The organism is Ponticaulis sp. (assembly GCF_029210165.1).
Lineage (GTDB): Bacteria > Pseudomonadota > Alphaproteobacteria > Caulobacterales > Hyphomonadaceae > Ponticaulis.
The window spans coordinates 1,163,321-1,218,032 of sequence record NZ_JARGNT010000001.1; the positions used below are offsets into that span (position 1 = coordinate 1,163,321).

62 protein-coding genes (2 of these 62 cut by a window edge) are annotated in these 54,712 nt (G+C 55.9%); 32 read left to right on the forward strand and 30 right to left on the reverse strand.

The window, feature by feature from the left end; all coding sequences use genetic code 11:
* Both P1U45_RS05760 and P1U45_RS05765 read left to right on the forward strand, forming a co-directional pair.
* Positions 1-262, forward strand: partial view of an alpha/beta hydrolase gene (locus P1U45_RS05760; RefSeq protein ID WP_301058093.1) — the end only. Its footprint begins 719 nt before the window's first position; the window shows 262 of its 981 coding nt (coding positions 720-981); its start codon lies off the left edge, out of view; the stop codon is at positions 260-262.
* A 3-nt stretch (positions 263-265) separates the two neighbouring features.
* Positions 266-541, forward strand: coding sequence for a DUF2312 domain-containing protein (locus tag P1U45_RS05765; protein WP_022693967.1), 276 nt, complete (start codon positions 266-268; stop codon positions 539-541).
* 67 nt (positions 542-608) lie between these two features.
* Here P1U45_RS05765 and P1U45_RS05770 read toward each other — a convergent pair whose 3' ends face one another.
* The gene (locus P1U45_RS05770) at positions 609-926 is read right to left on the reverse strand and encodes a hypothetical protein (protein ID WP_293607101.1); all 318 of its coding nucleotides are present in this window, start codon (positions 924-926) and stop codon (positions 609-611) included.
* Between the two features lie 219 nt (positions 927-1,145).
* On the opposite strand from P1U45_RS05770, the gene P1U45_RS05775 reads away from it, so the two are divergent.
* From P1U45_RS05775 to P1U45_RS05785, 3 genes are all read left to right on the forward strand, one after another.
* On the forward strand, positions 1,146-1,679 hold the full coding sequence (locus P1U45_RS05775; RefSeq protein WP_301058095.1) for a hypothetical protein: 534 nt from the start codon (positions 1,146-1,148) through the stop codon (positions 1,677-1,679).
* An 80-nt stretch (positions 1,680-1,759) separates the two neighbouring features.
* Positions 1,760-2,629, forward strand: coding sequence for an SDR family oxidoreductase (locus P1U45_RS05780; protein ID WP_301058098.1), 870 nt, complete (start codon positions 1,760-1,762; stop codon positions 2,627-2,629).
* Between the two features lie 115 nt (positions 2,630-2,744).
* Entirely contained in the window at positions 2,745-4,046 is a 1,302-nt protein-coding gene (locus P1U45_RS05785; protein ID WP_301058100.1) for a hypothetical protein, read from the forward strand.
* On the opposite strand, the gene P1U45_RS05790 is transcribed toward P1U45_RS05785, so the two are convergent.
* Positions 4,043-5,332, reverse strand: a complete 1,290-nt coding sequence (locus tag P1U45_RS05790) for an AarF/ABC1/UbiB kinase family protein (RefSeq protein ID WP_366144984.1) — start codon at positions 5,330-5,332, stop codon at positions 4,043-4,045. The genes P1U45_RS05785 and P1U45_RS05790 overlap by 4 nt on opposite strands.
* Before the next feature lie 150 nt (positions 5,333-5,482).
* Between P1U45_RS05790 and P1U45_RS05795 the strand changes: the two genes are divergently transcribed.
* Positions 5,483-6,145: a peptidoglycan DD-metalloendopeptidase family protein gene (locus P1U45_RS05795; protein WP_301058103.1), complete on the forward strand. Its 663-nt coding sequence runs from the start codon at positions 5,483-5,485 to the stop codon at positions 6,143-6,145.
* A 56-nt stretch (positions 6,146-6,201) separates the two neighbouring features.
* Here P1U45_RS05795 and P1U45_RS05800 read toward each other — a convergent pair whose 3' ends face one another.
* Complete coding sequence (locus P1U45_RS05800; RefSeq protein ID WP_301058105.1) at positions 6,202-6,525, reverse strand: UrcA family protein; 324 nt, start codon at positions 6,523-6,525, stop codon at positions 6,202-6,204.
* Between the two features lie 357 nt (positions 6,526-6,882).
* Here P1U45_RS05800 and P1U45_RS05805 point away from each other — a divergent pair, with 357 nt between their 5' ends.
* A complete protein-coding gene (locus P1U45_RS05805) occupies positions 6,883-8,367 on the forward strand; it encodes a sigma-54 dependent transcriptional regulator (protein ID WP_301058107.1) in 1,485 nt (494 codons plus the stop codon).
* A 4-nt stretch (positions 8,368-8,371) separates the two neighbouring features.
* Here P1U45_RS05805 and P1U45_RS05810 read toward each other — a convergent pair whose 3' ends face one another.
* Together P1U45_RS05810 and P1U45_RS05815 are read right to left on the reverse strand one after the other, a co-directional pair.
* The gene (locus P1U45_RS05810) at positions 8,372-8,737 is read right to left on the reverse strand and encodes a hypothetical protein (protein ID WP_301058109.1); all 366 of its coding nucleotides are present in this window, start codon (positions 8,735-8,737) and stop codon (positions 8,372-8,374) included.
* Positions 8,738-8,952: 215 nt separating this feature from the next.
* The gene (locus tag P1U45_RS05815) at positions 8,953-9,237 is read right to left on the reverse strand and encodes an aspartate decarboxylase (RefSeq protein WP_293607110.1); all 285 of its coding nucleotides are present in this window, start codon (positions 9,235-9,237) and stop codon (positions 8,953-8,955) included.
* A gap of 105 nt (positions 9,238-9,342) precedes the next feature.
* Here P1U45_RS05815 and P1U45_RS05820 point away from each other — a divergent pair, with 105 nt between their 5' ends.
* The 6 genes from P1U45_RS05820 to P1U45_RS05845 all read left to right on the forward strand — a co-directional run bounded on the left by P1U45_RS05820 (position 9,343) and on the right by P1U45_RS05845 (position 14,726).
* Positions 9,343-9,915, forward strand: a complete 573-nt coding sequence (locus P1U45_RS05820; RefSeq protein ID WP_301058111.1) for a hypothetical protein — start codon at positions 9,343-9,345, stop codon at positions 9,913-9,915.
* A gap of 17 nt (positions 9,916-9,932) precedes the next feature.
* Positions 9,933-10,466 carry an RNA 2',3'-cyclic phosphodiesterase gene (thpR, locus tag P1U45_RS05825; RefSeq protein WP_301058113.1) on the forward strand — a complete coding sequence of 178 codons (534 nt, stop codon included), beginning with the start codon at positions 9,933-9,935 and terminating at the stop codon, positions 10,464-10,466.
* 104 nt (positions 10,467-10,570) lie between these two features.
* Complete coding sequence (locus P1U45_RS05830; protein ID WP_293609927.1) at positions 10,571-11,548, forward strand: alpha/beta hydrolase; 978 nt, start codon at positions 10,571-10,573, stop codon at positions 11,546-11,548.
* Between the two features lie 106 nt (positions 11,549-11,654).
* A complete protein-coding gene (locus P1U45_RS05835; protein ID WP_301058115.1) occupies positions 11,655-11,951 on the forward strand; it encodes an aa3-type cytochrome c oxidase subunit IV in 297 nt (98 codons plus the stop codon).
* Positions 11,952-12,340: 389 nt separating this feature from the next.
* Positions 12,341-13,300 (forward strand): ATP-binding cassette domain-containing protein, encoded by a 960-nt coding sequence (locus P1U45_RS05840; RefSeq protein WP_301058117.1) that lies wholly within the window; start codon positions 12,341-12,343, stop codon positions 13,298-13,300.
* Entirely contained in the window at positions 13,293-14,726 is a 1,434-nt protein-coding gene (locus P1U45_RS05845) for an ABC transporter permease (RefSeq protein WP_301058118.1), read from the forward strand. Before P1U45_RS05840 ends, P1U45_RS05845 begins: the two co-directional genes overlap by 8 nt.
* Before the next feature lie 93 nt (positions 14,727-14,819).
* Here the strand turns inward: P1U45_RS05845 and rpsU are convergent, their stop codons facing one another.
* Entirely contained in the window at positions 14,820-15,068 is a 249-nt protein-coding gene (gene rpsU, locus P1U45_RS05850; RefSeq protein ID WP_027441472.1) for a 30S ribosomal protein S21, read from the reverse strand.
* 78 nt (positions 15,069-15,146) lie between these two features.
* Here rpsU and P1U45_RS05855 point away from each other — a divergent pair, with 78 nt between their 5' ends.
* The gene (locus P1U45_RS05855) at positions 15,147-15,767 is read left to right on the forward strand and encodes a COQ9 family protein (RefSeq protein WP_301058120.1); all 621 of its coding nucleotides are present in this window, start codon (positions 15,147-15,149) and stop codon (positions 15,765-15,767) included.
* A 3-nt stretch (positions 15,768-15,770) separates the two neighbouring features.
* Here the strand turns inward: P1U45_RS05855 and P1U45_RS05860 are convergent, their stop codons facing one another.
* Genes P1U45_RS05860 through P1U45_RS05880 form a run of 5 tightly spaced genes read right to left on the reverse strand, consistent with a single transcriptional unit; the run spans position 15,771 to position 19,701 of the window.
* Entirely contained in the window at positions 15,771-16,763 is a 993-nt protein-coding gene (locus tag P1U45_RS05860; protein WP_301058121.1) for a DUF2125 domain-containing protein, read from the reverse strand.
* A complete protein-coding gene (locus P1U45_RS05865) occupies positions 16,760-17,560 on the reverse strand; it encodes a lysophospholipid acyltransferase family protein (RefSeq protein ID WP_301058123.1) in 801 nt (266 codons plus the stop codon). Before P1U45_RS05865 ends, P1U45_RS05860 begins: the two co-directional genes overlap by 4 nt.
* Complete coding sequence (locus tag P1U45_RS05870) at positions 17,515-18,066, reverse strand: YdcF family protein (protein ID WP_301058125.1); 552 nt, start codon at positions 18,064-18,066, stop codon at positions 17,515-17,517. The genes P1U45_RS05865 and P1U45_RS05870 overlap by 46 nt, the downstream gene beginning before the upstream one ends.
* Before the next feature lie 38 nt (positions 18,067-18,104).
* Entirely contained in the window at positions 18,105-18,977 is an 873-nt protein-coding gene (locus P1U45_RS05875) for a cell division protein FtsX (protein WP_301058127.1), read from the reverse strand.
* Positions 18,970-19,701, reverse strand: coding sequence for an ATP-binding cassette domain-containing protein (locus P1U45_RS05880; protein WP_293609936.1), 732 nt, complete (start codon positions 19,699-19,701; stop codon positions 18,970-18,972). The genes P1U45_RS05875 and P1U45_RS05880 overlap by 8 nt, the downstream gene beginning before the upstream one ends.
* A gap of 81 nt (positions 19,702-19,782) precedes the next feature.
* Between P1U45_RS05880 and P1U45_RS05885 the strand changes: the two genes are divergently transcribed.
* The gene (locus P1U45_RS05885) at positions 19,783-20,688 is read left to right on the forward strand and encodes an MJ0042-type zinc finger domain-containing protein (RefSeq protein WP_301058129.1); all 906 of its coding nucleotides are present in this window, start codon (positions 19,783-19,785) and stop codon (positions 20,686-20,688) included.
* Positions 20,689-20,696: 8 nt separating this feature from the next.
* Complete coding sequence (locus tag P1U45_RS05890; RefSeq protein WP_301058131.1) at positions 20,697-21,230, forward strand: phosphoribosyltransferase family protein; 534 nt, start codon at positions 20,697-20,699, stop codon at positions 21,228-21,230.
* 3 nt (positions 21,231-21,233) lie between these two features.
* Here P1U45_RS05890 and P1U45_RS05895 read toward each other — a convergent pair whose 3' ends face one another.
* The 4 genes from P1U45_RS05895 to argH are packed head-to-tail and all read right to left on the reverse strand — an operon-like array spanning position 21,234 to position 26,887.
* Positions 21,234-23,924 (reverse strand): DUF4175 family protein, encoded by a 2,691-nt coding sequence (locus P1U45_RS05895; RefSeq protein ID WP_301058133.1) that lies wholly within the window; start codon positions 23,922-23,924, stop codon positions 21,234-21,236.
* Positions 23,909-25,174, reverse strand: a complete 1,266-nt coding sequence (lysA, locus tag P1U45_RS05900; RefSeq protein ID WP_301058135.1) for a diaminopimelate decarboxylase — start codon at positions 25,172-25,174, stop codon at positions 23,909-23,911. The genes P1U45_RS05895 and lysA overlap by 16 nt, the downstream gene beginning before the upstream one ends.
* Positions 25,175-25,184: 10 nt before the next feature.
* Positions 25,185-25,493 carry a lipoprotein gene (locus P1U45_RS05905; protein ID WP_301058137.1) on the reverse strand — a complete coding sequence of 103 codons (309 nt, stop codon included), beginning with the start codon at positions 25,491-25,493 and terminating at the stop codon, positions 25,185-25,187.
* A complete protein-coding gene (gene argH, locus P1U45_RS05910; protein ID WP_301058139.1) occupies positions 25,490-26,887 on the reverse strand; it encodes an argininosuccinate lyase in 1,398 nt (465 codons plus the stop codon). Before argH ends, P1U45_RS05905 begins: the two co-directional genes overlap by 4 nt.
* Before the next feature lie 38 nt (positions 26,888-26,925).
* Between argH and P1U45_RS05915 the strand changes: the two genes are divergently transcribed.
* Positions 26,926-27,510 carry a TlpA disulfide reductase family protein gene (locus P1U45_RS05915; RefSeq protein ID WP_293609943.1) on the forward strand — a complete coding sequence of 195 codons (585 nt, stop codon included), beginning with the start codon at positions 26,926-26,928 and terminating at the stop codon, positions 27,508-27,510.
* Here the strand turns inward: P1U45_RS05915 and P1U45_RS05920 are convergent, their stop codons facing one another.
* The gene (locus P1U45_RS05920; protein WP_301058141.1) at positions 27,511-29,220 is read right to left on the reverse strand and encodes a hypothetical protein; all 1,710 of its coding nucleotides are present in this window, start codon (positions 29,218-29,220) and stop codon (positions 27,511-27,513) included.
* Between the two features lie 141 nt (positions 29,221-29,361).
* Here P1U45_RS05920 and P1U45_RS05925 point away from each other — a divergent pair, with 141 nt between their 5' ends.
* The 4 genes from P1U45_RS05925 to P1U45_RS05940 all read left to right on the forward strand — a co-directional run bounded on the left by P1U45_RS05925 (position 29,362) and on the right by P1U45_RS05940 (position 32,501).
* Positions 29,362-30,051, forward strand: a complete 690-nt coding sequence (locus P1U45_RS05925) for a response regulator transcription factor (protein WP_022693999.1) — start codon at positions 29,362-29,364, stop codon at positions 30,049-30,051.
* Between the two features lies 1 nt (position 30,052).
* Positions 30,053-31,657 carry a stimulus-sensing domain-containing protein gene (locus tag P1U45_RS05930; protein WP_301059283.1) on the forward strand — a complete coding sequence of 535 codons (1,605 nt, stop codon included), beginning with the start codon at positions 30,053-30,055 and terminating at the stop codon, positions 31,655-31,657.
* A 158-nt stretch (positions 31,658-31,815) separates the two neighbouring features.
* Positions 31,816-32,220 carry a PTS sugar transporter subunit IIA gene (locus P1U45_RS05935; protein ID WP_022694001.1) on the forward strand — a complete coding sequence of 135 codons (405 nt, stop codon included), beginning with the start codon at positions 31,816-31,818 and terminating at the stop codon, positions 32,218-32,220.
* A gap of 8 nt (positions 32,221-32,228) precedes the next feature.
* Complete coding sequence (locus P1U45_RS05940) at positions 32,229-32,501, forward strand: HPr family phosphocarrier protein (RefSeq protein WP_301058143.1); 273 nt, start codon at positions 32,229-32,231, stop codon at positions 32,499-32,501.
* Positions 32,502-32,510: 9 nt separating this feature from the next.
* Here P1U45_RS05940 and P1U45_RS05945 read toward each other — a convergent pair whose 3' ends face one another.
* The gene (locus tag P1U45_RS05945) at positions 32,511-33,074 is read right to left on the reverse strand and encodes a hypothetical protein (protein ID WP_301058146.1); all 564 of its coding nucleotides are present in this window, start codon (positions 33,072-33,074) and stop codon (positions 32,511-32,513) included.
* 185 nt (positions 33,075-33,259) lie between these two features.
* On the opposite strand from P1U45_RS05945, the gene ahcY reads away from it, so the two are divergent.
* The gene (ahcY, locus tag P1U45_RS05950; RefSeq protein ID WP_301058148.1) at positions 33,260-34,654 is read left to right on the forward strand and encodes an adenosylhomocysteinase; all 1,395 of its coding nucleotides are present in this window, start codon (positions 33,260-33,262) and stop codon (positions 34,652-34,654) included.
* A 55-nt stretch (positions 34,655-34,709) separates the two neighbouring features.
* On the opposite strand, the gene P1U45_RS05955 is transcribed toward ahcY, so the two are convergent.
* Positions 34,710-36,125: a pyridoxal-dependent decarboxylase gene (locus P1U45_RS05955; protein ID WP_301058151.1), complete on the reverse strand. Its 1,416-nt coding sequence runs from the start codon at positions 36,123-36,125 to the stop codon at positions 34,710-34,712.
* Between the two features lie 140 nt (positions 36,126-36,265).
* Between P1U45_RS05955 and P1U45_RS05960 the strand changes: the two genes are divergently transcribed.
* A complete protein-coding gene (locus P1U45_RS05960) occupies positions 36,266-36,853 on the forward strand; it encodes an NUDIX hydrolase (protein ID WP_301058153.1) in 588 nt (195 codons plus the stop codon).
* A gap of 6 nt (positions 36,854-36,859) precedes the next feature.
* Here P1U45_RS05960 and P1U45_RS05965 read toward each other — a convergent pair whose 3' ends face one another.
* The 3 genes from P1U45_RS05965 to P1U45_RS05975 form a co-directional block, all read right to left on the reverse strand.
* Positions 36,860-38,383 carry a L,D-transpeptidase family protein gene (locus P1U45_RS05965; protein WP_301058155.1) on the reverse strand — a complete coding sequence of 508 codons (1,524 nt, stop codon included), beginning with the start codon at positions 38,381-38,383 and terminating at the stop codon, positions 36,860-36,862.
* Between the two features lie 108 nt (positions 38,384-38,491).
* On the reverse strand, positions 38,492-38,959 hold the full coding sequence (locus P1U45_RS05970; protein WP_301058157.1) for a GyrI-like domain-containing protein: 468 nt from the start codon (positions 38,957-38,959) through the stop codon (positions 38,492-38,494).
* Positions 38,960-39,024: 65 nt separating this feature from the next.
* Positions 39,025-39,792 carry a hypothetical protein gene (locus P1U45_RS05975; protein WP_301058159.1) on the reverse strand — a complete coding sequence of 256 codons (768 nt, stop codon included), beginning with the start codon at positions 39,790-39,792 and terminating at the stop codon, positions 39,025-39,027.
* Positions 39,793-40,146: 354 nt separating this feature from the next.
* On the opposite strand from P1U45_RS05975, the gene trmD reads away from it, so the two are divergent.
* From trmD to P1U45_RS05995, 4 genes are all read left to right on the forward strand, one after another.
* Positions 40,147-40,848 carry a tRNA (guanosine(37)-N1)-methyltransferase TrmD gene (trmD, locus tag P1U45_RS05980; RefSeq protein ID WP_293609952.1) on the forward strand — a complete coding sequence of 234 codons (702 nt, stop codon included), beginning with the start codon at positions 40,147-40,149 and terminating at the stop codon, positions 40,846-40,848.
* 32 nt (positions 40,849-40,880) lie between these two features.
* Complete coding sequence (gene rplS / locus P1U45_RS16655) at positions 40,881-41,426, forward strand: 50S ribosomal protein L19 (protein WP_022694010.1); 546 nt, start codon at positions 40,881-40,883, stop codon at positions 41,424-41,426.
* A gap of 164 nt (positions 41,427-41,590) precedes the next feature.
* Positions 41,591-42,013, forward strand: coding sequence for a large-conductance mechanosensitive channel protein MscL (gene mscL, locus P1U45_RS05990; RefSeq protein ID WP_293609953.1), 423 nt, complete (start codon positions 41,591-41,593; stop codon positions 42,011-42,013).
* Positions 42,014-42,146: 133 nt separating this feature from the next.
* Positions 42,147-42,560, forward strand: coding sequence for a YdhR family protein (locus P1U45_RS05995; RefSeq protein WP_301058161.1), 414 nt, complete (start codon positions 42,147-42,149; stop codon positions 42,558-42,560).
* A gap of 44 nt (positions 42,561-42,604) precedes the next feature.
* Here the strand turns inward: P1U45_RS05995 and P1U45_RS06000 are convergent, their stop codons facing one another.
* Positions 42,605-43,378, reverse strand: a complete 774-nt coding sequence (locus tag P1U45_RS06000; RefSeq protein WP_301058163.1) for a methyltransferase domain-containing protein — start codon at positions 43,376-43,378, stop codon at positions 42,605-42,607.
* Between the two features lie 166 nt (positions 43,379-43,544).
* Here P1U45_RS06000 and P1U45_RS06005 point away from each other — a divergent pair, with 166 nt between their 5' ends.
* On the forward strand, positions 43,545-45,959 hold the full coding sequence (locus P1U45_RS06005; RefSeq protein WP_301058165.1) for a zinc-dependent metalloprotease: 2,415 nt from the start codon (positions 43,545-43,547) through the stop codon (positions 45,957-45,959).
* A gap of 3 nt (positions 45,960-45,962) precedes the next feature.
* Here P1U45_RS06005 and P1U45_RS06010 read toward each other — a convergent pair whose 3' ends face one another.
* The 3 genes from P1U45_RS06010 to P1U45_RS06020 form a co-directional block, all read right to left on the reverse strand.
* On the reverse strand, positions 45,963-46,814 hold the full coding sequence (locus tag P1U45_RS06010) for an inositol monophosphatase family protein (protein ID WP_301058167.1): 852 nt from the start codon (positions 46,812-46,814) through the stop codon (positions 45,963-45,965).
* A gap of 32 nt (positions 46,815-46,846) precedes the next feature.
* A complete protein-coding gene (locus P1U45_RS06015; RefSeq protein WP_022694015.1) occupies positions 46,847-47,239 on the reverse strand; it encodes a helix-turn-helix transcriptional regulator in 393 nt (130 codons plus the stop codon).
* 342 nt (positions 47,240-47,581) lie between these two features.
* Entirely contained in the window at positions 47,582-48,466 is an 885-nt protein-coding gene (locus P1U45_RS06020) for an N-formylglutamate amidohydrolase (RefSeq protein WP_301058170.1), read from the reverse strand.
* Between the two features lie 120 nt (positions 48,467-48,586).
* Between P1U45_RS06020 and cpdR the strand changes: the two genes are divergently transcribed.
* Positions 48,587-48,946, forward strand: coding sequence for a cell cycle two-component system response regulator CpdR (gene cpdR / locus P1U45_RS06025; protein WP_022694020.1), 360 nt, complete (start codon positions 48,587-48,589; stop codon positions 48,944-48,946).
* A 25-nt stretch (positions 48,947-48,971) separates the two neighbouring features.
* Here cpdR and P1U45_RS06030 read toward each other — a convergent pair whose 3' ends face one another.
* Positions 48,972-49,877, reverse strand: a complete 906-nt coding sequence (locus tag P1U45_RS06030; protein ID WP_301058172.1) for a mechanosensitive ion channel family protein — start codon at positions 49,875-49,877, stop codon at positions 48,972-48,974.
* Between the two features lie 50 nt (positions 49,878-49,927).
* Entirely contained in the window at positions 49,928-50,305 is a 378-nt protein-coding gene (locus P1U45_RS06035) for a VOC family protein (RefSeq protein WP_301058174.1), read from the reverse strand.
* 167 nt (positions 50,306-50,472) lie between these two features.
* Between P1U45_RS06035 and P1U45_RS06040 the strand changes: the two genes are divergently transcribed.
* Complete coding sequence (locus P1U45_RS06040; protein WP_301058176.1) at positions 50,473-50,637, forward strand: hypothetical protein; 165 nt, start codon at positions 50,473-50,475, stop codon at positions 50,635-50,637.
* On the opposite strand, the gene P1U45_RS06045 is transcribed toward P1U45_RS06040, so the two are convergent.
* Both P1U45_RS06045 and P1U45_RS06050 read right to left on the reverse strand, forming a co-directional pair.
* Positions 50,634-50,990 carry a DUF2568 domain-containing protein gene (locus P1U45_RS06045; protein WP_301058178.1) on the reverse strand — a complete coding sequence of 119 codons (357 nt, stop codon included), beginning with the start codon at positions 50,988-50,990 and terminating at the stop codon, positions 50,634-50,636. The genes P1U45_RS06040 and P1U45_RS06045 overlap by 4 nt on opposite strands.
* Before the next feature lie 72 nt (positions 50,991-51,062).
* Positions 51,063-52,169, reverse strand: coding sequence for an S-(hydroxymethyl)glutathione dehydrogenase/class III alcohol dehydrogenase (locus tag P1U45_RS06050; protein ID WP_301058179.1), 1,107 nt, complete (start codon positions 52,167-52,169; stop codon positions 51,063-51,065).
* A gap of 97 nt (positions 52,170-52,266) precedes the next feature.
* Between P1U45_RS06050 and P1U45_RS06055 the strand changes: the two genes are divergently transcribed.
* A complete protein-coding gene (locus tag P1U45_RS06055; RefSeq protein WP_293609964.1) occupies positions 52,267-53,166 on the forward strand; it encodes a LysR family transcriptional regulator in 900 nt (299 codons plus the stop codon).
* Between the two features lie 13 nt (positions 53,167-53,179).
* Complete coding sequence (gene fghA, locus P1U45_RS06060; protein WP_301058182.1) at positions 53,180-54,025, forward strand: S-formylglutathione hydrolase; 846 nt, start codon at positions 53,180-53,182, stop codon at positions 54,023-54,025.
* Here fghA and P1U45_RS06065 read toward each other — a convergent pair whose 3' ends face one another.
* Positions 54,026-54,712, reverse strand: the 3' portion of a protein-coding gene (locus P1U45_RS06065) for an alpha/beta hydrolase (RefSeq protein WP_301058184.1). The gene runs 243 nt beyond the window's last position; only the last 687 of its 930 coding nucleotides appear in the window; its start codon lies off the right edge, out of view; the stop codon is at positions 54,026-54,028.

The window sequence follows — 54,712 nt, forward strand, 5'->3', positions numbered from 1 at the left end:
AAGCGTGCAGGAGGCGCGGTATCCGCGCGAGCTTAATGTTCCCGTGGTTTTGTTCTCGGGAACGTATGACACAGTCATAAAGCCAAGCCTTCACGCTGCGCGGCTAAGACGCGACGCGCCGGACCATGTTGTGCTTGTACCGCTGGATGATGAAGGGCATATGCCTCACCACGCGAAAGCAGCGCTTATCGCAGAGACAATCGCTCGACTCGCACGAGGCGAATCGGTGCAGACATCGGATTTTCTGAACGTAACGGGGTAAGTCATGTCAGACGAAGAGTATTCCAACGTATCCATGCAATCGCTGAATGAAGCGACCAAGGAAAAGCTTCGCCAGACGGTCGCCCGTATCGAGCGTCTGGAAGAAGAGAAAACGGAAGTCGCCCAGCAGATCAAAGACGTTTATGCGGAAGCCAAGGCTTTTGGTTTTGATGTGAAGGCGCTTCGCCAGATCATTAAAATCCGCAAGACGGACCGCCAGGAACGTGAAGAGCAGGAAATGGTTCTGGAAACCTATCTGCTTGCGCTCGGCGAGATCTGATTTTCAGGCAATAAAAAATGGCGCGATCATTCGCGCCATTTTTGTTTAAGTTGCAACGTAATGCAGCTTATTCGAATTCAGTGCCAACAAGCGCAGCTTCGTTGGTGAATGCAGCAAGGTTCATTTCACGGCCTTGCTCAACAGCAGCTTCGTAAGAGCGACGGACGCATGCGCGCTCTGCAGCAGCGCGGCTGCGGACAGCTGAAAATTCAAAATCGGTTTCAGCGCAAATCGTGCGTGCAGCATCAAGAACGAGTTGGTGCGCTTCTACGATTTCAGCGGCAGACTGAGGCTCGACAGCGACTTTTACGTCGATAGAGTCCTGCGCATATGCGCCGCCAGCGATGAGGGTGAAGAGTGAAGCCCAAGCGAATGCTTTTTTCATAACAGAGTGTCCTTACAGAGGTTGATCCCGGAAACTCCCTAAAAGAACACCGGACTTGAACGCCGGATTAAAGGCATAATACAAGGCCACTATTATTCCTCAAGTCTATAATTGGGCATTGGTGGTATGCTGTTGCGCATAGATTATCTATGCAGCTCTGCCCTCTGGAATGTTTCCTTAAAGCCGCTAAATTCGTCAGCGCTGAAAGGATGAAGCTCTGTGCCGCGCGATACTGACGAAAAGAAAACACGCAAAGCGCTGCGAAAGCTGCGCAAGGCTGCTGAACGCGCAGAAGCTGAGGGTATTGAGCTTTCCGAATGGGAGCAGGAGTTTGTTGAGGGCATAGACGAGCGGCTCAATAAATACGGGTCAGCTTTCAATGATCCCAATCTGGGCGCATCCGATGAGGCGTTGTCCCGGGCTCAGAACGAAATTCTTCGTCAGCTTGATAAAAAGAGCCGCGGAAAAGGCGGCAGCAGTTTCAAACAACGAAAACCGCTGAAAGCGAAGAAGAGTGGCAAAACCTTCACGCCCAACGTTCGTGATCTCAATGACGACGTGGAGCCACCGCCTGCTGAGCCTGTCGTACCAAAAAAGCCGGAGCTTTCCGTAATTAAAGCGGTCGATCTCGGCAAGAAGCCCGAATCTTCGCCCGCAAAGGCCACTCGCGCAAAAGACAGAACGAAGCGTACTCCGCCGAAAGTATCTCCGTTTCGTGTCATTGAGGGTGGAAAGTCAGAAAGAGAAGGCTGATTGTCTGGCCCATCACGCTTTAGTGACAGAGAACTGCGCTTGAGAATGAACCATACAGGGACCCGCCGCGTAGATACTGCATGCAAAATCAATCTGAAGAGCCGACAGTCTTAGTCACCGGAGCATCCTCCGGCATTGGATTTTCAATCGCAGAACGGCTTGCCGGTGCGGGTTGGAAGGTCTTCGCCGGCGTGCGCGGAGATGATGACGCACGAAAGCTGCAGGCAGCGCATGAGAATATCCGTGCGGTTCGTCTCGATGTGACCAGCAATGACAGCATTACCTCCGTGGAAGCTATTCTGCGTGAAGCGCTTTCCGGTCGAACGCTCAATGGTGTGGTGAATAATGCGGGTATCGCAAAAATGGGCCCGCTGGCGCTTCAGCCTATGGATGAAATCCGTACCCATTTTGACGTGAACGCATTCGGCTTGATGGCAGTTACCAAAGCCATGTTGCCACTGCTGGGCACCGATGAGACCCGTACAGGCCCTAAAGGTCGTATCGTCAATATTACCAGCGTAGGCGGTGAAGTCTCCGCGCCGTTTCTAGGCGCTTATTGTGCCACCAAGCACGCTGTTGAAAGCTTTACCGACTCTCTGCGCCGTGAACTGATCATCTATGACATCGATGCAATTGCCGTAGGTCCGGGATCTGTGAAGACGCCGATCTGGGGCAAGGCCGAAGATGCTAACAGAGACGCGCGCTATGAGAGCTCGCGCTGGGGGCTCGCGCTCAGTATATTTGCAGACGTGATGCTTCAGGGTGGAAAGGACGGCCTGCCACCGGAAAAGGTCGCGGAAACTGTCGAAGAGGCACTGACGGCGAAAAAGCCGAAAGCGCGCTACGCCCCTGTCCCAGACAAGCTGACCAACTGGATTTTACCGAGATTGCTTCCGAAGCGCGTTGTCGATGGCTTTATGGCAAAACGTTACGGTCTCAAAATGAAATAGCGGCGTGGCTGACCGTTCTGTAAAATATTGAAATAGCAGCTATTTGACGTAGTCTCGCACCGAAGGTGAGCGCCCTTACGCTCACTGCGAGACTATGTTTCAGGATAATTCGCCTGTGATCAGACAAAGACTAACAGTGCTGCGTGATCTTCCGGAAAATGAGAGTCTCGTGCAAGAGGCGCGGCAGACCTTTCGCATATTCCGGTCGCAGTCCAGCGGCCTTTGTTTCGTCGATAGCGAGGCTGAGCGCGGGGCGCCAAACCCTGTATTCGGCGCACATTATGACAGCCTGTTTCGGGGGGCTGACGATCCAGTGCCAGAGATTATCGAGGCGTTTGTTGCAGAAAGCTCAGGCCGCATCAGCGAATTTCAATACTGGCCGGAAATGATCTCTGAAGCTATCGCGCTGAGCCGGACCTTTCAGACGCGTGTTCTGTCCTATTACGGGGATGATGAAGGTTCCGATTTTGCTGCGGTGGCGGAGAATGGTGAGCTTTTGCGCCTGCGCATTCAGGGCGAGCGGGAAAAGATAAGAAAGCTCTCAGATGATGAAGCTCGCTCGGTAGAAACTGAAATTCATGCCGAACGTATTTCGCCCGAAGATGAGGGCGGTGTGGATGTCTTCGAGTGCGCCGCTCTAGAGGCGCTCTACAGCGGCAATGGAGCGCCGGAATGGAAACCATATTGGAAATATATCGAAGGTGAAATTGGTCGCCGCGTCGTGTTTCGGTCCTTATGGCACGCGTCTTCAGACTTTCCGTCCGACCAGATGTTTCGCAATGCGTGTGTCGAGTGCAAAGAGGCTTTTGGGCATGATCTGAAAGATCCCTATTACGAGCCTGAGGATTATGAACTCATTACAGAAGTGAAGGTTAAAACGCCTCGAGTGCCTGTATGGCCTCCGCTTCGCAGACGCCTCCTTCGCTTCCTGAAGCGCCATCCATTGTCGATCGGTTTTGTGTGCCTTGTGATCGTCGCAGGTTTGTTTGCGGATCGAACGAAAGAGACTTCAACAGGCAATAGTTTTGAAGAAAATTGCGAGATTGTCGGCGGGGAGTACCGAAGCGACCGGGCGGCAAACGCAATGTCTCAGGGTTCGGGAAACCGGTGTGAGATCGGCGGCGAACTCTACACCCGCTACGAACTCCCATTCACGGGTGAAACGCCTGAACCCGTTGCTGCCTATCTGAGTACGGTTCCATGTGAGGCGGGAGGGGCAGAGCTTTGCCCCGCGCTGGATGGAAAGGTCTTCACGGGAGAGATTGAGGGCTTCACCTATGAGCCCGGTCAGGACCAGATCCTGGTACTCGGGCGACGCGCACTGTGTGAACAGACCTCACCCGGCAGGTGCGCCGATGGCTCGCCTGCTTTCGATTATACGCTTCGACAAGCGATCCCGGTGGGGAATGAGGACTAGCTCAAACCGACTTCTGCCAGAGCCTCTGCCTGACGAGCGGCAAGCGCATTGGCGTCAAAGCCCTGAATGCTTTCTTCGAAGAGCTGATAATAGTTCAGTTCAGCGCCAAGCCTCAGATACGCTGCGCCAAGGCCAATAGCGGCCCGATCCATGAAGACGAACTCTGCGGGTATGGTGACAGGCCCGCGTTCTTTCAGAAGGCGGCGAACCTCGAAAGCTTCCTTACGGCCATACTCACCCGGTTTCACGCCATCGGCGATCGGGCGCACGCGGTCATCGAGAATTGGCCCGTAAATGAAGTTTGCCCAGACGTTCAGGACCTCGCCCAGCTCGCGGTTGAGGTTCTTGAAGCCCCAAATGTCATAGGCTTCCATACAGCCGTTAAAATCATCGGCGCGGATGGCTTCACGCAAGCGAACAACGCCTTCAACAAAGCTTGCCGGGAAGATACGGATACAGCCGAAGTCGAGCAGGTTGATCCCTGTGCCTTCGCCTGTGATCTGGTAATTGCCCAGATGCGGGTCGCCATGGATGACGCCATAGCCGTTCATCGGGCCCCACCAGGTCCAGAACAGCATTTCGGCAATCCGGTTTCGTACCTCTTGCGGTGCGTCTTCAAAATCCTGAAGCGGTTTACCGCTGACCCAGCTCATGGTGAGCAGGCGGGATGTTGAAAGCTCGTCCACCGGATCAGGCACAGAGACAAAATCCTTGTCCGCCAGCATGAGCTCGTAAAGCTTCATGGCTTTGCGCTCGCGCTCATAATCAAGCTCTTCACGCAGGCGGGAGGAAATCTCGTCAACGATCTCAGACGCATCAATGGAGCCGTCCATACGGCGGAACAGGCCCATCATGTTTTTGAGCTGGCCGACATCGCTTTCAACGGCGCTGGCCATGTCCGGATACTGAAGCTTGCAGGCAATCTTGCGCCCGTCATGCGTCATGGCTTCATGGACCTGACCGAGCGATGCGGCATGTGCGGCTTCCTTGCCGAAATCGGCAAATTTGGATTGCCAGTCTGGCCCGAGCTCTGCGCGCATACGGCGCTTCACGAAGGGCCAACCCATGGCAGGTGCGTGCGCCTGAAGCTGGGAGAGTTCTTTGGCGTATTCCGGCGGCAGGAAATCCGGAATGGTAGAGAGCATCTGGGCCACTTTCATAAGCGGACCCTTGGTATTCCCGAGTGCAGAAGCGAGCGCCGCAGCGATCTTATCGTCTGATCCTCCAAACACCTGGCTCGCGCCGAATTTCAGTGCGGCGCCTGAGAGGTTGGTGCCGACCTTCATGGTCCGGCCGATACGGGCGGAAAATCTGTTGCGTTCGGGATCTTCAGTCACTTTGGTCAGTCTCCTTGATGAAAGAGATAGTCTATGACTTACATCTGCCAATGTGACGCTTTGGCGTTCGCATCATGATTTTTACCGATTGGAGCCCTTATGACCACGCAGGACCGTTTTCAAAGCTGGTTGAAGTCTGACCGTCCGGCACCTGCCGAAATGATGGAGGGGCTGCATGGCGACGTAAAACACCTTCGGCTGGATAAAGCTGGGCTTGAAGCGCGCGGCTGGAAAGACGTCCCGAAAGACTGGTCACCTGAGGGCGGCGAGCTCTGGGCCGGCGGATATATGGAAGACCGCTCCATCTATGACAGCGATGTGTTCACCGGTGACGGTGAGCCGCGCACGGTGCATTTGGGTGTTGATGTGTTCGCGCCGGCTGGAACACCTGTCTATGCGCCAATTGAAGGTTTTCTGCATAGCGCGCAGGTGAATGCAGGTGAGCTTGATTACGGCCCGACCATCATTCTTCAGCACGAAATGCCGGACGGTCTGATTTTCTGGACGCTTTATGGCCACCTCTCCGAAGAATCGATGTTTGGCCTCGAAGAGGGCGATCTGATTACGGCGGGCGAGGTCCTAGGCGAACTTGGCGGGCCTGAGATTAATGGCGGCTGGTCACCGCATGTGCATTTTCAGGTCATGCTCGATTTGAAAGGTAAGAGCGGCGATTTTCAGGGCGTTTGCAAAAAGTCTGAAGCCGATAGCTGGGCTGCAATCTGCCCGTCACCGTATGAAATCCTCGGTCTCAAACTCACATAAAAAAGCACCGCCATCTCGTAAGATGGCGGCTTTGGAGTTGGGCGAAAATTCCGATGTTAGCCAACAGCTTCACCTGTCTCAGTCTCGTAAACTGCATTCATGTGATGCGAGTTCAGAGTTTGGACCGCATTGCGTGTGGTCTCTTCGATGCAAGCACGCTCAAAGCGGAGGCTTTCCAGATCGCGTGAGCCGGTTGAGACTTCACATGCGTCTTCGATTTCATCCTGAAGGCGGTCGTACAGCGCTTGTGCACCTTCTTCCGTGATCAGTTCAGCGCGATCATAAGAAAATTCGATCGCAAATTCTTCCTGTGCGAGTGCAGCTGGTGCCGCCAGTCCAATGCCCATGACTGATGCTGCTGCGATAAGTACGTTTTTCATTTCCAGTGTCCTTCCTAAAGTCCGGCCCCATGCCGGTTTGTTCTGGTCACTGCTCCCTACAAACACGTTTATATCGAAAAACAACAAGAACTGCAAGTGAAATTATCGTAATTCAATAAATTTTTTGCAAGATAGTTCAGATTGGTCTGAAATTGCTGCCTGCCCCTATATATAGAGAATCCTATTCCGGCGGGCCGGTTTGTCCCGACACATTCATTTCAATGGCGGGTTTTGTCCGGACGGCCAGAAATGCGCGTCCGGCACAAATTGCGTGGTCTGCATTAAGGCTAATTTTAAACCAGTGTGCCATCTTGGCACCCTGTGACACGCCATAAGGCGGGACGAGGGTGATGTAATATGGCTAAGACGGTACTCGTCGTAGATGACGATCCGACACAGCGTCGTTTGCTTCAGGCGGCTGTAGAACGCGCAGGGTTTGCCTGCCGCGTCGCACCAGATGGTGAAAGCGGCCTCGAAATGGCGCGTAATCCTTCTGATGGTGTAGACGTCATGCTGCTGGATCTGGTGATGCCAGGTCTGTCCGGCATGGAGGTTCTCGAACGCCTGCAGGAAGTTCGCCCCGAACTCCCCGTGATGGTTCTGACGGCATCCGGCTCTATTGATACCGTCGTTCAGGCGATGCGCGCCGGAGCCATAGACTTCTTCGTTAAGCCAGCCTCTCCGGAACGTGTTGTTGTCTCTATCCGGAACGCGCTTCAGATGACGGAGCTGCGCGGCGAGGTGAAGCGTCTCAAGAAAACAGCCAGCGGAGAATTGTCCTTTGATGACATGATCGCCGCTGCGCCGCCTATGCGTCAGGTGGTTCGTCTTGGTCAGCGCGCTGCGTCATCAAACATTCCGATCCTTATTCTTGGTGAGAGCGGTGTTGGTAAGGAAGTCATTGCGCGCTGTATTCAGGGTGCATCCGATCGCTCTGGCCGTCCGTTTGTAACGGTGAACTGCGGTGCGATTCCTGAAAATCTCGTCGAAAGCATTCTGTTCGGTCACGAGAAAGGCGCGTTTACAGGCGCTGTTTCCAAATCGCCTGGTAAGTTCGTTGAAGCTGATGGTGGCACGCTCTTCCTTGATGAGGTCGGCGAGCTTCCGCTGGATATGCAGGTAAAGCTTCTGCGTGCGCTGCAGGAAGGTGAGGTCGACGCGGTCGGCTCACGTCGCCCGACAAAGGTAGACGTGCGGATTATCTCCGCGACAAACAAAGATCTTTCCCAGCTCGTTGCCGAAGGCCGCTTCCGTGAAGACCTGTATTACCGTCTGAACGTGTTCCCGGTCGACATGCCGTCTCTTCGTGAGCGCAAAGAAGATATCGCGGCCCTGACTGCCCACTTTATTCGTCGCTTCAACGCGTCGGAAGGCACGAAAGTCACGGGCGCGAGCGCCGCAACACTGGCGTTGCTCAATGCCTATGACTGGCCGGGCAACGTCCGCCAGCTTGAAAATATGATCTTCCGGGCTGTTGTATTGTGCGAAGGTGACGAGCTTGAGCCTCAGGACTTCCCGCAGCTAAGCGGCCTTGTCGGTGAATTACCAGATCTCGACCAGCTCGCTGCAGAAGGGCCGTCTGTATCTGCGTCTGCACCAACAACTGCAACAGTGGAAGCTTTCAGCGAAGCTTTTGATCATCCGGTTCGCATCACAGACACAACCGGTGAGCTTCGCCCGCTGGAAGAGGTCGAGCGTGACCTGATCCAGTATGCGATCGACTTCTACGCCGGTCATATGTCTGAGGTGTCCCGCAAGCTCGGGATTGGCCGGTCTACGCTTTACCGCAAAGTGCGCGAGCACGATCTGCGCGTAACGCCGGAAGATAAAGCGGCGAGCTAAACGCTCAGCCGCCCGCCTGCATGCGGATAAGCGGTTCGATGGTCTCAGCGTAAAAGAGCGCTTCCGGAACATCGCGGCGAACGCCTGCATTTGCATTCGTGTGCAGGTCTACATCCATTGATTGGACGTCGGCTTCACCGTGCAGCGCCGTCATACTGGCTTCCAGATTTGGAATATCGCCACTTTCGACAAGCACCCACACCATAGCCAGTTCGTCGTTCAGAAACACGAACTCAGCAAGACGTGGGGCACCAAAATAGTCAAACCCTTCACAATCGATCTGGCTACGAGATGTGATGCCTGGCACGGGCGGTGGATCAAGTTCCCGGAAGGTCTGGGCTGAGCAAAGCGGGCTTAGATTGTCGGCCATAACTTCAGCATTAGTCCCGAAAGAGATAAAATCCGGTTGTGAAGCGTCGGTTGCGCTGGCGCTTGCGCAAAGTGAAGCGGCAAGGCCTGTGCAAATGGCCAATGAGCGAAAGGCTGAGGTAATCACGACCGTTTTCTCCTGAATCAATAATCTGATCAGGAGAAAACATATTTATTGATAATCGGTAATATATTTTTGTTTTTCGAAATGAAAAACTAGCCTTCGCGCCATTTTTCCATAGCGAGTGAGATCTGGAAGGTCTCACGATATTTCGGGCTGTCGGACGGGCGCGGTGGCTTCGACGCTGTCATTGCCATGATTTCAGCGAGCTTATTGTGCGCTGAACCGGATTGGCCCGCGCCAATATAGGCGTGCAGCTCAACAAGAGCAGACGAGAGCGGGTCGCGCGCGCGGATTACGAAATACGGCTCGTCATCTGGAAGGTCTTTATACACTTCAAACTTGGAAGGGTTGGCTTTGGAACCGAGTGGTGCACTCATGGGATCACCTTTCTGGAGCGTCGAATCATTTGCCTAAAGGTCCGCGATATCGCGCCATTCCGCAAGTGAACCGACCGTCGCAGGTACGTGGATATCGGGGGATAAATGAGCCGTTCGACCCTATGGATACGTGTGTCTGTCGTGATCTTTATCGCGGTGTGGCTCGTCGTATCCGAAAGTTTTCTGCGTGGTGCCTCGCGTCTGGGGGTGGAGCCGGACTGGCTGGCGCAGTTTCTCGTCTGGCTTCAGGGGGTGATTGGAGGCCCATATTATGGTGGGCCGATGAGTTATACCGAGGCCAATCCGCTGGCCGCGCCGGTGCATGTTTATCCGCCCTGGTATGCCTATCCGGTGATCGCGATCTGGACGTCATTCCGGTTGGAGTTCTTCGGTGAAGCGCGCGATGAAATCGCGGTGGGCCTGACCTATCTGACAATCTTGCTGCCGTTATCCTTCGTTTTTGCGCCGGCACACCGGCTGAAACTGGTGGACGTCAATATTCTGATATGGCTGCTGTTTCCCATATTGGCGCTTGGATATGCGGGCTACAATAAGGCTGATCTGGAACCGGACTTTTTCAGTCTGGCGGTGCTTGTCGCCTATTATTTTGAATTCGTGGTGTTCATCCCGGTCATCATGTTTATCGTAAGGATGCAGAAACCTGAAAACGAGTTCTGAGCAGGGAGATCGTTGAAATGTATCGTCTCTTTGCAGGCATCGAAATTCCACGCGAAATCGGAGAAGAGCTTCAGGCGATCTCTAAAAAGGTAACCGGTGCGAGCTGGCGACCAATCGAGAACTATCACATTACGCTGCGGTTTATGGGGCAGGTGGATCGCAACACGGCTGAAGACCTCGACCATGAACTGTCTCTGATCGAGGCAAAGCAAATGCAGCTTACCCTGAGTGGGGCAGGCTGGTTCGGATCATCTGAACCCACTGCGCTTTGGGCGGGTGTTGAGGCCGATGAAGGGCTGACGCGTCTTGCTGAACGCTGTGACCGCGCCGCAAAGCGTGTAGGGCTCTCACTGGACAGGCGTAAATTCCGTCCGCATGTAACCTTGGCCTATTGTAAGGGAACGCCTTTGCAAGAGGCCGCAGCCTTCTCCGAAAAGCATGCTTTACTGAAGTTAGGTCCCTTCTGGGCAGACCGGTTTCACCTCTATTCGAGCTGGTCTGGTAAGGGGCCATCGCGCTATGTGTCGGAGGCAGAATACCCGTTAACTTGATTATAGCGCGATAGCGAATTTACCCTATAGCAACCAAAGCAATTGCCTTTAGTATAAGAAATTCGGAATTTGCTTAGCCCGATGCGGGGCGCACGAGTGATTTGATGAGTGATGAAATAGAAAAACATACTCCGGCTGAACCGGGGCCACTCTCTCAGTATATGGGCGATATACCGCCTTCTCCTGAATGGTTCACCCGCGCCATCGCAACGGGTTATGACACGCGCTTTGTTCGCGTAAATGGCGCGCGCATTCATTATCAGAGCTGGTCCAGCCCGAAAAAGCCGGGGCTTCTTCTGGTGCACGGTAACGGGGCGCATGCGCACTGGTATGATTTCATCGCGCCGTATTTTGCTCAGCACTATAACGTTGTTGCCATGACATTCTCCGGAATGGGGGAGTCGGACTGGCGTGATACTTATGACATGGAGACCTTCGCTGAGGAGCAGATCGCTGTCTGCGAAGCGACGGGCATGTTCGACCATGAGATCAAGCCGACTATCGTCGCGCACTCCTTCGGCGGGTTTGTAACCATCCTGACCGGTGCCAAATATGGTGACAGGCTCACAGGAACAGTCATCGTTGATAGTCCGGTCAATCCGCCGGAACGCGATATCTCGACGCGTCCGCGGCAGGCGCGGGGCAACCGCGTCTATCCTGATCTCAATACGGCGCTTGGTCGTTTTCGCCTGGCGCCGGTTCAGCCCTGCGATAATCATTACATTATGGACTATATCGCGCGCTGGAGCCTCAAACAGGTCGACAATGAGCGCGGAAAAGGCTGGGCCTGGCGTTTTGATCCGGACATCTGGCAGCGATTTGAATTCGGCAAACCGGCTTCAACCCTGTTGAAGGAAACGGCCTGCCGTATAGCGCTTTTCCGCGGCGAGGAGTCCGAGCTCATGCCGGATGAGGTGAAAGATTATATGGAGCAGATTCTGGACCGGAAGGTTCCGTTTGTGTCCATCCCGCATGCGCGCCACCACGTCTTGCTCGACCAGCCGCTCGCCTTCATCGCAGCGCTGAGAGCATTGCTGGCGGATTGGGACCATTCAGAGCCAAACCGGACAATCGGCATCTAAATCGCGGCAAATTGGCAGGTTTTCCTGTGACAGGTCTTGCCGAAATGGCTGCTTCAATCTATCCGAATAAAAAATTCACGAGCTTTTTGACTGAAAGGGCTTTCGCATGAGCGATTATGTTCGCGGTGAAATGGATATCACTGCTCAGGAGAATACCTGGAAAGGTTTCATGGCTGCGTTTACGTGGTCCAGCTTCCTCATCGTTCTCGTCCTCGCTTACGCAGTCTTCACGATCACAATGGGCATGAACTGGCTCGTTGCGATGGGCATTCTTGCAGTTGCCGGCATTGTTGGCGGTCTGGTCATGAGCATGGGCAGCGCCTGGATCGTGACTGTGGTTGGTCTCTGCGTCTTTGGCGTCTTCCTGCAGATCATCATCACGCTGGCTAAAGCCGTACTCTAAAGCGTTATGTGGGGCGGCATGCCCCGCAGCTGACGATTGAGGGGTCTTTATCAAGCTCCTCAATCGAGATGGCGTCATTACAGATGACGCAATAGCCGTATTCGCCGCTTTCCAAGCGGGCGAGGGCTAACTCCACTTTAAAAAGGATGCTTGCACGCGACGGCGGTGATGTATCCGTCGGTGGTGTTTGCCAGGTGTAACCGCTCTTTGAAGACGGAGCGTCCGACGCTCTGGGCTCCCCCGAATTGCATCCCCGGCGAGAAGGTAGTGTCTTTCTCACCCTTTCATGCTGCGCTTGAAATATTCTCGGGGCAAGCGAATTTTTTAATTCCTTTGATAGACCAACTAGCCCATCCTGTCGGTCAACAGCGTTGAAATTGGGACCGGACATGGCTGCACCTCCACTTAGATTTGAAGGCGTTACAAAACGCTTTGGCGATTTTGACGCCGTAAAAGATGTGAGTTTTCAGCTCGGTGCGGGTGAAGTGATCGGTTTTCTAGGGCCGAACGGTGCTGGCAAGTCTACCAGTCTGCGCATGGCACTTGGTATTATGTCGCCGGACGAAGGTGCGGCCGAATTATTTGGCGGGCCGCCGACGCTGTCCAATCTCCGCCGCGTCGGTTTTCTGCCCGAAGAGCGCGGCCTCTATAAGAAAATGTCCGCCCGCAATGTGATTGCCTATTTTGGTCAGCTGAAGGGGATGAAGCGATCGGATGCCTTATCACGTGCAGATGAGCTGCTGGAAAGTTTCGGTCTGGGCGAGTTTCGTAAAACCCGTATCTCGCGGTTATCCAAGGGCATGGCGCAGAAGGTTCAGATCCTGTCCACCTTTGTGCACAGCCCTGAGTTTCTGATACTGGATGAACCCTTTTCCGGTCTCGACCCTGTCAATCAGGCAGACCTTGAGCGCCTGATTGCAGACCAGAACGCCAAAGGGACGACGATCCTCTTTTCCACCCATGTGATGGAGCACGCCGAACGTCTTTGTGACCGTCTGGTGCTGATCGCGTGTGGACGCAAAATGTTCGATGGCACGCTGAGAGAAGCCTTTGCGACGCAGGCACATCAGGTACGCCTCGCCACTGTCGCGGACCGTGATCTGTCAGCTGATTTCGTCGATACACCATTTGATACGCGGGCACTGCCGCCCGTTGAGGGCGAGGATGACCGCATCTGGTGGGAGATATCCCTCCCTCAGGGCGCAACCAGTCAGGACGTCCTGAAGCGGGCCATCGACCGGGGCATAGCTATCGAAGGCTTTGAGCCGGCAGAGCCACGACTGCGGGATGTGTTTGTCTCGCTGGTATCAGAAGCAGATGAAAAATACGGAGCGCTGCGTCATGGGTAGAGCATTTCTCGTCGCGCGCCGCGAATACCTCGCCTATATCACCGCCTGGGGATTCTGGGTCGGCCTTCTGATCACGCCCGTTGCGCTTTCGCTCGGCATGTTTCTGCCATCTCTTATCGAGAGCTCACAGCCGGTTCGCTATTACTCTGTTATTGAAAGCGGCGACAGGTTTGCTCGCGAGCTCGACGGATATATGGGCGAACGCGATGAAGACATTGCGCGGGACCTGATCAGCCAGCAGGCAAACTTTGACCCGACATTCGATCCGGATGCTGCATTGGCAGAGTTCGAACGTCAGCTGGCAGACGGGCGCAGTACCTCAGAAGCTCTGGAAAGCGTCGTACCCATGGGGTCTATGGCGCTTTCAGACGATGACTACATCCGTGTTCCGCCGCCCGCCCGGACCCTTGAGGAGCTAAGGCCATACCTGTCCGGAGAGCTGGAAATCGATGGCCCGATAGGTCCGAGGCCGCTGTACGCGGTCTTCGTTCTCGACGGTGACGACATTGTTTACTGGAGCGAGGATGTTGTAAACGACACGCTGGTAGACCGCGCCAATCTGGTGCTGGAGCGTCTCGCGCGTATCCGGACCTTTGAGGCAGAGAATGTGCCGCTGGAAATTCTCGACCGCGTTCGCGAGAATACGCCATTGCTTCTGGTGCGTAGCCCGACCGCGGTTGATCAATCCGGTGAAGTTTCGTTCGCAGATCAGGCGCCGTTCTTCATCTCTATCGGCTTCTCATTCCTGCTCTGGCTTCTGATCTTCTCCGTCGTGAACTATCTTCTGACCGGAACGATTGAGGAGCGCTCGAACAAGATATTCGACTCGCTTCTGACGTCAGTCTCCCTGCCTCAGCTGCTAACTGGCAAGCTGGTTGGTGTGTTGATGTTGTCTCTGACGCTCATTTCCATCTGGGCGTTGATCGGTACAGGGATGTTGATCGCTGCGGGAGACAATATTCCGCCTGATATCGCAGAGGGGCTTCGTCAGGTTGTCAGCCCGAACCTTCTGGTGCCGACACTGATCAGCTTCCTGCTCGGATATCTGATGTTCGGGTCGATCTTCCTCGCGCTGGGGTCGCTATGCGATACCATTCAGGAAGCGCAATCGCTTCTGTCGCCGGTAATCATCGTGATGATGATTCCGCTTCTGCTCCTGCCGGTATCTATTTCTAATCCTGAAAGTCCGATCCTTCACGCAGCGACGTGGGTTCCATTGCTGACACCTTTCCTCGTGATTGTACGGGTGCCGACCGAGCCGCCGCTCTGGGAGCTTATCGCGCAAATCGTCTGGATGGGCGTTTTCACAGCGCTGATCATCTGGGCTGCTACGAAGGTCTATCGCGCTGGCGCCGTGCATGGTGCAGGCATGAATGAGGCGCGAGCCTGGTTCATGGGGCTATTCGGAAAGAAGGCCCAGGCTTAGACCCAGGTTTCAGTCTGTCTCAGAATCTGGAAACACAAAAACCCCTCACACGCGCACGTGGAGGGGTTTTTGAATAATCCTGAAAAGGAAAGCTTACTTACCCAGCAGGCCTTCGCGCTGAGCGCGTTTGCGAGCGAGCTTGCGCGCGCGGCGAACAGCTTCTGCACGCTCACGAGCTTTTTTCTCGGAAGGCTTTTCGAAATGGTTACGACGTTTCATTTCACGGAACAGGCCTTCACGCTGCATTTTCTTTTTCAGCGCTTTTAGAGCCTGGTCGACATTATTGTCGCGCACAACGATCTGTACGATGGGTCTCTCTCCATTTTCAAAATTGTGCGACAAGGCCGCACGCTATCTTTTTTGCCCGACTTAACGGACAATATAAATCGGAAGCCGCGCTCATAACACAAGGGAACGCGTATGCCTACACCCGAAGATGCACCAACTGCGCTATTGCGACAAAAAATTCTGGCTTCGGCGCTTGAAATAGCGCCCGTTTCCGGCTGGACCGAGGAAACTTACCTCGCTGCATGTGCTGAAATCGAGGTTTCACCAGACGATGTTGCCTATGCTTTTCCAAGCGGGGCGGCGTCCCTCATCCTTCTATATTTCGATACGCTGAAGGCAGAAATCAAGGATGAGCTTGCAGCGCTCCCCCTCGATGAGATGCGTATCCGCGATAAAGTCACTCAAGGTGTGGCGGTCTGGTTTGAAGCGCTGTCACGTCATCATGCGGCAAGTGTAAAGGCGCTGGACTGGTCTTTGGCCCGCCCGACTGGCCCGTTATCCATGCCCGAACTTCTCTGGGGTGTCGCTGATACGATCTGGCGCGGCATTGGCGACACGTCTGACGGGTTCACATATTACTCCAAGCGGACAACGCTATCGGCCGTGCTTGGCTCTACACTAGCGGCATGGCGCGGCGCAGAGGGCAACGAGCCGGCATGGCGTGAATTTCTGGATCGCCGCATCGAGAATGTGATGTCGTTCGAAAAATTCAAAGCTCAGGTGAAACTGCCTGAGGTCAAACTGCCATTCTGACGGTTAGTATTCTGCGAGTGTTTGTCCGAAGAGGCGGATGCTGCGCTCTTTAACCTGCACGGTGAGCGGTGTGCCGTTCGAACTCGCCTGAGCAACTGCGTTGATTATGGCTTCGCCTTGTGGATCGATGCTGCCCGCTTCACGCAGGGCAGAGATCAGATCTTCCGAACGTTCCAGAAACAGGCTCACGGTGCCGTCCGGATCATTATTCCGGTCGAGCTTCACGTTCGCCCGCATGGAAAGATCCAGCGGCCCCATATCAAGGTCGCCGCGGACGAGCTCAATGCGGTTTTCGTCCAGCTTCCAGTCTGTAACGGTCAGACCGTCCTCAATAACGCTGAAGAAGTTTTCTATCTCGCCCCAGATCACCAGTTCACTAACCTCGCGGCCGAGCCATTCTGCGCCTTCAGGCGCCTCTGGCAGTGACAGGTTATTGAACGAAACAGCCAGCTGTAGATTGCGTGGTTCGTCCGGCATCGGACGAAGGCCGATTGATCCGTTTGTCAGCGTGTAGCGTTCGCTCTCGTTCAGCACTGCGTCCAGCGTGGGAAGTTCGAGACCCACACGGCGCAGATTTCCGTCTTCCCAAACGAAACTCGCCGCAGAGCTATCATCTGCTGAAAAACTGAACGTCTGTCCCTCAGGAAGATCAAAGTCATTCTGCCCGGGTGCGCGGGCAATGACGTGATTGAAATTCCAGGCCATGGCGACAAGCTGAAGCTTTTCACCTTCCCAGCGGGCTTGCATGTCTGGCGCATCAATCACCGGATCATCAGCCTGCAGCACAAAGCGATACGGATAGCCGGTGACATTCAGCGCGGAGTATTCAACCGAGCGGCCCATTGCCTGTTGGTCTTCAATCCATTCACGTGCGCCCTGACGCACCACGCCCGCGCCATAAAACCAGTAGACAGTCCAGATTGCGAGGCAGCCAAGCGCTAGCAGGCCAAGCAGAACGGGAAGGGTGAAAAACCCTTTTTTGCGGATCTCACTCATGCGTTAGCTGCCTCCGCCGCTTCGGTGGTTGAAACATTCACGCCAGCGTCTTCTGCCAGGGCAAGCGAGCGGGTTTCGATGCGGTCGTGCAGCGTCTTCATGAAAGCCTTCCGTGACAGCCCCGGCTCAATACGTGGCAGGAATTCCACCACCATCGTGCCCGGATATCGCATAATACCTTTGGCCGGCCAGCATGTGCCTGTGTTCAGCGCGACCGGAAGGCATTCAATTTCCAGCTCTTTATATAGGAGCGCGATGCCGGGTTTGTACTCTGCATCAATACCCGGCTTCGTGCGCGTGCCTTCAGGGAAAATGAGAAGTGAACGTCCGTCATCACGCGCCAGCTTTGCCTTGCGTGTCATCTCTTTAAGCGTCTTCATCGCGCCGGATCGGTCAATTGCGATCTGGCCGGTTTTCAGGGCGTAGAACCCGAAGAGCGGATACCAGAGAAGCTCTCGCTTCAGGATTATGCACGGGTCTTTCAGGTACAGGAATGGCAATACGGTATCGAGCGTGCTCTGGTGCTTTGAGGCCACGAGAAAGGGCTCTTCCCCGATATTCTCAAGGCCGCGCACTTCGGTTTTCGCATTGCAAATCACCCGCATGCCACAGACGGCCGCACGCGCCCAGCAGCGAATGCCTATCGTTGCCGCCCGACGTGGCAGCAGCATAGTCGGGAGAAACACAAGGCCGATGAATACCAGCGATCCATATAGCCAGATTACAAACAGGACGGAGCGAAGTGCAGCCATCAGACAAATGCTTTCATTATCGCGGTGACCCGATACTTCAACCATTCCAGCACCAGCCCGCGAAATGAGCGCCAGGAACGCCACCAGCTTCGTGGCTGGAGGTTAGACTGGATGGGATAAGGGATAAGCTCGACTTCTTCAAACCCTTCTGTGAACCAGAGAAGCGTTCTGGGCATATGGTAATCTGATGTGACAATTATGAGTGAATTGTAGTCATGCCCGGCAAGCCAGTCTGCTGTCTCCAGAGCATTGCCTTCGGTCGACCGGGCCTGACGACCAATATCAATGCAGCAATCATAAAGCGCCTGCGAGCCGCCCGCAGAACGGATAAGCGTATCAATGTCGACGCTCTCATTTACACCGCTTACGAGCAGCCTGTGACCGGCCCCGCTTTCCAGAAGATCAATCGCTGCCTCAATGCGAAGGCCTGATCCGCCCGTCAGCGCCACAATGGCATCGGCGCTCGGCGGTGTCTCGGTTTCCAGTGCTGCGACGCGGTTCACAAAACGATGAAAGTCGGCAAAGGCGATCACTACTGTGAATGCAATCATAAACAGGATCAGTTTGCGAAACACGTCAGGCAGACCTTTTAATAAAGCTCGTTGAGCGCCCGCGTCACGGTAATGCGGGCTGCTATCATAGCAACCAGCGCGGCGATCAAAGGCGTCATAACTAACACGATAAAGGTGCCGATATCCGGCGACATTTGAGGGAGCAGCCAGCTGCGATCACCGGACTGCTTTGCGGCGAAGAACAAAAGCATGGCGCCGAGCAGGGCAAATAGTGCGCCTAGGCCGCCCGCCCTGAGGCCAAGACCAAAGAAGCGGTGCTCGAATAGACGGGAGATAAACCGGTCAGATGCCCCGCAGGTATGGAGCACAATGACAACTTCGCGCCGCGCCAGCAGTGCAGCGTGCGTCGCAAAAGCGATGACCGAGAGCACGATTGTCAGAAGCAGGACAAGCGCGACTATGCCCACCATGCGCAAAATACCGAGGCTCCGCTCGACATCGTTGGCCCATTGCTGGTGGCTTTCGACCTCAATCTGAAAGCCTGCGCCTTCGGCGGCTTCGCTGATCTGACGGGTAAGATCGCCGGCGTCAGGCGACGTGCTTACCGCGAGATAGTGTGAAATTGGCAAGTCATCCGGCAGATTTGTTCCAAGCCATGGCTCGAGCAGGCTTTCGGTGACTTCTCGGTCTTCCGGCGTGGCGCGTCTTACGCCGGAGAGGCCTTCCAGCAGCGTGGCCAGATCATCGGCGTCTTCGGCGCTGCCTTCGAGAAGGCGAACTGTGATTTCTCCCTGAATTTGACCAGCCCAGCTTTCTGCGGCGCCGTAAGCGGCCCGTGTGGCAAGACCGGTCAGTGCTGCGAGGAAACAAAGGGCCGCGACAACAAAGAAGAGCGCTGCTTCACGGGCGTCCTCGCGCGGAAGAAGAGGCGAACGTTTGGTATCATACATGATGGCCGCCTCCTGCGCCGACATCGCCGCGTTGATGCACCAGAAGCCCGTTCTCCAGCCTCACAACAGGCGCGCCGAGCCGGTCGACCAGCGTAATATCGTGGGTCGCGATCAGGACCGTGGTGGAAAGACGCCGGTTCAGTTCAAGGATCAGCCGCATCAGCCGCTCACCCATTTCTGGGTCGACATTGCCTGTCGGTTCATCAGCGATGAGAAGGTCAGGTTTGTTGACGAGCGCGCGGGCGATCGCGACACGCTGCTGTTCGCCGCCAGAGAGCGTTGTCGGTTTCGCGGTGATACGATCGCCAAGCCCAACCCAGTTCAGAAGGTCGATGACATCGTCGCGATACTCACGCTCATGTTTGCCCGTGACGCGCAGAGGAAGCGCAGCGTTTTCATAGGCGGTCAGATGGTTCAACAGGCGGAAGTCCTGATAGACGACGCCGATTCGTCGCCGCAGGCGGGTTAACGTTTTCCGCGTGGCATTGCTTGTGTCCACACCAAACAGCGAAACCTTGCCGTTACGGGGTTTCTGGGCCGCGTAAAGCAGCTGTAAAAGCGTAGTTTTTCCCGATCCGGACGGGCCGGTGAGAAACGTAAAAGAGCCGGAGTTTAACTCGATATTAAGGTCGCCTAACACATTCTCGCCAGAGATATACCCATGGTTAACGCCATCAACTCGGATGGTGGGCTCATCAAGAGAAATATCGGGCTCGTAATTCATGTCTCGTTTCAGTCCTTTCGGGACTGCTGAAGGGCGAATTCCAGGCACAGAATCGTGCCTAACGGAGTGGAGAGAACTGCAGTGATCCTCACATGTCCATCCTGTAGCGCACAATATTTTGCCGATGATAAGGCAATCGGTGCGAATGGTCGTACAGTTCGCTGTGCGGCATGCGCACATTCATGGTTTGCTCAGCCGGAACTCTCCCTTGAAGAAAAGCTCGAGGCAGCCTCCCTTTCGCGTGAGAAGGTTGAGCGCCAGCGTCAGGAGCATTCTCCGGCAGCTCCGTCTGTTGCGCCGCATCTGGCGTTTCGTGAAAAAGAACTCTCTCGCAAGGCAAGCGGTTCCCGCCTTGCGGCACTTACCGCTTGGGGCGGAACAGCGGCTGTCTTCTTTGCGCTTGGTATCGGCGCGGTTGTGAAGCGCGATGACGTCGTGCGCATGTTCCCGGAAGCCTCCAGCGCCTATGCGATGGCTGGCCTTGAGGTTAACCCGTTCGGGCTGGAATTTGCTGATGTGGCAGCAGACCGCCGCCTTGAAGGCACTCTGCCTGTGCTCACCGTTAGCGGTACAATTCTGAATGTATCAGACCGCCCACAAGCCGTTCCCAATGTGCGGGTGGATCTGCGCGATGATGCCGGTTTTGAAGTCGAGAGCATTCTCGTCACGCCCGAAGCGCTGAGCGTTGGGCCGGGCGGAGAAGTATCGTTTTCGTCGCGTCTCGATTCTCCGTCTCTTGCGGCGTATGACCTTGAAGTGACGTTCGTGCCGCCGACAGAAAATGTGCGTCTGGCTGCCGGCGTCCCATCCCAGCCGCATCATGAGCCTGAGAGCCATGCGCCTGCGTCTCACGATACAGGACACGCGGCGGACGATCACGGCGCGGCGGATGCGCACCATGACGCGCCTGCAGCGGTTGACCATCACGAAGCACCAGCAGATGATCATCATGAACCTGCCTCTAACGGGCATGACGAACATCACTGAGCAGAGCTTTGACCTGTCCCGAATTTGACGTCCTGCTGGACGAAACCGAGCTTCAATCGCGTATTGGAAAACTCGCCGCTGAACTCGCGCCGCGTATGCAGAGCGATGACTGGACGGCTGTAACCATTCTACTGGGTGCGTCTCCGTTTACGACCGATTTGATGCGCCACCTGACCAAGCATGACGTGCACCCACAGCTGGATGCGATCTGGCTGGAAAGCTATCGCGATGAACGCGAAAGCTCGGGTCGCGTAAAAGTGCGCGCCGATTTGCAGCGCAGCGTAAAAGGGCGCGGCGTTCTCATCATCGATGACGTCTATGATACCGGCCGGACGCTGGATTTTGCGCGCCACCATTTGATCGCTCAGGGCGCACGAGAAGTCATGACCTGTGTTTTTGCCCGCAAACAATTGGCAACGGGTGAGGGGCTGGATGCCTGGGCTTATGACGCGCCAGACCGCTACCTTGTCGGTTACGGAATGGATGATGCTGGTCTTTATCGCGGCCTGCCTTATCTTGGCGCGGTGCCGCAGGGCGGCTAACGCCTAAAATCTATCGAGCAGGCGTTCCAGATATTCACGCTCTTCCGGATCGGTTGAACGGTTCAGACGTTCACGCAGCTCATCCAGAATATCGCGCGCACGCTGGCGTTCGACCTCATCTGGAATGTCTATGCCGAAGCCGTTATTTTGCTGGCCCGTGCTGCCCGCGCGGCCAAGCGGATCACGTTCGCCGCCCTGTCCCTGATCGCCAAGGCGTTCGCGGCGCATGTCATCAAGGCTTTCCGACAATTGACCGGCTGCATCGCGCATTTCGCGAATTGCGCGGTCCTGATAGCGCTGGGCGCCGCGAAGGTCGCCATTACGTAGGGCGTCCTCAGCCAGTTCGAGCGCCTGACGTGCGATATCGAGATTATTGTCGCCGTCATCTGTCGTCCCAAGGCTGTCATTGGTGTCTTCCATATCCCTGAATGCACGCAGCTGGCTTGCAATGTCTTCCTGACGATCAGAGAGGTCGCCCTCAGTGCTGCCGAACTGCTGCCCGCCGCCGCTTTCAGTATCGCCGTCTCCGCCCTGGCCTGTGCCGTCCTGCGTTTCCGCGCTGCCGGAGGTTGTGTCACCGTCTTCGCCAATGCCAGACTGCCCGTCTGTATTGCCTTGCTGGTTACCGCTCTGACCGTTCTGAGGATCGGAGCCGAACTGCTCTTGCAGGGTTTCGTCGTTCAGACGGCGCTGTTCTTCCAGAATTTCGGCTAGACGTTCCAGCGTGCGCTCGAGGCGTTGTTCGTTTTCCGGTGGCGGGTCATCATTGGCTTCGCCTTCCGAGCCTTCGCCAAACATGTCACCGGAGCCTGAGCCGCCACCCTGAAAGTTCAGATTGTTGAGCAGGTTAGTGACGTCAGACAGGAGCTGACGGGCCGCATCTGTTGCGCCGGTTTCTGTAAGGTCCTGAAGTGCGTCCAGCATATCTGCCAGATCATTGCCGCCGAGCATTTCCTGACCAGGCGGGCCGCTTGCGCCGCCTTCCGGATTGCCGTTCATGATCGCTTCGGCCATGCGCGCTGCGATATAATCCTCAGCAGCCTCGCGGAAAGCTTCCATCAGGCGGCGAATTTCATCTTCGGACGCCCCGTCGCGAAGGGCGCGCTCCAGCGCTGCGCGCGCCGCGTTAAGGCGGCGCTCAGCATCGGCCACAGTGCCATACTCGGCGCGCAAAGCCGCGGCCCAAAGAAGGTCATCCAGAGGCTCTGCATCGGATGTTTCATTGGCATAGCGGAGCAGCTGGTGAGCACGTCGTAGTGCGAAATAGACGGTCAGATCGGAGAAATAGCTCTCAGGGCGATAGGTTACGGCGTCGAGCATCAGAGCGGCGTGTTGCAATCCGTCTGGTGCATGTTCAAGGCGATCACCAAGCCCTAAGTCTTCGCCTTCCAATACTGGCAGCATATCTTCGATAGGCGTCGTGTATTGTTCGTCCTCACGCAACACGACGAGGCGGATTTCCTGACTGGCGCGTGCGAGCGGCTCGAGGAACAGCTTCTCTGGCAACTCCATGATCACCGGCTCGCTATAGCCGGTCTGGCCAATGGCATCGGTCGCTGCGAGCGTGAGCTCAACTTCGGCACCTGCCCATTTATGGCGGGTGAGGTCTATATCTGCCTGGTCATTGCCGGTGCGGAAATTGGAAGACGGGATTTCAACCGGAGCCGTCTCGGATTCACTGGTATCGAGGCCGGATGCATCCGTTGGCGTGATGATGAGCTGCAGCTCCACCACACCGTATTCATCTTCTGCGCCCCACTCAAAGCTCAGTTCATCATTGTCGCCAATCGTCGGGTCTGATGCAAAGCGAACAGTTGGTGGCTGGTCCGGCGTCGCGGAAAAATTCCAGCCTGCGCGTTCGCCCCAATAATCCAGCCTGACGGATTGAGAGGCGTTAAGCTCAACCTGCGTTTCCCAGGTGCCATCGGACGCACGTTCCAGCGATGGACGCTCACCTGAAAGGGAAGCTTCGCCGAGGGCGCTTCTGTGAAGGGACGGCCGTCCGCCGCCTTGCGCGCGCAGGGTCAGGCGTGAGCCCTCTGGCACTTCAACATCCCGGTCGACGGAATTGAGGAAGATTGGAGCTGCGCCGGTATAATCTGGTGGTGTCACCCATGCTGTGACGGTCATGCTGTCAGCGCCGAAGAGCGCGCCGACATCTGTATCTATGGCAGATGAAAGACGCCCCATCGCCGTGTTGGAGTTCGCTGCGATAATCGCGATGAGTGCGAGTGGTGTGATGATCCGCAGATAGAGCGGGTCGGATTTGCGCCATTCTTCGCTGAGGGCGGGAGGCTCCATCTCTGCGATAATGCGAGCCAGACGTGCCTTGTGCTTCACCCAATAGGGGCGGGATTCTGCAGTGATGCGCGCCGGTTGATCATAATAGGCTTCAGCAGGGCTGTCAGGATGCGATGCATCAAGCCGGGCGCTGCCTTCTGAGAGGTCGGGTGTCTTATACTTTCTAAAGCCCCGAACGAGCGCGATAATGGAAAATGGAAAGAAGGCGAGGTAGAGCAAGGCTTGCGCAGGCGGCGCAAAGCGCTCGAACGCGCCGGTGAAAACCAGAGCCAATGCCGCAAACAAAAGCGCGCCCGGCAGAGCAAAAGCCTCGAAAAGCCTTACCCGTGCGAGGCGTGCCCGTGTCCGCTCGATCTTGCGGCGGAGAATGGTTGGGATCAGGTTTTCAGCCACTCCGGTACAGTTTCACTCGCTATCATCTCTTCAAATGTCGGTGGGGTGCGGATCAGCGCGACATTGTCCCCGTTCACCAGCACTTCAGCACACATTGGGCGTGTGTTGTACTGATTTGACATTACAGCTCCGTAAGCGCCGGCAGACATGAACGCGACGAGGTCTCCCTCTTTCATTTCCTGCGCCGGATAGTTCTTTGCGAAACGGTCTGTACTCTCACAAATGGGCCCGACAATGTCATAGTCCAGTGTAGCGCGCTCTTCAGAGCGAACAACCGGTTTCATCTCGTGAACAGCCTGATAGAGCGCAGGACGCATCAAATCGTTCATGCCTGCGTCCAAAATGGCGAAACGTCGGCCATCGCGTTCTTTGATATATTCGACGCGGGAGACAAAAATGCCTGCATTGCCCGCAATCATCCGGCCCGGCTCAAGAATGACTTCTACATCGAGATCGCCAAGCACTTCGCGGACCATCGCCGCATATTCTGCTGGTGTGGCAGGTTCGTCGCCCTCGCGATACGGAATACCGAGACCGCCGCCAAGATCCATGCGTGTGATGGGAACGCCAGCTTCGCGAAGGTCACGCACGAGGCCCACGACTTTTTCAAACGCGGCGCGCAGCGGAGCGAGATTCGTGATCTGGCTGCCAATATGGACGTCTACGCCGCAAACATTAATGCCCGGCAGTGACTGGGCCAGCGCGTAAAAGTCTTTGCCTTCATGCCATGCAATGCCGAATTTGTGTTCAGCGCCGCCCGTTGAGATGTTGGCGTGACCACCCGCTTCGACGTGCGGATTGATCCGAAACGCGATATCGGCCGTGTAGCCATTCGCGCTTGCCAGCTCTGAAATACGGTGAAGCTCTGGTAGGGATTCCACGTTAAACTGATGGATGCCTGCTTCAAGCGCGTCGAGAATATCTGTGCGGGATTTGGCGACACCGGAGAAGACAATCTTGTTTGCCGGAATACCTGCGGCCATTGCGCGTTTCATCTCGCCGCCAGACACGACGTCAGCGCCTGAACCGAGCGCGGCGAGTGTCGCCAGAACAGCCTGATTGCTATTGGCTTTCATCGCATAGGCGATGAGGCATGGCTGGTCTTTGAACGCATCAGCCAGCACGTTGTAGTGCCGGGTCAGCGTTGCAGACGAGTAAATGTAAACTGGCGTGCCAAAGCGTTCTGCGATTTCAGACACGGAAATGTCTTCACAGTGCAGAACACTGTCGCGGTATTCAAAATGGTGCATTTGGGATCAGCTATTCTGCTAGAGGCGGAAGCTCTTCTTCCTGAATGGTGGTCGTTGGTGAAGGGAGCGGTGCATAGCCGCCGCCTTCGTTTTCAACCCAGATCGTGCGGCCGGTTTCAGGGTCGACATATGAAGTACCAGCAAGGCGTTGTGGCTCTTCATTGCGCGGACGCAATTCCGGCTCGGCGCTTACTTCTTCCTGAGGTGCCGGTTCCGGTTCGCCCCAAAGCGGCTCCGGACGTTCCAGATCGCCGCGCAGGCCGCAGGCAGACAGGCCCGCAAGAGCAATAAAAGCAGGGATCAGGGCGATGCGTTTCATGAGAGAAGCTCCTTCCAGCGGCTGACCTGTTCGCGCACACGAACCGGCGATGTTCCGCCATAACTCTGGCGCGAATTGACTGATGCCTCAACAGTCAGAACCGAATATACGGCATCAGTAAGGCGTGGCTCAATTGATTTGAGGTCATCAATCGAAAGCTCTGCCAGGTCACAGCCTTTGTCTTCAGCCAGTTTTACGGTCGCGCCGGTTACATGGTGTGCCGCGCGGAATGGAAGGCCAAGCTCGCGGACCAGATAGTCTGCAAGGTCTGTCGCCGTGGAGAAGCCGTGCGCCGCCGCAGCCCGCATGGCTGGTTTATCTACCGTCCAGCTGGAAACCATGCCGGTCATTGAGGCCAGGCAGAGGTCCAGCGCGTCAAAAGCAAGGAAGGTGAGTTCCTTATCTTCCTGCATGTCTTTGGAATAGGCGAGTGGCAGGCCTTTCAGGACCGTCAGTAGCGCCTGAAGCGTACCATAAATACGGCCAGTTTTCGCGCGCACGAGCTCGGCTGCGTCCGGATTGCGCTTTTGCGGCATGATGGATGAGCCTGTGGACCAGGCATCAGACAGGCGCACGAAGTGGAACTGGGCAGAGGCCCAGATCACAATCTCTTCTGCAAGGCGGGAGAGATGCATCGCGCAGATCGAGCAGGCGGAGACAGCTTCAACCGCAAAGTCACGCGCTGACACGGCGTCGAGAGAGTTTGCCATCGGCGCTTTAAAGCCGAGGTCAGCGGCTGTTTTCTGGCGGTCGATCGCGAAGCCCGTGCCGGCAAGCGCCGCTGCGCCAAGCGGGCTTTCATTCATCCGGTCCTGACAATCCAGAAAACGGGACCGGTCGCGCGAAAACATTTCGACATAGGCCATAAGATGGTGACCGAATGTGACCGGCTGCGCCGTCTGAAGGTGGGTGAAGCCCGGCATGACGGTATCAGCGTGGAGATCAGCCTGTTCCAGCAGGGCTTCCATAAGGCCGCGCGTCTGATCTGCGCGGGTCTGCAGCGCCTGACGTGTCCAGAGGCGAAAATCCGTTGCGACCTGATCATTACGCGAACGCGCCGTGTGAAGGCGTCCGGCGGGCTCACCGATAATTTCCTTCAGGCGCGCTTCGATATTCATATGAATATCTTCAAGGTCTTTGCGGAACGGGAAGTCGCCGCCGGCGATTTCCTGTTCAACCTGATCAAGGCCTCCAAGGATCGCGTCGCGGTCGGCGTCAGAGACGATGTTGCTATCGGCCAGCATGCGCACATGGGCGCGTGAGCCCTGAATGTCTTCAGCGGCCATGCGCTTGTCGACATCAATGCTCGCATTGATTGCTTCCATCACTTCATCGGGCTTGGCGGCGAAACGTCCGCCCCACATTTCCTGACCGGAGGCTGGCTTTTTGGCCATAATTACTATCTCTTACGTTGCAACGAATGAGGCCTGTAATGACAAAACTCACACGTATAGGAATTCCGCTAATGCTTTTGATCGGGCTTGGCGCATTTGTCTATGCCTGGTTTTCCGCTGCATCACCGAATGTCACGCGCGAGGGCATCCAGTCTTACGCGGTCGGGGAGATGTCCCGGCTTCAATTCCAACGCGCAGGCGAACCGATTTCGGAAGCCGAGTTTCAGGCGCCGGACGGATCAACAGCAACGCTGGCAGACTATACCGGTCGTATTCTGGTCGTGAACTTCTGGGGCACGACATGCGCGCCATGCGTTCTGGAAATGCCGACGCTTGCGGCTTTGCAGAACGAATTCGACGAGAGCGATCTTCTTGTAATGCCTCTGTCTTTCGATCGCGTCGGTGACTATCCGATGGCGCGAGAACGCCTTGATGAGCTAACGGACGGAGCACTCGACTTTTATGGCGATGCCGAGCGCGGCGTCATGTTCGACTCTTACATTGGCGGGTTTCCGAGCACAGTTATTTACGACCGGAATGGCCGGGAAGTCGCCCGTTTTGAGGGCGACACGGACTGGGCATCGGATGAAGCTCTGGAACTGTTCCGGGCGCTGGTTGGCTGATCAGCCTTCGGCGGCTTTAGGCAGTTCCGTCGCGGCGCGGGCTGCCTGAGACAGATCGCGTAGCATTCGGCTGAGGTCAGGGTTTGTCTTCAGCGCTTCGCGTGCGTCCTGTTCTTTCAACATTTTAGTTGCCGCCATAGAGGCCAGTGTCGCGCTCTGTCCCTTCGGAAGGGCTTCTGCTGCAAGCCGGAATAGCGCAACGGCCGCCAGAGCCGGCGAGCCGGCCTTGCGGGCGATTGACGGGAACAGCTTGGCGTTCGAAATCAGGCGGACGCTGAGCGTGTCGAGATCCTGCGCGCCATGAATGCGCTCTGCTTCAGGCAGGTCGGATTTCAATAACGCGGCTTGTGTTGCGCGAAGCGTCATCAGAACTTGTACATGTCGTCCGTCATTGTTCATCACCGCTTCTTCAAAGCGCGGCTGACCGATCATACCACGTAGTAGGGTAATCATTTTGGTACGGGCGTCGTAGCCAACCAGATTGTCCTGCAGTTTGAGTAGCTGCATTGGGCGATCCAGAATTTCAAACCGCTCCAGATAGCCGTCCACAGTGTCCGTCGACATCAGACGCTTGGAGCGTGCGCAGAAGGAGTCATACATTTCTGCGTGGCGATTGGACTTCATGATTTTGACGAGCCGGTCACCGAAATCCTTGAGCATTTTGAATTCAGTAAGCAGGCACTTGTCATAAAGGCGGTGGTTTGAGCCGATATGCTCAAAAATGCGCGATACGATTGTCTGTGATGCCGTCGGCAAAAGTCCCAATTGCACGGCTTCGGCCAGGGCTTGGGCATGCGGCAGGTCGTGAAGCGGATCGCGCGTATTGCGTCTATCGGGGCGGGGTTCCAGCACGCCGATCAGGCGGTCTACGACTTCACCGGTGTTTTGCGTCTCGCCCAGAATAGCGCTCACCGCACCCGGGGTATCGATCCACTCGGAGAAATAATCAGTCAGGACTTCGTTGACGAACTTCCGGTCAGCTTCTTCAAGTGTTTCAGCCTCTTTCCAGATTTCGACAAGCCCGGTCAGCTTTTTGGGCCAGCTCGTCTCACGCATGAGCCGGTCGGCCAAAGCTGACTTAAACGCTGTCAGAAGGTTTGGCTTTTGACGGCATCTCTTCACGACGTCATCGAGCGTGCCTTCGTATTTCACAAAGCGCCCGGCCTTCTTCTCTTTGAAGATGCTGTTGACGCCCTGATTGACTAGCTCGTGCAGTTGGCGCGCAATCGCGTGAAGGCTTTCTTCGCCGGCACGCGCGATCGCGACGCGCTGAATGGCCTGTGTGATTTCAGAGCCGGAGCTTTCAAGAATTTCGAGAAGGTCCGTCCGGTAGATCAATTCGCCCGGCAATACGCGGTGGCGTTCCAGAAAGCGCGGAATGACTTCCAGATAGGTTTTGCGTGCTGAAACCTTCCGAAGGTCGCCAGCAGAAACGCATGAAGATGTCTGTTGCGGAATAAAGGTGCGCGATGGTCGCTTGCGCGGCTCTTCGCAATCGCCCAGCGCGGCAACAAGAATGGCGATATAATCACCATTCGCGCCTTTGCGCTCTTCCTTCATAACCTTCACGCCACCTTGCGGATGGCTCTTCAGAAATGCGTTTGCGCGCTCAATGGCTTTCTGGCGATTCGGAATCGCATCGACCAATGCCCAGCTCGCTTTAGGCGATTTTCTCAGAAAAAGTTCGAAATGTGTTTCGCGACCGCCCATAACCCACCTGCTTTTTAAGGGATTATCATACTCCTGTCCGCTTAAGGTCACATGAAAGTCGCCTTTAAAGGTTGTAGTTTCCCCGTTATGGTCTTGTTAAAGAACGACGAGCGCCTGGGACGGCATAGAGAAGGAGCTGGGATGGCTACGCTGGCATTAGTGGACGATGACGAGAACATCGTTGAATCCCTCAAAATGTTTTTTGAGGCGGAAGGGTATAAGGTCCGTACATATCATGACGGGCAGACGGCGTTGACGGCTCTCACCGAGACACCGCCAGATCTGGTTGTTCTGGATGTGAAAATGCCAAAGATGGACGGCATGGAAGTTCTGCGCCGTCTGCGTCAGACTTCGGACATTCCGGTTATTTTTCTGACATCGAAAGATGAGGAAATCGACGAGGTGATCGGTTTTAACATCGGCGCTGACGATTTCGTGCGTAAGCCTTGCTCCAACCGTCTCCTGTCGGAGCGCGTTAAGGCCGTTCTTCGTCGTTCGCGCGGCGCGGTTGAGGTTGAGGGCGATCAGAAGCCGATCGTTCGTGGACGCCTCGTACTCGACCCGAACCGCCATGTCTGTTCATGGGATGGTGAGCCGGTCCGCCTGACTGTGACTGAGTTCCTCATCCTTCTGGCGCTCGCTCAACGTCCGGGTTTCGTTAAAAACCGCGACCAGCTCATGGATGCGGCGTATGACGACCAGATCTATGTCGATGACCGTACCATCGATAGTCATATCAAACGCCTGCGGAAGAAATTCCGTGAAGTAGACGGCGAGTTCGACGCGATCGAAACGCTTTACGGCGTCGGATACCGCTATAAGGAGAGCTAGCCTGTCGGCTCAGCGAAAATCGCGGACTTTTGTAAACTCGCGGATTGCGAGGCTGATCTTTGCCTCCAATCTCGCGGGTCTGCTCGTTCTGATCATCGGCGCGCTCGTGCTGAACGAGATGCGTGTGGGTCTGGTGCAGGCGCGGATAGACAGCCTCAACACACAGGGTGACCTGATCGTCTCGGTTCTGGCCGAGGGCGCAACTGTGGGCGACCCGGAGCCGGAACTGATTGAGGTAAATGCGCGACGCATTCTGAAACGTCTGGAGCTGCCGTCCACCATTCAGGCCCGTATCTACAACGCCGACAGTGAAATGGTTGGCGATTATAACCTGCTCTCCGACAGGGTGGATGAATTTGCGCTCGGTGCGCTGGACGAGCCCAATATGTTCGAGAGTTTCGTGGGCGGTGTATCCGGTTTCATGGATAGCATCGGGCGCTGGCTTCAATCGAGCGCGCGGGAGTCTCTCCTGCAGCCGGGTACTTTTGATGACGAGCTGAATGAGGCTTTGTCTGGTGAACGTGTATCAGGCGAGCGCATTACAGATGACGGGCAGCGTGTTGTTTCAGTGTCTCTGCCTATCCAGCACGTGTCAGCAGTCGTCGGGGTTCTGACGATCGAAGCCAGTGATGTGGATACAATTGTGCGCCGTGAACGTGCTGCGCTTCTGCCCTTTATTGCTGTTGCGATCATCGTGTCGCTTCTTTCCTCTGCCCTGCTCGCCATCATGATTGCGCGCCCGCTCAGACGGCTCGCGCTTGCCGCCGACCGTGTCGGGTCTGGCGCTGCGGAGAAAATCGAGCTGCCAGCGCTTACCAGCCGTAAAGACGAAATTGGCGAGCTGGCGGATTCTCTGGAAGGTATGACGGCTGCGCTGTTTGACCGGATCGTAGCCAACGAGGCTTTCGCTGCGGACGTTGCGCACGAACTGAAAAACCCGCTCACCTCTATCCGTAGCGCTGTTGAAACGTCCGAACGTGTGACGGATCCGGAAGCGCGTGAGAAACTGCGCAAAGTGATTGCGTCAGATGTGCGCCGCCTTGATCGCCTCATTACTGACATTTCCAATGCGACGCGCCTTGAGGCCGAAACCGCACGTCTCCCGAATGCTGCGGTCGATCTTGGCCAGCTTCTGACAGACCTCACAGAAACCTATGATGCGATCCGTAATGAAGGCGACCCACGTGTGCGCTTCGAGCGCGATGAAGATAGCGGCGATCTGATTGTCCTTGGACGAGATGGTGCGCTTGGGCAGGTCTTTAGAAATCTCATTGAGAATGCGCGGTCGTTTTCACCGGAAGACGGGCAGGTCATTGTTCGCGGTCGCACAATGGCGGTACGCGGACGCGCCTCTGTCGAAATCACTGTTGAAGATGAAGGCCCGGGTATTCCGGACGGCAAGCTCGAGAAGATTTTCGAACGATTTTATACGGACCGGCCAGCGGGTACGAAATTTGGCCTGAATTCAGGGCTGGGCCTGTCCATCGTGGCGCAGATCGTAGAAAGCCATCGCGGCATAGTGACGGCCGAAAACCGTGAGGATGCAGAGGGCAATGTGCTGGGCGCTCGCTTCGTCGTTGTACTGCCGGCTCAGCTTCAGAGCTGACACGACCATCCCATGTCGCAATTTCGACACATGTTGAAAAAACTGGTCGCCCGATATGCCGGTTTTTCTGATTAACGATGCTGCAATTGCAAAAACCCCCTTGCCAAGTGGAATTGTCTGACCTCACTCTTGTAGTTTAGTCGGTTGAAAGGTTTCCCATGATCGGTGTCGTGGTGGTCAGTCACGGAAAACTCGCACGTGAGCTTGTTGCAGCAACAGAGCACGTCGTGGGTGAGCAGCGTCGGTTCCGGTCGATTTCAATCGAGCCAGATGACGATATGGATGCACGTCGCACTCAGATTCTGGAAACAGCCGAAGCCTGTGATGATGGCGACGGCGTTATTCTTCTGACAGACATGTTTGGTGGTACGCCGTCCAATCTTGCAATTTCCGTTATGGGGCAGGGCAAGATTGAGGTGATTGCTGGCGTGAACCTGCCAATGCTGATCAAGCTGGCCGAAGTTCGCGAACGTATGTCCATGCAGGAAGCGGCTGAGGCGGCTCAGGAAGCGGCTCGCAAATATATTTCCATCGCATCGAAGGTGTTAGTCCGATCCCAGTAGAGTTTGAAATGTCCTGTACGCGTGTTGTTGAGATATGTAACCAGAAGGGCCTGCATGCACGGGCCTCGGCGGCATTCTCGCGAACAGCGCAGGAATTTGCTTCAAACATTCAGGTCTCACGCGCCGGTATGGAAGCCGATGGAAAGTCCATCATAGAGCTGCTTTCGCTCGGCGCGGGTAAGGGCTATGAGATTGAAATTTCTGCTTCAGGTGAAGACGCCGAAGCCGCCGTTCAGGCTCTTATTGATCTTGTGAACAATCGCTTTGGCGAAGAGTGCTAGGCTGAACGCTTAACGGTTCGCGCCGCTACGGTCTGCAATGTTCGGACGTAGCAGACGTTCTGCACCGCCATTTTCACGATCACCACGTTCGCGACCTGGCCCCAGAGTCAGGGTTTCAAACATGATGCGGCCTTCATCATTCTCAAAACGCTGTGACAGGGTGAGCATGCCCTGAACAAATTCGTCTTCGGTTACCTGATTGGGTGTCGCGGCCGGAAACAGGCGCGGATTGGCAATCACATCGTTTTCGCCAGCAAAGCGGGCTGCCCAGTTACGCTGTTCGATAGGTGTCAGAACTTCATTTTCGTCCTGATCGGCATTGCGAAAGGCAAGGCGTGCGCCTGCTTCAATCTCGTCATGCGTGATTTCGAGGTCGAGATTGCGGTCGAAGGCAATGAAAATCATCGCGCCGGATTTCAGGAATGTCGCGCCGGCGCGGTCTTCGTTCAGGCCGTTTCCGCCGCGCACAGGCAGTCGCTCCTGGGCAAATGACGTCCCGATAAGAGACAGGCAGAGACCGGCTCCTGCCGCCGTGATCATGGCTTTGAACGCGCTGTTCGCTGAAGCTTTCACTCATCGTCTCCGTCTGGTTCGGGGTGAGACTATGCTCACATTTCTCCCGCGCAAAGCATTTTGTCCGTGGCTGACTGAATTGTCATCTTCAAAAAACATATAAAGGAATATTTATATGGTTTGGTGATTATGATCGTCTCTGGTATACGCGACCCAGAAATTTTCCCCTTTGAAAGGCTAAACCCATGTCCAACGATTATCAGGTTGCCGATATTTCCCTCGCTGACTTCGGTCGCAAGGAGATCGAAATTGCTGAAACAGAAATGCCGGGCCTGATGGCTGCGCGCGAAGAGTTCGGCGCGAGCCAGCCTCTTAAAGGCGCGCGCATTGCCGGATCTCTGCACATGACGATCCAGACGGCTGTTCTCATCCAGACGCTTGAGGCGCTGGGCGCAGAAGTGCGCTGGGCAAGCTGCAATATCTATTCAACGCAGGACCACGCTGCTGCGGCAATCGCGGCGAGTGGCACGCCTGTCTTCGCGCATAAGGGTGAGACCCTCGAAGAGTATTGGGATTTTGCAGACAAAATCTTCTTCTGGCCGAATGGCGATCTTGCCAACATGATCCTCGACGATGGCGGCGATGCGACGATGTATATTCTGCTCGGCGCGCGCGCTGAGGCGGGTGAAGACGTTCTCTCCAATCCGGGCTCTGAAGAAGAGGAAGTTCTCTTCGCGCAGATCAAAAAGCGCCTTGCTGCAAGCCCGGGCTTCTTCACCAAACAACGTGATGCCATTCAGGGCGTGACAGAGGAAACAACGACAGGTGTGAACCGTCTCTATCAACTCGTTGAAAAAGGCATGCTGCCTTTCCCTGCGATCAACGTAAATGATAGTGTCACCAAGTCCAAGTTTGATAACAAATACGGCTGTAAAGAGAGCCTTGTAGACGCGATCCGCCGCGGCACGGACGTTATGATGGCGGGCAAAGTCGCATTCGTTGCTGGCTATGGCGATGTGGGCAAAGGCTCTGCTGCGTCTCTTGCCGGTGCGGGTGCACGTATCATCGTTTCAGAAGCTGACCCAATTTGTGCGCTTCAGGCCGCAATGGACGGTTTTGAAGTAAAAACGCTGGAAGGGTCACTTCCCCGCGCTGACATTTTCGTCACCTGTACAGGTAACCGCGACATCATCACGATCGACCATATGCGTGAGATGAAAGATATGGCGATCGTTTGTAACATCGGTCATTTCGACAATGAAATTCAGGTGGAAGCTCTGCGGAACTATAAGTGGACGAACATCAAGCCTCAGGTCGACATGATCGAATTCCCTGACGGTAAGCGCATCATCCTTCTCTCTGAAGGCCGTCTCGTGAACCTTGGCAACGCAACCGGTCACCCGTCTTTCGTTATGTCCGCGTCGTTCACCAACCAGACGCTTGCGCAGATCGAGCTCTGGACCAAAGGCGACCAGTACGAGAACAAGGTCTACACCCTGCCGAAAACGCTGGACGAGAAAGTCGCTGCACTTCACCTCGATAAGCTTGGCGTGGAGCTGACACAGCTGAACCCTGTTCAGGCGTCTTATATCGGCGTGAAGCCTGAAGGCCCGTTCAAGCCGGAACACTACCGCTACTAGACGGACGCAAAATCAAATGAAGAGAGCGCTGGGTATCACCGGCGCTCTTTTTGTTTCAGCTTAGCTTTTTGCCGGTTTCGATGACGGCGCTGACCAGCAGATCGAGATCCGAAAGCTGTGTCCGGTGGTTGGTGATATTCACCCGGATAGTCAAATGCCCGTTAATGCGGGTGGTGGACGGCGCAGCAATGCCGTCTTCCTGCAGCCGGATGACGAGTTCCTGGTTCAGCGCATCCAGAGCCGCTTCGTCCAGCCCCTCTGCCACATAGCGGAAACAGCAAATATTGAGGCCCATATAGCTAAGCAGGTCCAGCTCTGGTGCTGCCTCAACTTTGCGGGCCAGATATCCGGCCTGCTCGATATTCGCTTCGACAACCTGACCCAGTTTTTCCGGCCCATACTCAATGAGCTGTGTCCAGACTTTCAGTGCGCGAAAGCCCCTTGAGAGTTCGGGGCCAAGATCGACCGGCCATGGCAGGTCTGAACCAATGCCTCTTCCGGCATCTGCCAGGTAATCAGGGCGGTCTGAAAATGCGCGCAACTGGTGTTCTCGGTCGCGGATGAGGACGCAGCCGGCATCATAATTCACCTGCATCCATTTATGAAAATCAAAGCCGATGGAATCGGCGAGCTCGATACCGTCCAGCTTCCCGCGATGGACATCGCTCAGCTGAAGCGCTGCGGCAAAGGCTGCATCAATATGATACCAGAGGCCTTCGCGCTTTGCGATTTCACCCACCGCGCGGAGATCATCAATCGCGCCGCGATTGACGGTTCCAGCCGTGGCGCAGACGACGAATGGTTGCCGTCCGGCCGCGCGATCCTCTGCAATGGCCGCTTCAAGCGCATCCGTGCGCAAGCGCCCTATCTCGTCCTGCGGTAGTTTGCGAAGGCTGGCTTTGCCCAGCCCCAGCATATCAAAGGCACGCTCAAAACAGGCATGCACACCTTGTGACGCATAGCCGACAAGTGCCGGCCCGCTTCGAACGCCCTCAACGCCGATCGTAAAATCAGTCGCGACATCGCGCGCCGTTTTCAGCCCGATCAGCGTTGCCATGCTGGTGCCGGTCGTGATGAGGCCCGAGCCGTTGTCAGGCAAACCAAAAAGCTTCAGGCACCAGTCAATCACGGCTCGCTCAACACGGATCGCCGCGTGATTTCGCCCGCCGCAGTTTGCGTTCAGCGTTGAGGCGACCATATCCGCCAACAAGCCTGATGGCGTGCCTGCGCCATGCACCCATCCGAAAAAGCGCGGGTGCGTATTGCCCACGCCATAGGGCAGAAGTGATTTCAGAGCGGTATCGGCAGTGCTGCTGCCTTCGCCGGAAATCTGAGGTAACTCCAACTCATCCGGATGACGCCAGACAGGCCCCTCACGATAAGACTCCATCTCATCGAGCACGGTTTCCAGCATGTCGCGGGCTCTGGCGCGAAAGGCCTGCCAATCGTCCGGATCAAGAGAGTGCGTCATGAATATGCCTGCGAGGTGACTGCGTCGAAACCGCTGTCTAGCGTTCACATATCCGTGAAGACAACAGTTGAGTGTCAAACTAAGTCGCCTTGCGCCGCCGGAAAGACGTGATCTACTCCGCTTTAAGTCAGGAGACCTGCATGGACGACTTCAAACGCTGGATGACAAAGCGCCGGGATACCGAATACGAAAATCCGTGGATTCGGGTGGACCATAGCGAGGTGGTCGCCCCGACCGGCGCTGACGGCATTTACGGCACCGTGCATTTCAAAAATCTGGCAATCGGAATTTTCCCGATTGATGAGGATGGCTTCACATGGATTGTTGGCCAGACGCGCTTTGTCTTCGATGCCTATTCCTGGGAACTGCCACAGGGTGGCGGGCCGCGCGGTGAACCGCCAGTAGACACGGCGCAGCGCGAGCTTTCCGAGGAGTGTAATCTGGCGGCGGCATACTTCATTCCGCTGTTTGAAAATCTTCAGGTCTCCAATTGTATTACAGACGAACTCGGCCACGCCTTTATTGCGCATGGTTTATCGGCGAGGTCCGGAACGCCGGATGATACCGAAGAGCTTACCGTTCGCCGTATTCCTGTTCGCCTATTGATGGAGATGATCGAGGCGGGCGAGATCAGGGATATGTTTACTGTCATGATGGTCGCGCGGGCCTGTCAGCTTGCCGCGACGGGCAAGCTGCCAGACGACATTGCGCGTCATTTCCGGTTATAGGAGCGGCTAAGATCGCGGCGGAACCACCATCAGTCCATCGAAGACACGGCCATCGCGGTCGTAGATGTCATCAAGATACCGAACGCCGCCCTCACCATCGCTCACTGCAGTGAAATAGAGAATATGAACGGGCACACGAGCCGAAAGCGATGCGCGTGTCTCACGACCGCTTGCAACGGCAGCATCTAGGCGTTCGGACGTCCATTCGGGTGTTTCTTCCAAAAGCCAGCGTGACAGATCAATAGGGTTCTGGGTGCGCAGACATCCTGAAGAAAATGCGCGCTGGCGCTGCGAGAAAAGGCCCCGTGTTGGCGTGTCGTGTAAGTAAACATTATGCACGTTCGGGAACATGATTTTCACCTGACCAAGTGCGTTTTCGGGGCCGGGCGCCTGCCTGATGCGGAACGGGAAGTTCGTTGATGAATAGTCATTCCAGTTAATGCCCGCCGGATCAACGACTGCGCCCTGTCGGTCGAGAATCTGAAATCCAAGTCGCTGAACTGTTGCCGGATCTCGCTGGAAAGCAGGTAGCTTATCAGCGCGTGCAAGGCTTGGGGGTGTTTCCCACCATGGGTTAAATACGATGTATTCTATTTCGTCGGAGAAAACCGGCGTACGACGGTAGTTCCGACCCACAATGGTCAGATGCGTGCGCACCGGTTGGCCGTTTTCATAGGCGGTGACGTCAAAACCCGCGATATTGGCGCGCAAATGACGCCGACCAAGATCAGCCGGAAGCCAGCGCCAGCGTTCCAGATTGATCATAATCTGACGAATGCGTTCTTCATTTCCGCGGTTCAGCGCAGCAAGAGACGCTGCACCGACAAGTCCATCCGCTGTCAGGTCTTCGCTTTCCTGAAATGTCTCGACGGCAAGATGTGTATCCGCATCAAAATTTCCTGAAATAGCGAAGTCTTCTGTCAGGAAGCCAAGCTCTTTCAGACGGGTCTGGAGGGCTGAGACACGGTCACCCCTGTCGCCTTCTCGCAAAGTCGCCCCGGCTGAGACTATTGTGCGCGTGCCCGATGTTTGTGCTCGCAGACGGGCAAGCTCGTCCAGAAGCGTATGATAGCCGGGCTGAATTGGCGCGAACTGTTCCAGGGTGGACCCAATCGTCTCCTGCGCCAGGGCGTAACGCAAAACCGGGCCGGGATTGTGCGGGTGATTGATAACGGTCCAGTCAGGCTCCACGGAAACCGGATCCAGCTTCCCATATGCCAGATGGGTCGCCGCCATGAAGAAGGCGCTGGTCGCGATACGGTCGCGCCCGGCCTCGTTTTCGCGCAGGCTGGTGAGCTGTTCCAGATGATAATGTGACGGGTTGAGCCCATGGCGAGACAAATTGTTGATCGCGAGAATGAGCGCATCATAGTTGGTGTCGGACCAGAGCTGAGCGTCACCGGCTTCGGTGTGAAACTGGTTGGTCGCTTCAACGGCAATGCGCTGGCCCGACCGAACCTGAGCTGCAGCCGGAAGCACGAGACCTGCCGATACAGCCAGTCCTACGACAAGATACAAAAGGCGTTTCATGGGAGGTCCTTCAGCAAGTAAAGCGCTATGGCCCAGAGGCCTGAAATTCATTTGCCTTCTGCCATGTTCCCTGAATGAAGAATAGCCGATCTGTCAGTTCGCGCTGCTCTATTTTACCGCGTGATAAACCTCTGTGCGGCAGGTTTCCGGATCAACAGTTGTCGGGTCGTCTACATAGATTTCCCAGACCGGCATCGTCTTGGTGAGGCCTTCTTTTTCAGTCGCATCCCAGATGTTTTTATGGGTCTGGTTCAGATTGGCGTAGGAACCGATATGGGTCGCCATCATCACATCACAAACCGGGATCACCCCGACCTTGATATTGCCCGTGGCTTTCGACGCATCTTCTGAATGTATGAGGAAACCAGCGCGAAACGGCATGGTGTCGCCCGTTGGCATGTCTGCATAGAGAGACATCGGCATGCTGGCGGGCGCGATGTTATTCTGGCCGAGGAATGTGTAGACCTCGCCGAAGCCGGTCGCCATCGCGTTTGAAATCTCTTCCGGAGAAAACTTCGGTGCGCGCTCGACATACAGATAGGTCTGCGCGGGCAGCGTTTTGCGTTTGATCTCCATATCGTCCCTCCCAAAAGAGAAGGGAGTAAAGTGCCAGATTGCGATCTTGGCAAGTTTCGCGGATTTCAGCGCATGCGACCGCACAGGGCGGCAATGCCCTCTGCGGCGTTATAAGCGGCCCAGTGAAGGGTGATCAGATCTTCCGTCTCGTCAGGCGGAGCGCCTTGCGTTGTTTCGGGCGGCGGGCGCCAGTCTTTCAGTGGAAGGAATAAGTTCGCAGGCCTTGTGATTTCCGACGTGGCGCGTGACGTTGTCTTGCGGGATACAATCATGCCTGCCCAGATCGCGGCGAGCTTGTCTGCGCGGTCATCGATTTCGGCTCTGATCGTTTTGAGCCTCTCTATGCGCGCCATAAGTATATCGCAGGCAAGTATGTCGTCATTCCTTGCGCGCCGCTGCGGTGCCCGCGTTCCTTTCGGGGAAAGTGTAGCTTTGGCTGGTCCCGCTTCGCTCGGCATGGATACGGAGAATCCGGGCGGTGCTTGATCGCGCTTTTGTATGCCACGTAGTGCCGCAAACGGATGGAGTGGGGCTTCGTGTGTCCGGTTTGCGTGCGCAGGGACGCCATTCAGGCCAAATGGGCGCGGCGTGATTCCGCCATGCCGCAGGCGTTCAAAGACCGCCAGAATAATCGCGCACCGCAGAAAGTGTTCGGCCCGTACAACCATGCCGGTCAGTCTTCTGACATCATATCGAAACAGGCGCGGCGTGCCGTCTTCATCGAAAATGCCCCAGTCGTCGGTGAAACAGGCTGCCAGCTGAATATAATGGCCGATGCGCTGTTTCAGCGCGGAGAGCGTTTCGCTCGCATATCTGATCGGCCCGGTAAGCATGGCCAGAGGATAGAGGTGGAACTGGTGGGGTTGGATTGTTCTTGTGTGGGTGAAATCATCTGGGACGAGTTGCCAGGAGCCGCAGGTTCCCGTGAAGACGGGAACCTATGCTTAGATTATTGAAGTGAAGGCGGCGCCTTGTCCTTCATTGTGTTCGCTAAACCCTGCGGCAATACCGCTGGCTAAGCATGGATACCCTTCTACAAGGGCATCCGCGGAGAGAGTGGTATCTTTTCACCTGCGGCTCCGGTCACTTGCGCCTGCGCAGTCGCTTGTGTAGTGCTCCACACGAGCACCGCGAAGGCGCAGGGCGAGCGAGCCTGTGAGCGACCAGCCCGAGCAAAAGTCCAGAAGATGACCTATAAAACCTCCATTCTCACCCTCTTTCCGGAGGCCTTTCCGGGCATACTCGGCACGTCTATTATCGGTCGGGCGCTGGAAAATGACATTTGGTCGCTAGAAACACTGGACATTCGCGCATTTTCTGATCATAAGCACCGTTCCGTTGACGACACCCCTGCCGGGGGCGGTGCTGGTATGGTACTGCGACCTGATGTGGTGGCGGCAACAATTGATGCGGTTGATCGAGAAGACCGACCGCTCATTTATCTGAGCCCGAGAGGTAAAACGCTTACTCAGGCCCGGGTGCGAGAGTTATCTCAGTCCCCGGGAGTTATACTGATTTGCGGACGCTTTGAAGGCCTGGATGAGCGCGTGATCGAAGCGCGCGGCATTGAGGAAGTCAGTATCGGGGATTACATCCTCGCTGGCGGTGAAGTGGCAGCCATGGTCCTTCTTGAGGCGGTTGTCAGGCTTCTTCCGGGTGTCGCGGGAAATGATCTCTCGCTCGAAGAGGAAAGTTTCGAGTCCGGCTTGCTCGAATATCCTCACTATACGCGACCGCGCGTGTGGGAGGATCGGGCAATCCCGGACGTATTGCTGTCGGGTAATCATGGCGCTGTTGATAAATGGCGACGTGAAAAAGCCGAAGAGCTGACAAGAGTTCGCCGACCAGATCTCTGGAAGGCACATATGGAACGTAAAGAGCAAGGCTGAGAAGCCTGGTTTGAAAGGCCGGAGTAAAGAAGATGACGAACATCATCGCAGAGCTTGAAGCAGAAGAGATTGCCCGCGTTGCTGGCGACAAAGAGATCCCGCACTTTTCTCCGGGTGACACGCTGACAGTAAACGTACGCATTAAAGAGGGCGAGCGTGAGCGCGTTCAGCGTTACGAAGGCGTTTGCATTGCACGTTCCGGCGGTGGCCTGAACGAGAGCTTCACAGTCCGTAAGATTTCTTTCGGTGAAGGCGTTGAGCGTGTATTCCCGCTTTACTCCCCGAACATTGAAAGCATCGAAGTGAAGCGTAAGGGTAAAGTTCGCCGTGCGAAGCTTTACTACCTGCGTGACCGTCGCGGTAAATCTGCTCGTATCGCTGAGCGTACATCTGGCCACGGCATCGAAGTTCGCGAAAACATCCTCGGCAAAACCGAGCGTAAGCGTAAGAACGAAGCAGCTAAAGCTGAGCGTAAAGCAGCAGCAGCTGAAGCACGCGCAGCAGCGGCTAAAGCTAAAGCGGCTGAAGAAGCAGCGGCAGCAGCAGCGGCTGAAAACACTGAGGGCGGCGAAGAGTAGATCTTTCGCATCGCATCAGCGAGAATTTGAAAGGGCGGTCCTTCGGGGCCGCCTTTTTTGTTTCGATTCAATGCTGTTCGCGCTGCCAATTATGGTTGACGTTTCGGTAACCATAATCTCACATGCCAGCGTGCCAAAGGGGCATATGCATATGGGGCATTAAAATGGGCGTTATGAAAGAATTCAAAGAATTCGCGATGAAGGGCAATGTTGTCGACATGGCTGTCGGCTTCATTCTCGGCGGCGCGTTTTCTACAATCGTGAAGTCTCTGGTCAACGACGTTATCATGCCGCCAATCGGGCTCGCGCTCGGTGGCGTTGATTTCGCGAACCTGAAAGTCGTTCTGAAAGAGGCCGTGATGAACGGCGAAGAAGTCGTGACCGAGGCGGTTTCTATCAATTACGGCATGTTCATCAACAATGTGATTTCCTTCATCATTGTTGCAGCGTGTCTGTTCTTCATCATCAAAGCGATGAACTCACTGAAGAAAAAAGAAGAAGAAGCGCCAGCAGAGCCGGAAGCGCCGCCGCCACCGCCGCGTGAGCAGGTGCTGCTTGAGGAAATCCGCGACCTTCTGAAGAAGTAAGTCGGACCTGCTTTCAAAAACAGAAGGGCGTACGGGCAGGGCTCGTGCGCCCTTTTTTGTGGTTTTACATTTGCCCTGATTTCAGGTGACACTCTCGTCTGAGCGGAAATGTCCGCCATACGGAGGGAACACAATGAGATTTCTGAAAACCGCGATGATCGCAGGCGCGAGCGTTCTGGCTGCGAGCGCTGCTTTTGCGGACGGGCATGAGACTGAAACGCCAACGACCGCAATCGTGACGTTTACTCTGCCTGACGGCATGACAGAGTTGCAGGCAAGAGACCTGTTCATGGGCTCAGTAGATACATTCGCCGAAATGCCGGGACTGATCCGGAAATATTATCTGTTCGATGAGGCGGAGCCAGTGGGCGGCGGTGTTTATCTCTGGGAGAGCCGCTCGGCAGCTGAAGCGCTTTACACGCCAGCCTGGCGCGAAGGCCTTGCGGAACGACTGGGTGCCATGCCGCAGGTTCAATATTTCACGTCGCCGGTCATCGTCGATAATGTGACGGATGACATCTGGTCAGCGCCTGATGCGCATGACTAGCTGAATGGCCCCCCGGCGGACACGTCCACCGGGGGATACACATCCTATTTCACATACTCGACGAAGAACTGGTCGGTATTGCCGCGAATGTTAGGCGCGAACACGTTTGTCGTGCCGTTATCGAGCGGATTTGCGAACAGGTCAGAGCTTTCGCCGAGGCGAAGACCTGCAGATGTTGCCATCTCATAGATAATGTTCGGGTCGATACGGTGGGTATCGCCGCCCGTGGATGGCGGTGCACCAGCAGGCGCGACATGATCAATCACATAGAGCCGGCCACCCGGGGCCAGAATACGGTAGATTTCTGCGAATGAACCGGACGGATCGCCCAGCCCGTCAGGCGCGTTATCCGGTGTGTACCAGAGTTCATGCGGCCCCTGAAACCAGGTCACGACATCAACAGAGCCCGATGGCACGTCACGCATCGCATCAAAGTCAGATTCCAGATAGGTCACATTGGCTGGCAGCGACCTGAAGCGCGGTGGTAGATCGCCTTCCCAGAAGCTGGCAAAGGCTGCGGGGTTCTGCATGTAAACCTGACCCTCAGGGCCGACCACGCTCGCAAGGAATGGCGTGAAATATCCGCCGCCTGCTTCCATCTCGACAACGGTGTCACCGATTTTAAGCTCCATGAAGGACAGCGTTTCAACCGGCTTGCGGATAGCGTCGCGCTCAAGGTCGGCTTCAAGGCGGCCCTGCGATGTCAGCGCAGCTGTATAGACAGCCTGATAGTCAATCGGCGGCGGTGGCGGTTCGGATGTCGCGCAAGCGGCAACGGCGAGCGCGCTCGCGGCGGTCAGCAGAGTAGTGAGTTTCATGGATATCCCTCCAGCTAGATTTGAAAGCTTATCATCTGATCAGGAGTGTGCACTAAAAATCCATGTGATGGGCGGGCCTTCGCTAATTGGCGTATGAGCACGCCCATCTCTCGACAGGGTGAGTGGCCTCTGTCTAACTTCCGGCACGTTTGTCTGGGGAGTGACTATGCGTCTGAAATTTATTGCCGCCTGCGCCGCTATGTTCTGTAGTTTCATGCCTGCCATGGCCGAAGCGCCGGATTTCTCCGAAGTACGGTTTGAAGAGCGGGGCGGTTTTTTCACGCTGCAGGTCGATACCGAAGGCAATAAGATTTACGCGCAGCTGCCTGAGACAGGTGAGGATGGCGTTGTCCTCCGCATGATCCATACCGCAGGGCTGACAGGCGGCCTCGGGTCTAACCCGGTCGGGCTGGACCGCGGCTGGTGGCGCGATGGTGAGATTATGGCCTTCCGCCGCATTGGTGACCGGCTCATTCTGGAGATTGAGAACCTCAATTACCGCGCCAGTGCGGATAATCCTCTCGAAGCCCGCGCTGTGCGGGAAAGCTTTGCGACATCCTTCATTGCCAGCATGGAAATCCTGTCTGATGAGGATGGTCTCGTCGTCGATATGACGGACTTTCTCACCGCCGACATGCTTGGGCTGGTTCAGTATCTGGCAGATGCAGGGCAGGGGCGATTTACGGTCGCTGGTGACCGCTCGCTTGTGGATACCGCGAACGCGTTTGCCTTTCCCGACAATATCGAGATCGACGCTTATCTGACGCTTCGCAGCGCTGATCCGGGCCGTGAGGTTTCCACGACCGCGGCGAATGGTACAGATGTGACCCTGATCCAGCACCATTCCTTCGTGCGACTACCGGAAGAGGGTTACACGCCGCTTGAAGCTGACCCGCGCACGGGCGCTGTCACCATGACCCATTATGACTATTCCGCCTCGCTCACAGACCCGATCGAGACACGTTATGCGCGGCGTTATCGTTTGCAGCGCGATGAAAACGGCGAAACCATCAACCCGATTGTGTTCTATATCGACCCGGGCGCGCCGGAGCCGATCCGCTCTGCTCTGGTGGATGGTGCCCGATGGTGGAGTGATGCGTTCGCTGCGGCGGGTTTTCCTGATGGCTACCGCGTGGAGCTTCTGCCGGAAGACGCGCACCCGCTCGATATCCGCTATAATGTGGTGCAATGGGTGCATCGTCAGACGCGCGGCTGGTCTTATGGCGGCGGTATTGCAGACCCGCGCACCGGCGAAATGCTGAAAGGTCATGTCATTCTCGGCTCGCTTCGTGTGCGTCAGGACCGGATGATTTTTGAAGGCCTTGCTGGTACGCAGAATGTAGGCACAGGCGCGCCGGATGATCCGGTAGAGCTGGCGCTCTCGCGCATTCGTCAGCTGTCGGCGCATGAGATTGGTCACTCGCTCGGCTTTGCGCACAATTTTGCGGCCAGCACATATGATAAAGGCTCGGTGATGGACTATCCCGCGCCGGACATTCGCGTGAGCGGCGGTGAGCTTGATTTCTCCAACGCTTACGGTGTCGGCGTTGGCGCGTGGGATGAGTTCGCGGCGACCTGGCTTTATGGCGAGCTGACCGATGACGCGCGTGAAGCGCTTGTGCGTGAGGCTGTCGCTGATGGGCTCGTCTTTGTCGATGATGGCCATGCGCGCGGTATCGGCACCGGCCATCCGCTCGGAAATATCTGGGATAACGGGCCTGACCCGCTCTGGGGTCTGGAGCAAGCGGTGGGCGTGCGCGCGATTGCCCTTGAAAATTTCGGCGTAGACCGTGTGGCTGAGGGGCAACCTGTCTCTGATCTGAATGCCGTAATCGTGCCGATCTACCTCTTCCATCGCTATCAGACGGCAGCAGCCGGTAAGCTGATTGGTGGCATGACCTATAATTACAGCGTGCGCGGGGATGGCCAGCCGGCAGCGCAAATGGTGCCAGCCGCCGATCAGCGTGAAGCGGTCGATACGATCCTTGAGACGATCACGCCAGAGTTTCTGGATCTCTCTGATGATGTTCTGAACCTTCTCACGCCAAGCATTGATGCCTATCTGGCGGCTGCGCCAACGCGGGAATTGTTCACGCGCAGCGCATATCCGGCATTCGATCTCACCTCTGCGGCGGATACCTCGGCGCAGATGACGTTTGATGTGCTGCTACATCCGCAACGCATTGCACGCCTGATCGAGTTTTCTCGTCGGGACCGTTACCAGATGAGCGCGGTTGAACTGTTCGATGCCATTCGTGTTCAGGTCATGGTCCAGCCGCGTGAGCCGCGCTTTTCTGGCATCGCAGAAACCGTGCGCGCCCGTTATGCCTTTGCATTGATGGATCTGGTGGATGCCGAGACGTCATCTGCGGTCGAGGCTGCGGCGTCTGCTGCGCTGGGTGAGCTGAAGAGCGATGTTTCCGGTCTCGATACGGCTCATGGCGACTGGCTGACCGCTCAGATTGAGGCGTTTGAAACCCGTCCGCGTGAGGCTGCGCCTGCGGTTGTAGACGCGAGCGGCCTGCCGCCGGGCGGCCCGATTGGGATGGACGCTTACGAGACCTGCTGGTTCTGCGAGTAGGCGTTAATCAATCCCAATGCGGGATTTGCCGCCTGCCGAGCGACGCAGAGAGATGACGGCCTGATCCATAATCTCCTGCGTGGCTGCGCAGGCAAGCTGCGGGCCGAGCATGGCTGGTTCGCCTGTCCAGTCACAGGCAAGGCCGCCCGCGCCGCGCACAACGGGAATAAGGGCGGCAACATCGTGCGGTTGAAGGGCGGTTTCGGTCACCAGTTGGATGTCACCTGCAGACAGACGCGCATAGGCATAGGCATCAAGACCATAGCGGGTAAGGCGTGCCGTCTGGCGCAAATGCTCGAACGCGCCGCGTTCTGAGGGTGTCAGAATGAACGGGTCGGTCGTTGATAGGATGGCATTGGTGAGGCGGGTTTCATCTGAAACGTTCAGCGGGGTGACTGTGCCGCGCACATTGATTTCAGCGCCGCTTGTCCAGCCGGTATAGCGCTCACCCAGATAAGGCTGGTCGATAATGCCGATTTCAGGGGAGCCGTCTCTGACAAGGCCGATCAGCGTCGTCCATGTCGGCAAGCCTGCAATAAAGGCGCGTGTGCCATCGACCGGATCCAGATACCAGGTCCAGCCGGATGTGCCTTCGGTCACGCCGAATTCTTCACCGTTAATGGCGTCATCGGGGGCTTCGCGGGTGAGAATCTCCCGCATAACGGCTTCTGCGTCCCGATCTGCCTTCGTGACAGGATCGAAATCGCCTTCGCCAAGCTTATTGTCCGTTTCGCCGTGCTGGCGGAACAGGGCAAGGGTTACGTGACGCGCCGCATCGGCCAGCTTGTGAGCCAGCGCAAGGCGCGATTGCATGTCAGCTGACAGCGCGGAGGAAGCAGTAGAAGGCGTGTTCATACACCTTCCACTGCCTCAACATGGCTGTTCAATCAAGCAACGTCTGAAGAGGTCGACTCCAGAGACTTTGCAAGTTCGAGGAGGCGGCGGCGTGGACGCTCTTCCAGACGGTAGTATGCGCGGACGAGTTCGAGCGTTTCTTTCTGGGAAAGAATGTCGCCTTCGAGCTTTTCGGCGTCGTTGGCTGGTGTCACGTCATTCTCATAGGCTTCGAGGCCATCAAAGAAGTACTGAACTTTTACGTTGAGCGCTTTTGCGAGCTCATAGATGCGGCCGGATGTGATGCGGTTCGCGCCACACTCGTATTTCTGGATTTGCTGGAAGCGTACGCCAACTTGTGAAGCAAGTTCCTGCTGGGTCAGTCCGAGCAGGCGGCGGCGCCAGCGAAGTCGTTTGCCGACGTGTAGATCAATATCAGTAGCCATGTGTCTCTCCGAAACAATCGTCCCGTTTGGGGACGGTTCAGAGGGGAATGAGCAAGCCGCATGCCGACTGACAGGCGAGTAGGGATTCGGATTTTGTGCGCTGCACAATAAAAACATGTCCGATTGGTCATTCTGTGACAAAAATCTCACGAAAAATTGCCGTATATGCGAAATTGTCGCAGATAAGGGGCTTGCGTTTTTTGCGGTGCAGCGTATTTTAATCTCACAACGTTTGACGTTGTCGCCCTGATTTGGGGCGTTTCCTCCCTATGACTTTACAACCGCGCTCTAACCAGCGCGGTTTTTTTTTGGTTTTCGCGGGTGCAAAATTGCGAAACTGGCTCAGGCCGGCGCAACGCGCGTGCGCTCTGCCCAGTTCATGACGGACAGCCCGAGGGCCTTCATATCCGATTGCAGCTTATAAAAGCCGGGTTTCAGACGCACCGTGTCTTCATCCATATAAAGGCGGCGGTTGATCTCAATCTGCAGCGCGTGGCGGTCTTCCAAAGGGCGCCCGTGACGCTGGGTGCAGTACCCGCCTGCATAGGGCATATTCCGCGCGACTTTATATCCGAGCGCGAGGAAATGGTTCTCCACTGTGCGTGCCAGCCCCTCATCGCAGGAGGCACCATGCCGCGTGCCGATAATAATGTCTGTGCGGATACGCCGTCCTGCAACGAGTGACGGCATGGAATGGCAGTCGATCAGCACGGAACGGCCGCAGCGCCGTTTGATCAGGTTCAGCCAGTTGGTGAGGGCGCGGTGATAGGGGCGGTAGGCCTCCTGAAGGCGCGCTTCGGCTTCGTCCCGGCTGAGTTTTCGAACGTGAATGTCCTGACCTGAGGCGGCAATGCGCGGAATGCAGCCAAGCCCCGCCTCAACGCGCGGGCTCCTTTCGCCCGCAGGCGTTGGTGCGCCATCTGAAAACATGCGCGAGTCGAGTTCCGTCTCAGACCGGTTGAGGTCCACATAAGAGCGGGCAAAAACGGCGCTGAGTGTGCCAATGCCCAGCTCGGACACCGGAGAAATCATCTGGTCGATATAAGCGTCTTCTACACGGCGTAAATCCATAAGCGGTACGCGCAGGAGAGACTGGAAATCGTCAGGATAATGCCGCCCGCTATGCGGAGACGCGAACATAACCGCACAATCATCCTGAGGCGCTGACAGCTGGAATGCGGCCTTTTGCGCCTCATCTTTGGATGAGTTGAGCTGAAATGTATTCACTTGCGTCATTTCGTTTAGGGTTTAACCTGAAAATATCCTGCAGTCTTCGACAGACGTTCACCGTCAGTTTACAATGGTTGAGGATACTCCAAAAGGGTTCGGTGGAATACAGGTCTCGTAATGACAAAAATCCTACTTGCTGAAGATGATGACTCTCTGCGCAGCTTTCTGACTGCGGCGCTGCGCCGTGCCGGTCATGAAGTGCAGGCGTTTGAGGATGGCGACACCGCGCTGACCGCGCTTGAGCGTGAAGTCTTCGATCTGCTTCTCACCGATATTCAGATGCCTGGCATTGACGGTATCGAGCTGGCGCGTCGCGGCGCGGAACTCGATCCGGCTATGAAGATTGTCTTCATTACGGGCTTTGCGGCTGTGGCACTGTCTAACAAGGCAAACACACCAGCCGGCGCGAAAATCCTCTCCAAACCTTTCCACCTTCGCGAGCTTGTCGACGAAGTGGAACGCGTGATGGCGGCCTGAGCCGCCACCTGATCTCTCCAATTTATTAGCCTGCCGGCTGGTCGCGGCCTTCGCGGTTCGCAATGCGCACCGGCCAAGCCTCCTCGCGGAATGATAGCGTAGACTGCGGGAACGGGATGGTAACGCCCGCTTCATCAAGCGCGTCTTTCACAGCGAATGCGACTTCATCATAGGTGTTACGCTGTTTGGCGGGCTGGCTGTCCGCCCACCAGAGCAGTTTGAAATCAATGCTCGACCCACCAAAGCCGACACATTTCACCTCGGTATCCTTTGTGCGGTCAACCGTCTCACAGCCATCCAGCGCTTTCTGCAGCGTATCGCGTACCTGACGCATATCAGCGTCATAATCAACGCCGACGACAAGGTCCTGACGGCGCAGTGGCTGGTCTGTCTGTACTTCAACCGGGTTTTTAAAGAGGTGCGCGTTCGGCACGATGATCAGCTCGCCAGATGTGTCGCGGACATGAGTCTCACGGATCTGGATGTCTTCCACGCGTCCGAATACGTCGTCGACTTCAATCACATCGCCAATACGCATTTTCTTGCGCGCGAGAATGATGACGCCTGCGAGGAAGTTTTCGAAAATATCCTTGAACGCAAAACCAATGGCGACGGTCGTGAGGCCCAGACCGGCAATCAGGTTGGCTGGCGTAATGGATGGGAAAACAATCGTTACAGCAACAGCAATCGCGATGATCCACGATGCGATGACAATCAGATTACCTGCAAGTCGAATGAGGGCGCTTCGCGTGCGTGCGCGCTTCATGATTGTTGTGATGACTTTGCGGATGATCGTCGCCGCCACGAGGATCAAGACCAGCGTAATCAGCGCGAGGCCGATCTGCGGCAGGCGGGATATCAGTCCCTGATATAGCGAAAGAATTGTGCCCCAGATGAGGGCGAGCGGTTCAAATTCTGCAGAGTTTTCCATGCAGGACTAATGCAGGAAGCTTTGCAGGGTTCCGAACCGCTCAAAACCGGTTAACCGCGGCAGAGTGCGCAGAGCTTGTTGCCGTCAGGGTCGCGCAGATAAGCAAGGTAAAGCTTCATGCCGCCGCCTTCACGCCAGCCTGGTGGGTCTTCAATTGGTGTGCCACCCGCTTTTTCGCCTGCCGCATGCCAGGCGTCTGCAGCCTCGGTTGTTTCCATTGCGAAGCCGACCGTAGACCCGTTGCCGATTGTGGCCGCATTGCCGTCGATGGGCTTGGTGACGAGGAATACCGCACCATTGTGTGCATAGACGAGGCGTCCCTTCGGGTCGAGCATACCGGGCTTACCGCCCTGAGACTCAAAGAGCGCGTCGTAAAATACCTTGGCTTTGTCGAGGTCATTGGACCCCACCATCATATGGCTGAACATGTAGTCTCCCTATACGTCCGAGCCAGTTTTGGCCCGTTCCGGCGGTGATATTCGCGCATGGTGAGAGATTGTCCAGCCATACCGTGAGGTGAAGGTGCGTCGTTTCCGATGAACTCTTGGCGGCGGGCGGCGTTGCTTGTTCGATACGAAATTGAAGGAGCGACGTCATGCAACTGATCGAAAGCAAAAAGAAGAAAGCGGTCATGTACACTGTTGGTGTGCTGGGCATTGTTATGATTGTACTGGGTCTCGCGCCAATGCCGAACATTATGCTGCCACCTCTGGTGACAGGCATTGGCTTCCTTGCGCTGGCCTGGGGTATGAAGGCTTAGCTCTGCTTTAAGAGCCAGCGAAGCCGGTCACTTGAAAGGGCGTAGTGCAGCGCAATCAGCGCTACATGCGTGAGCGCAATCCACGCGTGACCGGCCAGATAAAATGCTAACGATCCGCCAAGTAGGATGGTGAGTTCCACAGCCAGTCGAACCGGACCGGAGACGCGTACGGGCGCTTTGCCGGACCGGCTCGGGTCATCTGGAACATTGAAAACGCCCCATGTGGCCGCCGCGAGTAGTACAGCGGCAATTGCGAAAGCATAGCCAATGATGCCTTCGCCTGCCTGAAACGCAGCCATACCGATACCGGCAAGGGCTGCAAGCTCCAGACAGACGCGTAGAAGAAGGTTCATAGTGTCCCCCGCAAAAAAGCCGCACACCTCTCAGCATGCGGCTTTCTTTAAACTAATCCGGTGGCGCGTGACTTAGAATGTCACAACAGAGCGGATCGACTTGCCTTCATGCATCAGGTCGAACGCGTCGTTGATTTTCTCAAGCGGCATGACGTGAGTAATCATCGGGTCGATCTGGATCTTACCCTGCATGTACCAGTCGACGATTTTTGGAACGTCTGTACGGCCTTTCGCGCCGCCAAACGCTGTGCCGCGCCAGTTACGGCCCGTTACCAGCTGGAATGGACGTGTCGCTATTTCCTTGCCCGCTTCTGCAACGCCGATGATCACGCTTGTGCCCCAACCGCGGTGGCAGCATTCCAGCGCCTGACGCATCACGTCTGTATTGCCCGTACAATCGAAGGAATAGTCCGCGCCGCCATCGGTCAGTTCAACGATGTGAGCGACAATGTCAGAGACGTCTTTCGGATTGACGAAGTGCGTCATGCCGAACTTTTCGCCCCATTCCTTTTTCTCATTATTGAGGTCAACGCCGACAATTTTGTCTGCGCCAGCCATTTTTGCGCCCTGAATGACGTTCAGGCCAATGCCGCCAAGACCAAAGACGACGACATTATCGCCGACCTGAACTTTGGCTGTGTTGGTCACCGCACCAACGCCGGTTGTCACGCCGCAGCCGACATAGCAGGCTTTGTCGAAAGGCGCGTCTTCGCGGATTTTCGCAACCGCGATTTCCGGCAGGACTGTGAAGTTGGAGAAGGTCGAGCAGCCCATATAGTGGTAAATGGTCTGACCTTTGTATGAGAAGCGGGACGTGCCGTCCGGCATCAGGCCTTTGCCTTGCGTTGCGCGAATGGCCGTACACAGATTGGTTTTGCCGGAGAGGCAGGATTTACACTGGCGGCATTCTGGCGTGTAGAGCGGAATAACGTGGTCGCCCGGCTTTACACTGGTGACGCCCGCGCCGACTTCACGAACAATGCCTGCGCCTTCATGGCCCAGAACGCTCGGGAAAATACCTTCCGAATCAAGTCCGTCCAGCGTGTATGCGTCTGTGTGACAGATGCCGGTTGCCATAATTTCAACCAGAACTTCACCGGCTTTTGGACCTTCCAGATCCAGCTCAACAATTTCGAGTGGCTTTTTCGCTTCAAAGGCGACTGCAGCGCGGGTTTTCATGTTTGCACTCCGTAATTTTGCTGGTAACCGTTTAATCAATGCTCCAGATGAAATAAAGAGCTAAATTAAATATGCATAATTGCAAGGACGGGATAGTTTGAGTCAGTGGGATGGTATTGAAGAGTTTGTCGCCGTGGCCCAGCAGGGCAGTTTCAAGCGCGCGGCCGAGGTTCTGGGCCTCTCCTCTTCACATGTGAGCCGCGCGGTGATGCGCCTGGAAGAGCGCCTTCAGTCTACCTTGTTTTTCCGTACAACACGTCAGGTGTCGCTGACGGATACGGGCCGGTCTCTCTTTCAGCATTGCGAGCAACTGGTTCAGGACCGCGATGAGGCTTTTGCGCTGATCGGAGGCGATAGAGAGCCGGTTGGTGAGTTGCGCGTCACCTGCGCCGTGTCACTGGGTGAACGCTTTGTTGCGCCAATCGTCCGTTCACTGATGCAGGACTATCCGCGCCTTTCTGTAACCGTGGATCTTTCGAACCAGCGCCGCGATTTGGTTGCTGATGGTTTCGATATGGCCATCCGAACCGGTGTTATGGATGACCCACGATATATTCAGACGCTGATTGCCCGTCGCAACTGGCAGGTCTGTGCGTCTCATACCTATCTGGCGCAGCATAAAAAGCCGAAAACGGTGGAAGATCTTGCGGGCCATGAGTGTGTTATGGGCTCGTCGGAGACCTGGAAGTTCGAGGTCGACGGTGAGCCGGTCATGTTCCGCCCGAAGGGGCGTTTCAAATGCAATTCCGGATCTGCGGTGGTTGAAGCGGTGAAGGCCGGGCTCGGCATTTGCCAGCTTCCAGACTTCTATCTGAGCGAAGGCATCGCCTCGGGCGAGCTTGTGCCGCTTTTGAAGAAAAGCCTGCCACCAGCAGAGCCTGTCTGGGCGGTCTATCCGCAGCGCAGACATCTTATGCCGAAAGTACAAAAACTCGTCGAACGTTTGCGGGCCGAGCTGGGCCCTGCAATGGGCGGCGCGCCACTCGAAACAGAATAAAGGACAGGATGATATGACAATCGAAACAGTCTCCACCAATAAAGCCTTTGGCGGTACGCAGGGCGTATACAAACATCGCTCCAGCGCAACGGGCACGGACATGACCTTCTCGGTTTATGTGCCGCCCCATGCGCCAGGCGCGAAACTGCCGGTGGTCTGGTATCTGTCCGGGCTGACCTGCACGCATGCGAACGTCACGGAAAAGGGCGAGTTTCGCGCGGCCTGTGCAGAGCTCGGCCTTATCTTCGTGGCGCCGGATACATCCCCTCGTGGTGAAGGCGTGCCGGATGATCCTGAAGGCGCATATGACTTCGGACTTGGCGCAGGCTTCTATGTAAACGCAACAGAAGCTCCGTTTGCTGAGCATTATAACATGCGCGATTATATTGAGAGCGAACTGCCTTCGATTATCGCGGCAACCTTTCACGCAGATATGGAACGTCAGGGCATTACTGGCCACTCAATGGGCGGGCATGGCGCGTTGACGATCGGCCTTAGAAATCCGTCTGTTTACAAGTCTGTGTCAGCATTTTCGCCAATCGTTTCGCCTCTGCAATGTCCCTGGGGTGAGAAGGCGCTCACCGGCTATATCGGTGCGGATAAAGCTAAATGGCGTGAATATGATGCTGTGGCACTTATTGAAGATGGTGCGCGTGTTGAAACCGGCCTGCTGGTCGATCAGGGCACGGGCGACAACTTCCTTGAAGGCCAGCTGAAAACCCATCTTCTGGCGGAAGCCTGCTCGGCAGCGGGACAGGCTGCCGAAATCCGGATGCAGGATGGGTATGACCACTCATACTATTTCATTTCGACGTTTATGGCCGAACATTTGAAATGGCATGCCGAGCGTCTGGCTTAATTAGTCAGCAAGCTGACGGTCTATAAAACTGGTGATCGCTGCCAGCATGTCCTCGGTATTCTCTGACGGGTAATGTCCGAAGGCATGCGGCGCACCGGGATAGAAGGCGTAGTCGACCTTGCCGCTGCGAGCCTGCCAGGCCTGCAAAAGATCAAACGTCATATCCTGCGGGATGTTTGAATCCATTCCCGGTTGGATGACGAGGATAGGCGGCAAATCCTCTGCCTCACCCGCCTGAACAATGCGCGGGATTGAGGCATCCCACATAGCATCTTCATCTGCAAAATATCGTTCCGTTAACGTAACGAGCTGGTCAATGCCTGCGCGCTGGGCGTAGCGATAGCGTGTAATCGGCGATGAGACCGGCCACATGGCGACGACATAATCGACGCTCGCATCAATCTCGTCATGTGGTGAGAAGCCGTCATCTGCACCCGCAATCGGTGTTCCGAGATGGGCCTCGTTATTCGGGCGAACCGCAGCCAGCAGGGCGAGGTGACCGCCAGAAGATGAGCCGATCAGGCCGATCTCGTCAGCGTCGGCACCAAGAGCTTCTGCATTGAGGCGCACCCAGCGAACGGCGGCCGTCACATCGGCGGATCCTGCAGGGTGTTGATAGTCGGGTGACTGGCGAAAATCGATTGCCACAACCAGATAGCCGGCATCGGCAAGGGCCTGATCATAGAC

Excerpts from the sequence above, each read along its gene's own strand:
- P1U45_RS05765 (WP_022693967.1), top strand. The coding sequence starts at position 266 with ATGTCAGACGAAGAGTATTCCAACGTATCCATGCAATCGCTGAATGAA.
- P1U45_RS05770 (WP_293607101.1), bottom strand. The coding sequence starts at position 926 with ATGAAAAAAGCATTCGCTTGGGCTTCACTCTTCACCCTCATCGCTGGC.
- P1U45_RS05780 (WP_301058098.1), top strand. The coding sequence starts at position 1,760 with ATGCAAAATCAATCTGAAGAGCCGACAGTCTTAGTCACCGGAGCATCC.
- P1U45_RS05790 (WP_366144984.1), bottom strand. The coding sequence starts at position 5,332 with ATGAAGGTCGGCACCAACCTCTCAGGCGCCGCACTGAAATTCGGCGCG.
- P1U45_RS05795 (WP_301058103.1), top strand. The coding sequence starts at position 5,483 with ATGACCACGCAGGACCGTTTTCAAAGCTGGTTGAAGTCTGACCGTCCG.
- P1U45_RS05800 (WP_301058105.1), bottom strand. The coding sequence starts at position 6,525 with ATGAAAAACGTACTTATCGCAGCAGCATCAGTCATGGGCATTGGACTG.
- P1U45_RS05805 (WP_301058107.1), top strand. The coding sequence starts at position 6,883 with ATGGCTAAGACGGTACTCGTCGTAGATGACGATCCGACACAGCGTCGT.
- P1U45_RS05810 (WP_301058109.1), bottom strand. The coding sequence starts at position 8,737 with ATGGCCGACAATCTAAGCCCGCTTTGCTCAGCCCAGACCTTCCGGGAA.
- P1U45_RS05815 (WP_293607110.1), bottom strand. The coding sequence starts at position 9,237 with ATGAGTGCACCACTCGGTTCCAAAGCCAACCCTTCCAAGTTTGAAGTG.
- P1U45_RS05820 (WP_301058111.1), top strand. The coding sequence starts at position 9,343 with ATGAGCCGTTCGACCCTATGGATACGTGTGTCTGTCGTGATCTTTATC.
- thpR (WP_301058113.1), top strand. The coding sequence starts at position 9,933 with ATGTATCGTCTCTTTGCAGGCATCGAAATTCCACGCGAAATCGGAGAA.
- P1U45_RS05830 (WP_293609927.1), top strand. The coding sequence starts at position 10,571 with ATGAGTGATGAAATAGAAAAACATACTCCGGCTGAACCGGGGCCACTC.
- P1U45_RS05835 (WP_301058115.1), top strand. The coding sequence starts at position 11,655 with ATGAGCGATTATGTTCGCGGTGAAATGGATATCACTGCTCAGGAGAAT.
- P1U45_RS05840 (WP_301058117.1), top strand. The coding sequence starts at position 12,341 with ATGGCTGCACCTCCACTTAGATTTGAAGGCGTTACAAAACGCTTTGGC.
- P1U45_RS05845 (WP_301058118.1), top strand. The coding sequence starts at position 13,293 with ATGGGTAGAGCATTTCTCGTCGCGCGCCGCGAATACCTCGCCTATATC.
- P1U45_RS05855 (WP_301058120.1), top strand. The coding sequence starts at position 15,147 with ATGCCTACACCCGAAGATGCACCAACTGCGCTATTGCGACAAAAAATT.
- P1U45_RS05860 (WP_301058121.1), bottom strand. The coding sequence starts at position 16,763 with ATGAGTGAGATCCGCAAAAAAGGGTTTTTCACCCTTCCCGTTCTGCTT.
- P1U45_RS05865 (WP_301058123.1), bottom strand. The coding sequence starts at position 17,560 with ATGGTTGAAGTATCGGGTCACCGCGATAATGAAAGCATTTGTCTGATG.
- P1U45_RS05870 (WP_301058125.1), bottom strand. The coding sequence starts at position 18,066 with ATGATTGCATTCACAGTAGTGATCGCCTTTGCCGACTTTCATCGTTTT.
- P1U45_RS05875 (WP_301058127.1), bottom strand. The coding sequence starts at position 18,977 with ATGTATGATACCAAACGTTCGCCTCTTCTTCCGCGCGAGGACGCCCGT.
- P1U45_RS05880 (WP_293609936.1), bottom strand. The coding sequence starts at position 19,701 with ATGAATTACGAGCCCGATATTTCTCTTGATGAGCCCACCATCCGAGTT.
- lysA (WP_301058135.1), bottom strand. The coding sequence starts at position 25,174 with ATGCACCATTTTGAATACCGCGACAGTGTTCTGCACTGTGAAGACATT.
- P1U45_RS05905 (WP_301058137.1), bottom strand. The coding sequence starts at position 25,493 with ATGAAACGCATCGCCCTGATCCCTGCTTTTATTGCTCTTGCGGGCCTG.
- argH (WP_301058139.1), bottom strand. The coding sequence starts at position 26,887 with ATGGCCAAAAAGCCAGCCTCCGGTCAGGAAATGTGGGGCGGACGTTTC.
- P1U45_RS05915 (WP_293609943.1), top strand. The coding sequence starts at position 26,926 with ATGACAAAACTCACACGTATAGGAATTCCGCTAATGCTTTTGATCGGG.
- P1U45_RS05920 (WP_301058141.1), bottom strand. The coding sequence starts at position 29,220 with ATGGGCGGTCGCGAAACACATTTCGAACTTTTTCTGAGAAAATCGCCT.
- P1U45_RS05925 (WP_022693999.1), top strand. The coding sequence starts at position 29,362 with ATGGCTACGCTGGCATTAGTGGACGATGACGAGAACATCGTTGAATCC.
- P1U45_RS05935 (WP_022694001.1), top strand. The coding sequence starts at position 31,816 with ATGATCGGTGTCGTGGTGGTCAGTCACGGAAAACTCGCACGTGAGCTT.
- P1U45_RS05940 (WP_301058143.1), top strand. The coding sequence starts at position 32,229 with ATGTCCTGTACGCGTGTTGTTGAGATATGTAACCAGAAGGGCCTGCAT.
- ahcY (WP_301058148.1), top strand. The coding sequence starts at position 33,260 with ATGTCCAACGATTATCAGGTTGCCGATATTTCCCTCGCTGACTTCGGT.
- P1U45_RS05955 (WP_301058151.1), bottom strand. The coding sequence starts at position 36,125 with ATGACGCACTCTCTTGATCCGGACGATTGGCAGGCCTTTCGCGCCAGA.
- P1U45_RS05960 (WP_301058153.1), top strand. The coding sequence starts at position 36,266 with ATGGACGACTTCAAACGCTGGATGACAAAGCGCCGGGATACCGAATAC.
- P1U45_RS05965 (WP_301058155.1), bottom strand. The coding sequence starts at position 38,383 with ATGAAACGCCTTTTGTATCTTGTCGTAGGACTGGCTGTATCGGCAGGT.
- P1U45_RS05970 (WP_301058157.1), bottom strand. The coding sequence starts at position 38,959 with ATGGAGATCAAACGCAAAACGCTGCCCGCGCAGACCTATCTGTATGTC.
- P1U45_RS05975 (WP_301058159.1), bottom strand. The coding sequence starts at position 39,792 with ATGCTTACCGGGCCGATCAGATATGCGAGCGAAACGCTCTCCGCGCTG.
- trmD (WP_293609952.1), top strand. The coding sequence starts at position 40,147 with ATGACCTATAAAACCTCCATTCTCACCCTCTTTCCGGAGGCCTTTCCG.
- rplS (WP_022694010.1), top strand. The coding sequence starts at position 40,881 with ATGACGAACATCATCGCAGAGCTTGAAGCAGAAGAGATTGCCCGCGTT.
- mscL (WP_293609953.1), top strand. The coding sequence starts at position 41,591 with ATGGGCGTTATGAAAGAATTCAAAGAATTCGCGATGAAGGGCAATGTT.
- P1U45_RS05995 (WP_301058161.1), top strand. The coding sequence starts at position 42,147 with ATGAGATTTCTGAAAACCGCGATGATCGCAGGCGCGAGCGTTCTGGCT.
- P1U45_RS06000 (WP_301058163.1), bottom strand. The coding sequence starts at position 43,378 with ATGAAACTCACTACTCTGCTGACCGCCGCGAGCGCGCTCGCCGTTGCC.
- P1U45_RS06005 (WP_301058165.1), top strand. The coding sequence starts at position 43,545 with ATGCGTCTGAAATTTATTGCCGCCTGCGCCGCTATGTTCTGTAGTTTC.
- P1U45_RS06010 (WP_301058167.1), bottom strand. The coding sequence starts at position 46,814 with ATGAACACGCCTTCTACTGCTTCCTCCGCGCTGTCAGCTGACATGCAA.
- P1U45_RS06015 (WP_022694015.1), bottom strand. The coding sequence starts at position 47,239 with ATGGCTACTGATATTGATCTACACGTCGGCAAACGACTTCGCTGGCGC.
- cpdR (WP_022694020.1), top strand. The coding sequence starts at position 48,587 with ATGACAAAAATCCTACTTGCTGAAGATGATGACTCTCTGCGCAGCTTT.
- P1U45_RS06030 (WP_301058172.1), bottom strand. The coding sequence starts at position 49,877 with ATGGAAAACTCTGCAGAATTTGAACCGCTCGCCCTCATCTGGGGCACA.
- P1U45_RS06035 (WP_301058174.1), bottom strand. The coding sequence starts at position 50,305 with ATGTTCAGCCATATGATGGTGGGGTCCAATGACCTCGACAAAGCCAAG.
- P1U45_RS06040 (WP_301058176.1), top strand. The coding sequence starts at position 50,473 with ATGCAACTGATCGAAAGCAAAAAGAAGAAAGCGGTCATGTACACTGTT.
- P1U45_RS06045 (WP_301058178.1), bottom strand. The coding sequence starts at position 50,990 with ATGAACCTTCTTCTACGCGTCTGTCTGGAGCTTGCAGCCCTTGCCGGT.
- P1U45_RS06050 (WP_301058179.1), bottom strand. The coding sequence starts at position 52,169 with ATGAAAACCCGCGCTGCAGTCGCCTTTGAAGCGAAAAAGCCACTCGAA.
- fghA (WP_301058182.1), top strand. The coding sequence starts at position 53,180 with ATGACAATCGAAACAGTCTCCACCAATAAAGCCTTTGGCGGTACGCAG.